Source organism: Pseudonocardia yunnanensis, from assembly GCF_039534065.1.
Taxonomy (GTDB): domain Bacteria; phylum Actinomycetota; class Actinomycetes; order Mycobacteriales; family Pseudonocardiaceae; genus Pseudonocardia; species Pseudonocardia yunnanensis.
Window position 1 is genome coordinate 1 of record NZ_BAAAUS010000026.1, and the last position, 57,671, is coordinate 57,671.

The following is a 57,671-nucleotide window of genomic DNA, read 5'->3' on the forward strand; positions in this document are numbered from 1 at the left end:
ATCTTCGAACTCAACACCCGCCGCGTCTACCCCCGACTCGACGCCCAACTCAAAGCCGCGGGACGCTAGCCGCAGTGCCCAGCCGGGTGTGTTGGCTCAGCTGATGTGTGGTTGGCCGCCGAGCACTGCGGAACAGAGCTGGTCATCGTGGGTGTGCAGCCAGCTGGGTAGCGCCGCAGCGCGGTCGATGTTGCTGGCGGAGGGTCACTGGTAGGCCATTCGTCGACTCCACCGACCACCGGCCGCGAGCAGGTCGAGCACCTTCACCGACGCGGCCGGTGGCGGGGTCGCGGTTGTGGAGTTCCTCGCGCACCTGAAGCTCGGGGCGCGCGGCGAGATCTCGGCTTGCCTATTACGGCGCTACAAGGTCGTGTAACTCGCGCCGCGGGCTCGGGAGGGCCGATGCGCGCTCACAAGGCGACTCCGCGGCTGAGGACGACTTGCCGAACCACGGCGACGAGGAACAGCACCACAGCACCGGCGATGGGCACCCGCAGGACCGGACCCAGGTGCGGGGCGTCGCTCGCAGCCGCGAGGAACAGCCGAACGAAGATCAGGAAGATGCCGGAGCTGATCACGCCGGCGGCCTCGAACACCAGGATCGGGACATCGACATCACCGGCCCCGAGCAGGCCGAGACTGAGAACGACCGCCAGCAGGCTGCCGATCAGCCAAGCGAAGAGCCCGAGCTCACGTAGCTGCGGCGCCAGTTCTGGTCCGTCGGTTGTGAAGGTTGCGAGCCGCCGCGTCGCCAACCACCCGAGGAAGTAGGTGATCACCCAACCAACGACGAAGCCACCGATCGCCACAACCAGGGGCGCGTCGGCTGCGGCGAGGACGAGCCCGATGTCGCCCGCGGAGACGAACGGACCAGTGATGAGATAGCCGGCGAACTCCTGGACGCTCAGCAGCCCGAACCAGAGCCACGCCAGTCGCCAGAACGTCGGCAGGCTGTTGGCCGGGACGGCCAACACGACCAGGCCGGACACCAAGCTGAAGACAGGGCCGGCCAGCGCTGTGACGATCTGTACTGCGTCGCTGATCGGGCCTTGGTCGACGCTGAACCCGAACATCACAGGGTGGCCACCCAGCATGAGCCCGGCGATGGCATGCGCAAGCTCGTGCAGGGTGATGCTCGCCAAGGCTGCCAGGGCGAACGCGATGACTGAGTTGATCAGCCGTAGATGCTGGGTCACGCGGGAAGTAGATCATCGTCAAACCTGCTGTCCCGGCAAGGCAACGATGGCGCGGGCGCGACCCGGTCACGAAGCGGCGCCACTATCTGCGCGAGGTCATCCCATCCGGTCCGTCGGCGGCGAAGAACGTGGTCGTGCGCATCATCGGCAGCAGCCCGCCCTCTACGGCGATCGCGACAGGCGACACCGCTACCTCGCCGCACAGCCTGCTGGGCTGGCCGGCTTCAAGCTCGGGATCGTGCTGGAGGGCACGTACGCCCGCGCCTGCGCAGGGCAGGCTGATCCTGCCGTCGGGGCGCGCCTGCACCGCTCCGCGGTCGAGCTGCTCACCCGCGCCGCGGAGATCGCGGGGACGTAGGAGTCGAGTCGGTTGTCCGGCATGATCACCCGGGTGCACGGCCACGGCGAGATGAGCTGAGCGCGTACCGCCGGGCCTTGCCACCCTGCGATCCGGGCCGAATCGTCACACGGGAGACGCCAACGCATGAATACGCCACCATCGCCACCGGGGGCGGGACGGACCGACGGATCATCCGTCCAGATCGGCGCTCTCGTTCCGCTGACTCGGCCTGGCTGGGTCGAGGCAGGCCAACACCTGCTCGCTGGACTCGAGCTGGCCGTTCGCGACGTCAATGACGCCGGCGGGATCGTCGGAAGACCACTCGAGCTGGTGGTCCGAGACACCGCGGCTGATCCACGGACGGCCGCGGCCGCCGTCGATGAATTGGCTCGCCTGGGCGTGGCTGCCTTGGCCGGGGAGTATCACAGCGTCGTCGCTCGCGCCGCTGCCGCCAGGGCCGACGCCCTCGGCCTGCCGTTCCTCTGCTCGTCAGCAGTTCTCGACGCGCTCACCGAACAGCCGACGGAATGGGTCGCGCGCCTCGCCCCGGCGCAGTCCCACGGCTGGCAGATCTACGCGGACTTCCTCCTCAGCGCGGGCCACAGCCGAATCGCCGTAGCAGCCCAGCCGAGTGTCTACTGGGCATCTGGAGCCCGCATTCTGCGGGATTTCGTCGCTCCACGCGGCGGCACCGTCATCGAACTCGACATGCGCACGCTCTCCCCCACGGCCGTGTGCGACGAACTCGTCGACAATCGCGCCACAGCCCTCCTTCTCCTGGTCGGCCACCCGGAGCCGGCGGTGTCGATCGTCAAGTCCGTCCGCAGCGACCAGCGCCTCCACGAGATCATGATCGGTGCTCCGGCCGGGCAACCGGAGTTCGCCGAATGGGCGACGTTGCTGGGCGACGACGGCGCCGCGATCCCGTTCTTGCGCTACCTGCCCGAGCGCCTCAGCCCACTCGGTGCACGAGTCGAGACGGCCCTCCGCGAGCGGCTGGCCGAGGCGCCCTCCTTCGTCGCCTTCGAGGGCTACGACACGGTCGCTGTCCTCGCCGACGTGCTGCGTTCTCACGGTGCGGACCGGGCGCGCACTGCCGAATCCTGGCCGCGCGTGGCAGTCGAAGGGACCCGCGGGCAGATCCAGTTCTCCCGCACGCCAGGCATCAGCGTGTGGCAATGGACGTGGCCGCCAATCCAGGTCGTCGATCGAGATCCGGCGCAACCCGATCACTTTCGGATCCTTCACGCCAGCTGAAAGAGGACTCCGGTCAGCTCGCAGCGAGCTCGTCCGAGGAACCGGGCGACACGTCCTGCCCGACGACCGCGCCCGACCGTCCGCGCAGCGTCGGTCGCAGCAGCAGCTCACGCAGCCGCTTCAGGTCTCTGGCTCGCATGATGTCGACGATCACACGCAGCCGCTTCCCGGACCGGGCCGGGTCACGGGTAACGTCGACGCTCAGCGACCTGTACGCGGCGGTCAGCACCCACAGTCGCTTCACCTCTTCGACGATCAGTTTCTTGGGCGAGAGCTCGTATATCCCGAGATAGAACTCGGCCAACTCCTGCATGGCGATATCCGGCCGCCCCGACCGGGCATGCTGCTCGACGCCGTCGGCAATATTCTCGAACTCTGCGAGCTGCTCCTCGGACGGCCAGTTGATCTCTTTGAGCGCCTCTCGTTCCAACAACAGGCGCATGGTGTAGAGCTGTTCCATCTCGTCGCGGTTGAACTTGGCGACGAAGTATCCCTGGTTCAGACCGTGCACGAGCAGGCCCTCGTTGGCGAGAATTTCAAGCGCTTCCCGCAACGGTGGCCGACTCACCCCGGTGCGGTCCGCCCAGATCTGCTGACGGATCTGCTCACCGGGCCCGAGCTCACCGGTGGAGATCGCTTCGCGCAGCACCGAGAGCACCAACGCCGTGGCCCGTCCAGCTGGCCTGGAGGAGGACACTCGCGACATCCAGCCACTCCGCTCGATCGGTGCCGGTCCGCTACGGCGTGGCACCGTGACCGTGGGCTCCGGACGTCACCGGGGCCCACGGCACCCTGCTACTACTGGGACAACCAGGCGGTCGCCCACATCTGCGGACCGGTCGGAACATCCAGCACGATACCCTTGACGCTGTTACGTGTTATAAGCCCGGTGTACGCACGACTGTACCAACCGATGGCCAGGTCGTTGCCGGCGATGAGCTGCACCTCCTTGTAGTTCTCGATTCGCTTCTGGTCGTCGGTGGTGTTGACCGCGTCCAGGAGAAGGGCGTCGACCTCGGGGTTGGAATACTTGCCGTAGTTTCCGCTGCCGCCGGTCCGCAACAGCTGCAGCAGGTTGGGGAACGGGTTCGGCCATCCCGAGACCCATGTTGTCATCTGAAAGTCTCCGCCCTGTACGACCGTCGAGCTAAAGGTAGCGAGATCCTGCAGATCGAGCTTGACGTCGAGTCCGACGGCCGCCCACTGCGCCTGTACGAACTCGGCGAAGCGGGCGCGAGTCGGGTTGTTGGCCGACGACAGCATGAAGTTGGCGTCGCCCCCGTCGGCCTTGTATTCGGCGATCAACTGCCGGGCCCGCTCCGGATCGTACTTCGGGTACTGGTCCGCCGCCTCAGCGCTGTAGTAGGGGCTGTCCGGGGAGAACGGTGTCTGCGCGGGATCCATGAACCCCTGGTACTGCGTCGCGCTCATCGCCTTCGGGTCGAGCGCAGCGAGCACCGCCTCGCGCATGCGGCGGTCGTTGAACGGTGCCTTCATGAAGTTGAAGTAGAAGAACTCTCCGCCGTTCCCCGGGTTGTAGAACGTGGTCAACTCCGGGTCGTTCGACGCCTTCAGAATCGACGTCTGATACGAGCAGAAGAGCATGTCGATATCGCCGTTGACGATCGACGCGTACGCCGAGTCCGTGTCCGGCAACGGTCGGAACTCGACCCCGTCGAGGTACGGCAGCCCCTTGTCCTTCTGCCAGTAGTTCTCGAACTTCTTGACGACGATCCGCGAGTCGGGAACCCATTCGACGAACTCGAACGGCCCCGCGCCCACCGGGTGCCGCGCGTAGTCCGGTCCCCACTTCTTGATCGCCGTCGGCGATGCCATCAGGCCCAGCGTCCCGTCGTTCGAGCGGAGCGCGAAGGCGTTGACGAAAGAACCGGACGGCTCGTGCAGGATGAACTGGACGGTCAGGTCGTCGAGGGCGGTCATGGTCTCGATCTGCCGGGCGTAGACGTTGCCGGGCGAGCGCACCGTCTGCTGCTGCCGTTCGAGATTGAAGATGACCGCCTGGGCGTCGAGCGGCGTGCCGTCGTGGAACTGCACCGCGGGACGCAGTTTCAGGACCCACGTCCTGCCCTCATCGCTCGTCGTCATCGACTCTGCGAGGTAGGGCACGACCTCACGCTTTTCGTTCACCCGCATCAGCGGGTCGTAGATGGCGTAGATCGCTTCCTGTGAACCCGGCACCACTGGGTCCAGAGCCACGGGTTCGCGGTCCATGCCGTAGCGGACAACGCCGCCGGGTCGTGGGGTCCCCTCCGTGCTGAGGTCGCCGCCGAAGGGATGAGACGAGTCGAGCCCGGCATCGGCCGAGCCGGCCTGCACCTGCCCGGTAGAGCTTCCACAGGCCGCCACGAGCAGGGCGGCACAAGCGAGCAGGGACCACACCAGACAGTGCCTGCGGGAACGATTTCTGCACATGACGTGCTCCTCGCGGTTTCGCGGACTCCGTCGTCCGCGTCGAGGTGGTGATGGCAGCAGTCCGGGCTGCCGGTCCAGGATGTCGTTCAGTGGCGGGGGTGTCGGTCCGGCGGTCGTCAGTTCTGACCGGTGGCGAACACGGCTTCCTGGACGGTCGGGTCGTCGTCTGTCCCGAGGATCCGCCAGTCCTCACCGGGCTCGAGGATCTTCTCTGCAGAGCGGAAGGTCGTGAAGTCGTGGCCATCGCCTGCGAGTGCGGGCGGCTTCGTGCCCTCGGCGGCGAGCGCCCTCGCCGCGCCCAGCAGGATCCGTCGCATCCGGATCACGGCGCGATCGCTGGTCCCGAGGTGCTCCTGGCTGCGGTCGTAGATCGGCCCCATCGACTCCGTCGCCATCAGGTCCTGGCTGTTGAAGTCGGGGATTCCGGTGAAGGTCTCGGTGCGCTGGGCCGCGCGGTCCATCTCGTACTCGTTCTCGGCTGTCCAGCGACGCCCGCGGATACCGCCGAAGGTGCGCTTGACGTACGGGTAGTTCGTGACGTCGAAGAGCTCATGCCCACCGCCGTATCCGTTCGGGTTGCGCGGCGGCTGAGCAACGGCGTTGATACGCCAGCAGTTCTCGTCGTCGATGGGAACGAACATGGAGAGTCGGGCTCGGAACGGGATGCTGGCCACCGTGGTCATGTAGGGCACGCAGTAGCCGGTGATGCGCACGTGCGTGTGACCGTTCGGTGTGGTGCGGATCCCTGCGTAGCGGTAGCCGTACCACGTGTCGTGCACCTCCAGCCGCGGCGCCCGGTCATGACGCCAGATTTTCCACGACATGTCGACCGACAGGTATCCCGGCTTGTCGCTGCCGTCGTCGGGAATGTCGTCGATCGCGTTGAACTGATGCAGCCAGGAGATGTGCGAGGTGTCGAGGTTGCCCTCCATCGCCTGCACCCAGTTGCACGGACTGAACGTCTTTCCTGCCGAAACGTATTCGGGCGGGAGCGATTCCGTCCCGAAGTCGCGGAACGGCGTCATCGTGTCCGGCGCACCCATGTAGGTCCAGATCAGACCTCCCGACTCGTGGACCGGGTAGGCCTTCGCCTTCACCCGGTCCTTGAAGCTGCTCGTGGCAGGCTCGGATGGCATATCGATGCAGTTGCCGTCGACGTCGAATTGCCATCCATGGTAAGGGCAGCGCAGACCGCAGATGCCCGCCCCGGGAGTCGTCGGGGCAGCACTCGCGCCCTCGTTGCGGCCGAAGTAGAGCGACGCGCCGCGATGCGGACAGTTTTCCTGGATGAGACCGACTGTGCCGTTGAGGTCTCGGAACGCGACGAGGTTCTCCCCGAGCAGCCGCACGCGGACCGGGTCACCGCCGGGTAGCGGAAGCTCGCTGACCAGCAATGCGGGGGTCCAGTAGCGACGGAGCAGATGGCCCATTATGGTGCCTGGCCCGACCCGGGTCAGGATCTCGTTGTCTTCGGGCGACAGCATTGTCGTAGCCCCTCTCTCTGTTTCTCGGTCGATTTGTGGTGGGATCGGGATCTGACTACCGACGTCACCGACCGTGCATTGCCGGGAGATCCGCATTCCGCGCATGGGACGAGCCGGCCACCGTGCAGCAGGCCGTCGCGGCGCGGGCACTGACGGGCGCGCTGCATCACCACCACACGGCGAGCGAGCCGAGCGCTCGGATGCCGCGGCCCGGTTCGTCGCACGTCTGGCACGGAAGCCCCCGAGCACCGCCTTGACCTCGGTGGCCTCGATCTCCTCCGCCTGTGGGTCGGCCCTTACCTCGGCGCTCCAGGCCGACCTCGCCTCGACGAGCCCGGCCGAGTCGAGCACCGCGTGGGCGGTGAGTCCCCACCGTCGCGCGATCTACATAGTGGCCAGACAGTCGGAGAGGCGGATCGCTCGTCGTAGCCGATCGCGGAGCAACCATCCCTCCGACGACAGCCACGGCGGCATGTGGACCGTTCGCCTCCGTCCGGATGTCTGCCTCGCTCGATGGCCGGGCTACACGCGCAGCGGCGCCCGCGGTGCCGGCACGGGCTTGCCCTGCTGGTGCAGGTCGGTCACGGTCGCGACGCGCAGCCGTTCGAGGCGGGTCAGTGCTTCGAACGGGGTGCGTCCCTCGGCGACGCACCCGGGCAGCTCGTCGTAGCTGACCCGGCACATCCACTCCCCGTCGTCGCGGCGCACGGCCCGCACGTCGAGCACGTACGGGATCGCGAGCAGCTCCTCGAGCGAGGCAGTCGTGGTGCTCACGCCCCGCCTGCCATGCTGGGATCGAGCTCCGGGTGCTCGACACCGGTCGTGCGGAGCTCGGCAGTGGCCTCCATCCAGTCGGCATCGGCCGGCAGCACGATGCCCCCGGAGCGTTGCTGGTAGGCCTGCGGGGCGTCGACCGCCGGCGGCACGACGCCGTCCGCGGCCAGCGCGCGAGCGGCGGCGAGCAGACGACGACGGACCCTGATGACCATGACATCGGAGCTGCCGAGGTGTTCGCGGGTCCGGTCGAAGATCGGGCCCATGCTCTCGGTGATGGCCTGGTCCTCGACGTTCACGCCGGCCAGGCCGGTGTAGCTCTCCCCGCTCCGTTGCAACGCGCGGTCGATGAGATGGTCGTTCTCGACGCGCGCAGTGATACGGAACCGGCCGAACCAGTCGGTCGTGTTGGGCAGGAATTTCGTCGCCGTCGCCTCGCGTTCGGTGATCCCCACCTTCTGTGAGGCCGGCGCGGTATAGCGGCGCGCACTCGGCGCAGAGTGGAACGCCATCGTGTGCGTGTCATCCATCGGCACCCACGCCCGCAACTGAGACTTCGTGCCCAGCACACCGGTCGGAACCATCGTGTAGAACGGAAATAGAAAGTGCGCAAAACGCCAGTACAGACTGTCCGGAGACCCGGCCTCCCGGTACGCTCCATATGTAGCGCCGAACTCGGTGTCAAGGACTTTGTAGCGCGGCGCGCGGTCCTCGATCGCGTAGCGCAGAAAAGATCCTTCCGGCGCGTCACCGGGGTCGGCGTGGCCCACGTGCAAGAATCCGAAATGGCTCGTGTCGATATCACCCTCGAGCGCCTGGAGCCAGTTGCACTCACGCTGGAATGCCCACGCGCTACTGACGCCCTCGGGGTTGTCGAACCACTCGAAGGCCGGCATCGGTGGAGGCGTCACCCGCGGCCCGATGTAGGCCCATACAAGACCACCGGCCTCGGCGACCGGATAGGTCGGCAGCCGCACCTTGTCCTTGAAGTTGCTGCCCACCGGCTCGTTCGGCATGTCGACGCAGGCGCCGGACCCATCGAACTTCCACCCGTGGTAAACGCAGCGGATCCCTTCGCGCTCGTTGCGCCCGTACCACATCGACGCTCCACGATGCGGACACGTCTCGTCCATCAGGACCGCTTTTCCCGACGTCGTCCGGATCGCCAGGAAACGTTCACCGAGCAGCATGATCCGCAGCGGATCACAGTCCGGTTCGAGCTCGCTCGCCAACGCGAAGGGCAGCCAGTACTCGCGCATCAGGTCGCCCATGAATGTGCCCTTGCCGACCCTGCAAATCGTCTCGTTGTCGGCTTCGCTCAGCATCAGGTCCTCCCCCGCTAGAACGATCATCGCTGTCGCCGTGAAACGTCCGATCTACCCGCAGACGTGCAGTCGTTGTATAAGTGCGATCCGAGTGCCGTCCAGCACTCCGCGGTGACAAACGAGGCAACAGTGTCTTCAATCCTGAAGCCACTTCTTGGGTGTGTCAAGGACCACTGCCGCTGGCGGCGCTCCATCTCCTCCGGGTACCGCCGCCGTAGCGGCGCCCAACACGCACGCGGCCTCGCCCAGCAGCGCCGCGGTGTCGACGCTCCGGACGGCGGTGTCGACGCTCCGTCGGCGCGGACCGGCCTCGGCGTCGAACCGAGCCATGTCGTCGGGGCAACCCGGGCCGTGGACCGCAGCCGGCCGGTGGCCGCGTTCCTCACGTCGGCCGGTGGCTGCCTTGAACGATCAACCTTCTCAGATGAGGTCGACGGAGACAGGCCAGCTACGCACGTCTCGGCCATACTGATCCAATGCAGCCACAGACCGTCCGGCAGATCAGGCTGCTCCAGGACGGACACCCGGTCTCGACCTGCCATGCCCGGTGCTCGGGGACTGGCAGCCGGCGTAGTTGATCTGAGAACCTTCGAACGCAGCACTTCCGATTTGCCAACGACGACAAACGGATTCGAGGTCACAATGGGACGAGGCGCGCCGTCGACTCGCGAGATGGTGGTCGTGCTGGATGGATACTCCTTCCTGGAGTGTCCGCGGTGGCATGACGGCCGGCTATGGGTCTCCGACTTCTACACCAACCAGGTTGTGGCGACCGACGGTCGCGGCCACGTCGAGGTTGTGGCCGAGGTACCGGGCCAGCCTTCCGGGATCGGCTTCCTTCCTGACGGACGCGCGCTCATCGTGTCAATGCGTGATCATCGCGTCTTGATACGCGACGAGTCAGGGTCTCTCGCCGAGCACGCCGATCTGTCTGGCGTGGTCTCGGGGGTGCTCAACGACATGGTCGTCGACGATCGCGGACGTGCCTTCGTGGGCAACTTCGGCTTCGACCTCATGGGTGGAGACCCATTGCGTTACACCACGCTCACGCGAGTCGACGCGGACGGGACCGTGGCCACGGTGGCCGACGACCTGGGATTTCCGAACGGCATGGTGATCCTCGGCGGGAACGTGCTGGTCGTCGCGGAGACGTTCGCCGGGCGGCTGACCGCGTTCGACATCGCGGAGGACGGCGAACTGAGCAATCGGCGCGTGTGGGCCCAATTCGGTGAGCCGCCGCAGACCGAGGACGTTGGAGAGGCCGTAGAGCAGCTCCAGGTCGGTCCTGATGGCATCTGTGCGGACGCGGAGGGCGCGATCTGGGTGGCTGACGCCCTCAACGCCCGCGTGATCCGCGTACAGGAGGGCGGCGAGATCCTCGACGAGATCTCGACCGGGCTCGGGGCCTTCGCCTGCATGCTCGGCGGTGACGACGGCTGCACCCTCTTCGTGTGCGCCGCCCCGTCCTTTCCCGAGCACGAACGCCGGCCGGTTCGCGAGGCGCAGCTCCTCGCTGTCCGTGTGGAAGTTCCCCACGCAGAGTTGCCCTGACCGTCGTCCCGCCCGCCATCTTCAGGTCTACGGACCCGACGGTCTGTAGCACCCTTCCGAGCTGTGGAATGGAGGCTCCTCATGGAGGTGTCTTGCGCTTTTCCGACTGCATTGGATTCCCCCGACAACATTGCTCTGGCCGAGGAACTGGGATACGCGCGAGCGTGGGTCTATGACACGCCCCAGCAGAGCCCGGACGTGTGGATGACCCTGGCGCTGGCCGCTGAGCGAACCGAGCGGATCGGTCTCGGTCCGGGTGTGCTGGTTCCCAGCTTGCGACACCCGATGGTCAACGCCGCGGCGACCGCCACCCTCGCTGCGCTGGCTCCGGGTCGTGTCTCGATCGCGTTCGGCACGGGGTTCACCGGCCGCCGCGCGATGGGATACCGCGCAATCACATGGGCCTACATGGAGTCGTACATCCGCGCGTACCGCGGGCTGTTGCAGGGCGAGGTCGTGGAGTGGGAGGGGGCGCAGATGCAGATGCTGCATCCCGATGGGCACGCGCCCGCACGCCCGGTCGACGTCCCCATCCTGGTCGGCGCGCTGGGCCCCAAGGGCCACAAGGTGGCCAAGGAACTCGGCGATGGGCTGTACGTGACCCTCCAGCTGCCCCCGTTCATCAGCGAGTACTCATGGGTGCCCAACCTCGTGTGGGGGACGGTGCTCGACGAGGGAGAGCCCACCGACTCCGAACACGCGCGACTCGCCGCTGGACCGGGATGGGCGCTGGCCTATCACGGGGCCTACGAGTTCGGGGGGCCGTCTGCCGTGCATGGCCTGCCGGGCGGCGCGGTGTGGTTGGACGTGGTGAACCGGACTCCGGACGCTCGACGGCACCTCGCGGTTCACGCAGGTCACTGCGTCGAGATCGGTGAAGCCGATCAAGCGGCATGGAACGCCGGCGGTCACGCGATCCTTCGGGACGTGACGATCAGCGGTACTCGCGATCAGGTCCGGGATCGCCTCGACGAGTTCGCGTCAAAGGGCGTCACCGAGATCGTGTTCCAACCGTGCGGGCCCGACCCGCGGGCCGAGCTCGAGAGGTTCCTCGACGCAGCGACTGCCTGACAGCGACCTTCGCTCTCCGTGAACAGCTCCACAGCGCGGCGGCGGTGGATCGCCGGCTCGATCTCGAGCTCGGCGATCCATCGACGGGCGGCGACGAGCTCGGCATCGTCGGCGCTGGTCGTGCCACGCAGCTGGCCGGGTGTCCATCAGCGCCCGGCGCCGCCACGCGTAGATGGTCTGGTTACGACGCGACGGCCAGCTTCGTGGGAAGTCAGCCTCAAGCCGGCACCGTCCGCTCGCCCCCGAGGAAACCTCGGGGTTCACACAGGCTGGATGCGGAGGCCGCTCTGCTCGCAGCGCTCGCATACGACACCGACGCCGTCAACCTCCGCATTCGGTGCAGCCCGACTTCCGCTGGGGGTAGTGCGTGGTCGAGCGCAGCTTCGCTCCACAGGCCGCAGGCAAGGATCGTCGGTGGTCTCAGAGCTATTCGGGCCAGGCGTTGTTCCTGACGACATCGACGAAGTCGACGCGCTTGAAGTCGGGTGAGTAGCGCGCGAGCATATCGGATGCGATCGTTCCGAGGAGGGTGTCGGGCCGGTCCTTGACCCCTTCGGCGATGGTTTTCAGGCCCTGGCGCTTGAAGTCGCACCGAGGATGCACCGCGATGATCTCCTCGATAGCAGCCGGGTCGAGCAGGTCCATCCCGGCGCCGTCGACGTCGACTCTCACTCCGGCCGCCAGGAGCGCGACCTCGGGCTCCATGAACCTCGGGATTCCGTGCGTGCTGTGCAGGGCGACGGACAACCAGACGAGACGTGCAGCATCGGCGGGTACGTCGTGCGCCAGCAGGAAGTCACGCGCCGCGTCAGCACCGTCCACCTCGAACCGCTGGGTCAGGTTTCGGTGCCCCTCCACCAGGCCGAGGTCATGGAACATCGCTGCGACGTAAAGAAGCTCTGGATCGGCCTTGATCCCAAGACGCTGACCGTGCAGCACCCCGAACAGATACGTTCGCCGGGAGTGGTGGTACAGCAATGGCGACTCGGCGTCTTGGATGAAGGCGGTGGTCTCATTAGCTATCTGAGAGTCGGGGATGGCGACACCTGCGACGGACTCACTCATGATCCTCTCCTAACGGGCTATGTTTGTCGTACCGACCGTCAGCGACGGCCCGTTTCATGCGATATTCAGCCTCCCTTGCATTGCTATGAGGAAGCCAGCCTCGATCCGGAACCGTTCGCCTCGCCCCTGTGGTCGACCCCGGACTTCACGCAGGCCGACCCGGGAACGGGACCCCGGGCATCAGCGAAGACTTCTGAATGGATACAGACCCGCAGTCCGACTGCGGAACCCACGCTGATCGACGCCTCCAGTGGCCCCCGTCACGTCAGCTGAACGTTCAAGGCCGGATCGTGGCCTCTGACCTCGTGGTCCTTGGCACATTTCACCACCGTTTCGAGGTCATCCGGGCCGCCCAAACCACTCCTGAAAGCATGAAACGGTCGTATGCCGCCTCGACTCCTATTTTCGTTACACTACAGTCCTGTAAAGTCCGAGAGAATCCACGACGTAAGGGAGCGCGCCCCCCTGGTCGTACGACACCGGCAACCTCGCCGCGGACGTCGCCCCATCAGACAGATCAATAGCTGGCACTGATGATTCGACAAAACTACTACTGACGGACGGTGTTACTGGTGTTACTGGGTCGGCAGCACGAGTGCGAGGTGCTCGACCGACTGCTCGAGGCAGTGCGGGCAGGTGAGAGCCGGGCACTGGTTGTGCGCGGCGAGCCGGGTGTGGGCAAAACGGCGCTGCTGCAGTACCTGGTTGGGCAGGCATCGGGGTGCCGGATGGCCTATGCCACGGGGATTCAGTCAGAGATGGAGTTGGCCTTCGCCGGGCTTCATCAGCTGTGCACGCCGATGCTCGACCGGCTCGAACGTCTTCCTCAGCCACAGCGCGATGCATTGACCACGGCGTTCGGGATCAGTGCCGGGGACCCGCCGGATCGTTTCCTGGTCAGTTTGGCCGTATTGGGCCTGCTGGCCGGGGTCGCCGAGGAACGGCCGCTGATCTGCGTGGTGGAAGACGCTCAATGGCTCGATCGCGCCTCGGTGCAGGCCCTGGTATTCGTTGCCCGGCGGCTGACGGCGGAATCCGTGGGTGTGATCTTCGCGGCGCGCAGTGGAGAGGCGCCGGAGTTGACGGGCCTGGCGCAGCTGGTGATCACAGGTCTGCCCGACGAGGACGCGCGGGAGCTGCTCTGCTCGACGCTGCATTGGCCCTTGGACGACCGCGTGCGCGACCGCCTCATCGCTGAGACCAGGGGCAACCCGCTGGCGTTGTTGGAGTTGCCACGCGGGCTCACCCCCGCGGAGCTGAGCGGCGGCGTGCCGGGCCCACGCCGGTTGCCGCAGCAGATCGAGTTCAGCTTTCAACGGCAGATGGCTCGACTGCCGTCGGAAACCCGGCGGCTTCTGTTGGTTGCGGCGGCGGAGCCGCTTGGTGATGGAGCGCTGATGTTTCGGGCCGCTGAACAGCTCGGAATCGGAGCCGATGCCGCCGGCCCGGCGGTCGAGGCCGGGCTGCTGGAGATCGGCGGGAGAGTCTTGTTCCGGCATCCGTTGGTGCGTTCAGCGGTCTACCGGGCGGCGTCGCCGCAGGAACGGCGCAGCGCGCACCGGGCGCTGGCGGACGCCACCGACCCCGAGGCCGACTTCGATCGTCGCGCCTGGCATGCAGCACACGCAACAGCCGGGCAAGACGAGGACGTCGCCGCAGACCTCGAACACGCGGCCGGCCGCGCTCAAGCGCGCGGGGACCTGGTCGCGGGCGCCGCCTTCCTGGGACGCGCCGTCGAGCTGACCGTCGACCCCAACCGCCGGGCGGAACGCGCGCTGGCCGCGGCACAGGCCACACACCTCGCCGGCGCCCACGACGCCGCACTCAAACTGCTGTGCCTTGCAGAAGCGTGCCCGCTCACCAAGCTCCAACGAGCCAAGCTGGACCTGCAACACGCCAGGATCGCCTTCACCGTCAACCGCGGCAGGCAGGCTCCCCCACTGCTGCTGCAAGCCGCCAAGCGGCTCGAGCAGCTCGACGTGGAGTTGGCCGGCCAGACCTACCTGGAAGCGTTGTTGGCGACCATGTTCGCCGGCGCACTCGCTGACGGCAACAGCATGCGGGAGGCCGCCCAGGCCGCCCGCGCAGCCTCCCCGACGTCCCGTCACCCACGCGCGCCCGACCTACTCCTCGAGGGCCTGGCCGTGCGGTTCAACGACGGTTACGCCGCTGGGGCGCCGGTACTCAAGCGGGCCCTGCGCGCGTTCCGCGACCACCACCTCTCCCTACAGGAGGGGTTGCGCTGGCTCTGGCACGCGGGTATCACCGCAGCGCACCTCTGGGACTACGACACCTGGGAACTGCTCGCCACCCGCTTCGTGCGCACCGCACGGGAGACCGGCGCCGTGACCATGCTCCCCCTCGCCCTCAGCCTACGCATCGGCGTGCACGTCTTCTTCGGTCAGCTGACCGAAGCTGCCTCGTTGCGTGAGGAGCTGAACTCGGTCATCGACGTGACCGGAGACCCCCCATCGCCCATCGCCATGTTGCTCGCCGCGTGGCAGGGCCGCGAAGTCGAAGCACGTGAACTGATCGAGGCCACCACCGCGGAGGTGCTGCGCCGCGGCGAGGGAGACGGGCTGGTCAAAGCCCAATTGGCAGCAGCGCTTCTCGACAACAGCCGCTGCCGCTACGGGGACGCACTGGCCGCGGCTCAGCAGGCCGCCGATCAGCCGCCGGTGTTCGGCGTGATCCCGTGGGCGGCGCTGGCCGAGCTCGTTGAAGCGGCCACCCGCTGCGGCACACCCGAACGCGCTGCCGACGCCTTCCGCCAGCTCACCGAGATCACCCGCGCTAGCGGCACCGACTGGGCGCTGGGCATCCAAGCCCGCTCTCGCGCCCTGCTGAGCTGCGGTCGCGACGCCGAGCGCGCCTACCGTGAGGCGATCGACCGGCTCGGCCGCACCCGCATCCGCGGCGAACTCGCCCGCGCCCATCTCCTCTACGGCGAATGGCTACGCCGGCAAGGCCGACGGCTGGACGCGCGCGAACAGCTTCGCACCGCCCACGACATCTTCGCCGCGATCGGCGCCAAGGCCTTCGTCCACCGCGCCGCCGCTGAACTGCGGGCCACCGGCGAGTCCGCACGCAAACGCAGCGTCGATACCAACATCGATCTCACCTTCCAGGAGGCCCAGGTCGTACGCCTGGTCCGCGAAGGCCTCTCGAACGCCGAAATCGGTGCACACCTGTTCATCAGCCCGCGCACCGTCGAGTGGCACCTGGGGCGCATCTTCTCCAAGCTCGGCATCACCTCACGCAGACAGCTCCGCACCAGCGTGCCTCCGCGACCGCGACGCTCAACACGCTCGGTCTCGAGGGATTACGGCAGCCCGTAGCAGCCGTCCTGCCGAATGCGACGGCCCCCGGCTCCGCAAGCGCTCGTCGAAGCGAACTGCGATCGCGTGCGCACGCTGCTCACGTCGATGCCGGCGTTCCGGTCGCGTCTGCCCACCGCACAGCGCCTGGACGGAAACCACAAGCAACCCCGCTCGCCGGCACCTATGCCCGGGGCGGTTCCCCGGGTTCCCGGTGTTTGGCCTGTGCGAACCCCGAGGCGTTCCCGGGGGCGAGGCGAAGTTACCGGCGTGAGACTGACCTTCCCCAATCGTGAAGTACGACCGCTGCACAGAGGAGAGCGATGAACGATGTGCTGATCACCCTGAGCACCGACAATTTCCAGCAGACGGTAGCAAGACTCGAGCGCGAGCTGGCCGACCGAGGGCTGGATGTGTTCGCCCGAGTCGATCACGCTGCAAACGCCAAGACGGTAGGTCTACGGATGCCGGCCACACTCGTCCTCACCTTCGGAAGCCCGCTGGCCGGGACACCGCTGATGATCGACACACCCGACCTGGCCCTCGATCTCCCGCTGCGCGTCCTGATCCGCCAGACCGACCATGGCGTCGAACTCGTCTCCACCAACCCGGAAGCCCTGCTGGAGCGACACGGGCTGGCTCCCGCCTCAGCGGCACCGCTGAACGGCATCAAGACAATCATGTCGGCCGCCGCCGGGGTGAGGCCATGACGGCACAGCGGCTCGAAAGATTCCCTGAGCAAGCTCTCCGCCCCGAGATCGACGAGCACCCTCCGGAGAACGTGGAGTTCGGAGACAGGTTCGTGAATCGAGCGGACAGGTGAAGAAGTGAGCGCAGGAACCGAGCACGTGATGGTGGTGCACGAACAGGATCCCTACAACGCGGAACCGACGCCGTCGGCGCTGGCAGAACACGCTCTGACCCCGGTTGGGGTCTTCTACGGGCGTAACCACGGGACGATTCCCGTCATCGCACCGCAGGAGTGGCGTCTGCGAATCGACGGCATGGTGGAGCACCCTCTCGAGCTGTCGTTGGCCGACCTGAAGCAGCGATTCGCTCACCGCGAGGTCGTGGCCACGCTGCAGTGCGCGGGCAACCGGCGAGCGGGTCTGCAGGCGGTCCGGGACATCCCCGGCCAGCACCCGTGGGGTGCGGGAGCGACCTCGACGGCCCGGTGGGGCGGGGCCGGCCTGGCCGACGTGCTCGCCGCCGCCGGAATGCGCCCGGGCGTCACCGACATCGAGTTCGAGGCCCCCGACATCGCCGGCGAGGCGACCCCGCCGCAGCCCTACGGCAGTTCGATCAGCGCCGCGAAGGCCACCGCGGGCGAGACGATGTTGATCTGGGAGATGAACGGGAAGCCGCTCCCGGTGGAGCACGGCGGCCCGGTGCGGGTCGTCGTACCCGGGCACATCGGCGCGCGCAGCGTGAAGTGGATCGAGCGCATCACGGCGCAGGACCACCCCTCGGACAACTTCTTCCAGGCCAGTGCGTACCGGCTGTTGCCGGCCGACGCTGATCCCGCTCGCACCGGGATCGGGGATGGCTTCGCGCTGACCGCGGTGGCCCTGAACTCCGCCATCCTGCGGCCCGACGACCATGCCGTTCTGCCCAGCGGGCCGACCACGATCAAGGGTTACGCCTACGCCGGTGACGACCGGGGCATCGCACGGGTGGACGTCTCGGTCGACGGGGGCCGAACCTGGCTGCAGGCCGAACTCGAGGAGGATCTCGGCCCGTGGGCGTGGCGGTTCTGGCACGCCACTGTCGGCTTGCCCGTCGGCGAGGTAACGATCACCGCCCGGGCCTGGGACACGACCGCTGCCGTGCAACCGGAGCACCCGGAGAGCGTGTGGAACCCGCCGGGCTACATCAACAACTCCTGGCCCGCCATCACCGTGAGCGTTCACGACGTGGCCGGCTGATGAGTGCGGGCAGCAGTTCTCCAGGGCAGTCGCTGACCCAGAGCCCGTACTCGATCACCGACTACGCCGGTTGGTGGCCTCCACCAGATCGTCGACGACGTGGACAGCGGTAGGGACCTTGTAGGTTGCGAGCCGGCGCTTGAGTTGCCCCCTCAGTGCGTCGGCTGTCACCGGTTCGTCCGTCACGACGTAGGCGGTGACCGCCTCACCCCAGACCGGGTCGGGCACACCGACCACGAGAGCGTCGCTCACCCCGGACAGGGCGAGGAGGGCGTCGCGCACCTCGTCGGGGTACACGTGGAACGAACCGGTGTTGATCATTCCGTCGAGCCGGCCGGTCAGGTGCAGGTAACCCCGAGGCGTCCGCACCGCGGTGTCGCCCAGGCTGCACCACCCGTCGGGATCTGCGAATGACGGGGAGACCATCGCGTTGCGAGTGCGGATCTCGCAGCTGGACGCGGTTCCGGGCACCGGATGGAGTTCGATCTCCACCTGGTCGATCGGTCGCCCGCAGCTGCCGACGATCTCCGTGTCGCCGCGGAGGACTCCGTCATGGTCGAGACCGCTCAGCACCGTCAGGGGCCATCCGGCCTCATATCGACCGTAGAGCTGGCAGAGCGCGGGTCCGAACACGCCGATCAGCCGCCGCAAGGCGTCGGGCTCGACCGGCGCGCCCCCGTACAACACCCGCCGCAGTGACGGGAGGGAGCGTTCGGCCGAGTCCGCGGCGCCGGCGCGCTCCAGGTGGTCGGCGATCCTGGTGAGCATGCCCGGCACCACGAAGGCCGTGGTGACCTGGTGACGTCGGATCGCCTCGATCGCCGCGGCGGCGTTGAACCGTGGAAGCATCACCTGCGGCAGGCCCAGGTGCAGGAACGGGAAGCTTCCCACCATGCCGGTCGCGTGCATCAGCTGGACTACGGTCAGGTAGCACTCGTCCTGTCCGAGCGTCGGTCCGTAGCCACCGCTCTCGTAGAGCGCCCGGTTGATCCGGATGATCGACCGCCAGTTCGCGTAGCTGGTCGGAATGCCGAAGAGCTCACCCCCGCGCACCGCCCGCGGATACACGACGAGCGGTGTGGACGCCTCGACCCAGGTGTCCGCACGCCGTCGCGGGCCCTCGAGCGGCCGGTCGACGGTATGAACGAGGGTCGCGTCCGAGAGGGGGCTCGACCGCGGGATTCTCGGGTCCGTGGCGGGGACGTCGTTGTGGTCGTCGTCGGTGACGACGACCCGAGCACCACCTGCTTCATAGATGGCCCGGGCTTCGGCGGGAGCAGCAGACGGTTCGACCGGAAGCCGCGTGGCACCGATCAGCTCGGTCGCGATGAAGGCTTCGAGGGCGGCGGCGCTGTTGCGGTAGGACAACCCGACGACGCCGTGTTCCAGCCCGAGATCGACCAGGGCGCCGGCCAGGCACTCGGCGCGCTCGAGCAGCTCGGCGCCGGTTCGAACGACCGATCCATCAGCACTGAGGACCAGTACGGCGTCGGCTGCCCGATTCAACGCCTGACGGATCTCCCGCCCTGCCGTCATCATCGTCGAGACCACGGCAGGCCCTCCTCACACAGTGGGAACCCGCCGGCCCCCTGCAGCCGAGGCGCACCATCGGCCACATCGCCCGTCGCCTCCCGCCGGAGTCGGCCGAACTCGTCACCGAGGGCCTCGACGGTCCAGCGCCTGTTCAGGCCACTCGGGTTCGGGAGCACCCAGACGCCGGTGCCCGCCAGCGTGAGTGTCTGACGGCCGATCATCGCGCGAGGCATCCGGAAGGCCACCCGGAACGCCGTGATCCCGAGGAATCCGAGCCACGCCGGACGGGTTCGGGCCAGCAGGTCCGTCAGCCGCGGCACATTGCCCACGAGCTCGGCAGGGCTGAGCTCGTCGGCTCGGGCAGTCGCGCGAGCCACGAGCGCGGTGATCCCCAGTCCTGCGCGCGGCAGTTGCCATTGCTCCTCGGGCGCCAGCACTGTCGGGGTGAAACCCCCGAGATGCAGCGCCCTCCAGGACCGGTTACCCGGGCGGTGGAAGTGCAGTCCGGTCTCGACCGTGCTGAGCCCGGGATTGACGCCGCAGAACAGCACCGACAGAGGCGGATCAGCCTCTGTCGGCAGGAGATCCACGATGGTGGTTCGCACGGTACGCCCCCTCAGAGCCTGATTTGACCGGTAGGTCAAATATACCTACCATCACTGCATGGCGGGACGACCACGACTGTTCGACGACCAGGCGGCGGTGGACGCCGCCGTGGAGATCTTCTGGCGGAAGGGTTACGCCGCCACCACGCCCCAGGAGCTCGCCGACGAACTGAGCATCGGTAAGGGGAGTCTCTACAACACCTTCAAGAGCAAGGCGAACCTGCTGTCCCTGGCTCTGCACAGGTACAGCGATCGTAAGCTGCAGGCCCTCGACGACGAACTCGAGGCCGACGGCCCTGTGCGCGACCGGATCCGCTCCGCCCTTGCCATGCTGGCCGGCATCGGGGTCCATCGTCGCGGATGTTTCGCCGTCAACTCCGTCGTCGAACTGGCAGGCACCGACGGCGACGCGACGACGGTTCCCCAACAGCTCTTCGATCGCATCGAACAGGCCTTCAAGGACGCGATCGTGCGCGGCCAGCAGAGCGGCGAGCTCGCTGCCGACCGCGACCCCGCGGTTGAAGCCAGTCTCCTGCTCTCGGCGGTGATGGGGGCCAGCGTTCTCGCCCGCTCCGGCGCCGACTCGGAGCGGCTGCAGAGGGTGCTGGCCGGCGCCGTCGCGAGCCTCTAGCTGCCGCTCGCACGGCATGGCCTCCAGCTGCGGAACATCCTGGCTCGCCCGGGTCGTGCACGCCCTTGTCCGACGGCCGCTTTGATGGCTACCGGTTGAGGAAGGTGAAATCGGCGCGTAGTGGTGTCCAGAATCGGATTTCCCGCGGTGTGCGCAGGATTTCAGGTAAGCGGTTCTCGTAGGCGATCCGATACGCGCGCTTCATCTGGACCTGGAAGAACTCGTCCCGATCGGCCCATGTCTCGTAGAGCATGAACCGGGTCGGATCGGCCGGATCCTGGTGCAGTGCGGTGTTGAGGAAAGTCGGCTCGTGGCGCATCGCGTCCAGCACTGGCTGCACGATCTGGAGGTACTCGTCCGCGTGCCCGTCGCGCACGTGGTTCGACACGATCATCACGATGGTCATTGCAGCGTCAGTCCGCCTTCGATGTTGAGGATCTAACCGTTGGCGTGGCCGACCTGGTCCTCGGACTACCCCATCAACCCGCCCTTGGCCACCGCTATAACTGGTGCCACCATACCGGCGACGAAGCGGGCCGTCCACCGGTTAAAGTGGTGCGTCATGATGGATCGGCGGACGAAACGGGACTTCCGGTTCCGGGACACCCGGCTGTGCTTCACGCTCCCGGCCACCCTCGGCGACCGCGGGCTGCCGACGCCCTACGAGCGTCTGTCCGAGCCCACCGACCTGGCACGCTGGTGCGTGGAGGCGGGGCTGTTGTCACGGCCGCCGGCCGTCACCGCCGAGGAATTGAACCAGGCAATTGCCCTACGTGAGGCGATCCAGCGGGTGGGCGAGGCCATTGCGGACACGCGCGCGCCAGAGAAAGCCGACATAGCGAGGATCAACAGCGCAGCGGCCGTCGTTCCGCTCGCCCCGCAACTGTCCGATGATGCCGCGGCGTTCTCCTGGTCGGGCACCTCCCTGGACAGCGCGCTGGCCGTGATCGCCCGGGACGCGGTCGAACTGTTCACCGGCTCGCTGCGTAGGCGCATCAAGATCTGTGCCCACACCTCCTGCCGTGGCCTGTTCGTCGATGAGTCCCGGCCGGGTCAACGCCGGTGGTGCTCGATGACCACCTGCGGCGACAAGGCCAAGAAGACCACCTACCGGGCGCGACTGCGGACCACGAGCTAGACGTACCGACCCGTGACGTTGTCGACGGTCACGTGGCGAGGCGGGCGATGCGGCCGCGGATCAGCGGTCCACGTGGAAGACCGTGACCGCACGAGGCCCTCGGCATGGGTGCTCCGTCCCGAGCTTGTGACCAATGACCAATCTCTCATTATTGACCTTCAGGTCTAAAATAGCTTACCGTCGTCGTGCCGGCACGTCTCAGCGCGTCCCAGGGGTCCGGCCACAAGATCGACGTGGACGCGATGGAAGTGGGCGACCGGCTTTGTCGATCAACATGACGGGTTCGGAGACCAGCAGCGCGTGGCCATCGGAGTTCGGCGTCAACGAGTGGATGCTCGACGAGCTCTACGACAAGTTCGTCGAGGATCGCCACTCGGTCGATCGGGCATGGTGGCCCCTCCTCGAGGCTCACGCCGATCAGTCGAAGCCGGCACTCTCGGCGCCACATGAGATGGCGACCGGCACCGCTGCGACCCGCACCGCCGACGAGCCCAGTGGCTCCGACGGCGACACCCGTGTCGAACAGATCCGCGGTGTCGCGCGCAGCCTCGTGTCGTCCATGGAGGCGAGCCGGCAGATCCCGACGGCGACGAGCGTCCGCACAATGCCCGCGAAGCTCCTGATCGACAACCGGCTCGAGATCAACGAGCACCGCGTCCGCATCCGACGCAGCAAGGTCGGTTTCACCCATCTCATCGGCTGGGCCATCGTGCAGGCGGTCAAGCGGTACCCGGCCCAGAACGTGCACTACGAGGAGCTCGACGGCAAGCCGTCGGTCGCCACTCCCCCACACCTCAACCTCGGGATCGCCGTCGACGTCGCACGGCCCGACGGCGCGCGGACGTTGCTGGTCCCGAACATCAAGGCGGCCGACTCCATGGGCTTCGCCGACTTCGTCGGGGCCTACGACGACATCGTCCACCGCGCCCGCAGCGGAGCGCTCACGGTCGTGGACTTCGCCGGAACGACGCTGTCGCTCACCAACCCCGGCGGCATCGGAACCCAGCACTCGGTGCCACGACTGATGCCGGGGCAGGGCTGCATCATCGGGGCCGGAGCACTCGAGTACCCGGCCGCGTTTCAGGGCGCCGACGCCGAACTCCTCGCCGATCTTGCCGTCGGCAAGACGATCACGTTGACCAGCACCTACGACCACCGGGTGATCCAGGGCGCCGGGTCGGGCGAGTTCTTGGGCATCATCGAAGACCTGCTCCTCGGGCGACACCATTTCTACGAGGACATCTTCACCGCGCTCCGCATCCCCTACGCCCCGATCCGCTGGGCACGCGACCTCGAAACGGGGCCTGACGGCGGCGCCGACAAGGCGACGCGGATCCAGGAGCTGATCCACGCCTACCGGGTCCGCGGGCATCGCGTGGCCGACGTCGACCCACTCGAGTACCGGCAGAAATCACGTCGAGACCTCGACATCGCAGGCCATGGCCTGACGCTGTGGGACCTCGACCGCGAGTTCACCGCCGGTCTGCTCGCCGGCGAACGCAGGCGGATCCCCCTGCGCGGCATACTCGGGGTGCTGCGGGACTCGTACTGCCGCACCGTCGGCATCGAGTACATGCACATCCAGGACCCGGCCCAGAGGGAGTGGATCCAGCGGCGGGTCGAGTCACCGATCGAGGAACCCTCGCACGGCCAGGTGCTGCGCATCCTCGGAAAACTCAACGAGGCCGAGGCGTTCGAGACGTTCCTGCAGACGAAGTACGTCGGCCAGACCCGCTTCAGCCTCGAGGGCGGCGAGTCGACCATCGCGCTGCTCGACGCCGTCGTGTCCGCGGCCGCGCGCGCCGGGCTGGAGGAGGTCGCGATCGCCATGGCGCACCGCGGCAGGCTCAACGTGCTGGCCAACATCGCGGGCAAGACCTACGGCCAGATCTTCCACGAGTTCGAGGGCAGCGAGGACCCACTGGCAGGCGAGGGGTCCGGTGACGTCAAGTACCACCTCGGCACCGAGGGCACCTACCGTGGCGCAGCGGGCGAGTCGATCGCGGTGACCGTCGCCGCGAACCCGTCGCACCTCGACGCGGTCGACGGCGTGCTGGAGGGGATCGTACGGGCCAAACAGGACCGTCACCCCATCGGCTCGTTCCCGGTCCTGCCGATCATCGTGCACGGCGACGCGGCCATGGCAGGCCAGGGCATCGTGGCCGAGACGCTGCAGATGTCACAGCTGCGCGGCTACCGCACCGGCGGGTCGATCCGGGTCACCATCAACAACCAGGTCGGGTTCACCACGCTGCCCACCGACGCCCGGTCCTCGATCTACTCCACCGACGTCGCCAAGGCCGTCCAGGCCCCGATCTTCCACGTCAACGGGGACGACCCCGAGGCCGTCGTCCGGGTGGCCGAGCTCGCCTTCGCCTACCGGCAGGAGTTCCACCGCGACGTCGTCATCGACCTGATCTGCTATCGGCGCCGGGGCCACAACGAGGGCGACGACCCCTCGATGACCCAGCCCCGGATGTATTCGGTCATCGGCACCAAGGAGAGCGTGCGCCGGCTGTACTCGGAGGCGGCGCTGGACCGCGGCGCCATCACCGAGGCCGAATACGAGGCCACCCAACGCGACTTCCAGGAGCGGCTGGAAGCGGCCTTCGCCGAGATGCGCAAGCCGCCGGCCGCGGCCGCTGAGAGCATGGCCGACGGCGATCGCCTGTCCCTCGTGCAGGAACCGGTCGACACCGGTGCCCCGCTCGACCGGATCGCCCGGGTGGGTTCCGTCTTCGCGAGCCCGCCCGAGGGCTTCACCGTGCACCCGAAGCTTCAGCAGCTGCTGATCAAGCGCGAGGAGATGAGCCGCGACGGCAAGATCGATTGGGCCTTCGGCGAGCTGCTGGCCGTCGGCACCCTGCTCATGGAGGGCGTCCCGGTGCGGTTCGCGGGCCAGGACTCCCGCCGGGGCACCTTCGCCCAGCGGCACGCGGTCCTGCACGACTACCAGGACGGACGCGAGTGGAGCCCGCTCGGCGACCTCTCCGAGGACCAGGGCCGGTTCTGGATCTACGACTCGCTCCTGAGCGAGTACGCCGCGATGGGCTTCGAGTACGGGTACTCGGTCGAGAACTCCGACGCCCTCGTGCTGTGGGAGGCCCAGTTCGGTGACTTCGTCAACGGCGCCCAGATCGTCGTCGACGAGTTCGTGAGCTCCGCGGAACAGAAGTGGGGCCAGCCGTCGTCGCTGGTGCTCCTGCTCCCGCACGGCTACGAGGGCAGGGGCCCGGACCACTCGTCCGGGCGGATCGAGCGGTTCCTGCAGCTGTGCGCCCAGCAGAACATGACCGTCGCATGCCCCTCGACGCCCGCCTCGTACTTCCATCTGCTCCGGCGCCAGGCCCGGACTCGGCCGCGCAAGCCGCTGGTCGTCTTCACCCCGAAGTCCATGCTGCGGACCAAGGCGGCCACGAGCGACGTGCACGAGTTCGTGTCCGGCCGGTTCGAACCCGTCATCGACGACGCGTCGGTGCGCGAACCCGGCCGGGTCGAGCGGGTCGTCCTGGTCGCCGGGAAGCTCTACTACGAGCTCCGCGCCGCGCTGACCCGATCGCCCGACCCGCGGATCGCCCTGGTGCGGGTGGAGCGGTTCTTCCCGCTGCCCGCCGACGAGCTCGCCGTGACGCTCGCGCGCTACCCCGGTGCGGAGGTGGTCTGGGCCCAGGAGGAACCGCGCAACCAGGGAGCCTGGAGCTACCTGCTCACCGAGACGACCGCGATCGGGTTCAGCTCCTCGCTCCGCCTGATCTCGCGTCCACCGTCGGCCTCGCCGGCGACCGGTTCCGCGGCCCGCCATCAGGAGGAGCAGCAGAAGCTCGTCTCGCGGGTCCTCGACGTCGACGACGCGAACGGAGCCGGCGGCGCGCGCCGATGAGCGCCGCTGCGGAGCGGTACGGGATCAGGTGGAGCTGCCCAGCCGGTCACGGCCGGGCGGCGTGGCGAGTCGCGGCCGGGCGCCCGCCCAGCCTGCGACCCGGTCGGCGACGTCGTGCGCGGTGATCCCGAGGGTCGCGAGGATCTCCGCGCGGCTGCCGTGCGCCAGGAACTCCTGGGGCAGGGCGACGTCGCGCTGGACGACGTCGACCTCGCCGGCCCGCAACGCGTCGGCGAGCGCAGAGCCGAACCCGCCGTGGTGCCCCGAGTCGGCGATCGTCACCACGAGTGGGTGCACACCTGCCATCTCGACCAGTGCGGCCGGCACCGGCAGCACCCACCGCGGATCGACGACCGTCGCGGAAACCCCTTGCCGCGCAAGGATTTGTGCAGCCTCGACACCCAACTCGCCGAAGGCTCCCGCACACACCACCAGAACCGTCGGCTCGGGCGACTCCCACAGCACGTCGACGCCGCCCGTGCGGTAGAGCGCCGGCAGCAACTCGACGACCGGGCCCTTCGCGAAGCGCAGCGCGGTGGGCCCGTCGTCGATGGCCACGGCCTCGGCCAGCTCCTCCCGTAACGTCACTGCGTCGCGGGGTGCGGCCACCCGCATCCCCGGCACGACGCCGAGGATCGACAGGTCCCACATCCCGTTGTGCGTGGGCCCGTCGCTGCCGGTCACCCCGGAGCGGTCCAGCACCAGGGTCACCGGCTCGTGATGCAACGCCACGTCCATCATCAGCTGGTCGAACGCCCGGTTCAAGAACGTCGAGTAGAGCGTGACCACCGGGTGCATGCCACCACGGGCCAGGCCCGCCGCCGAGGTCAGCGCGTGCTGCTCGGCGATGCCGACGTCGATGCAGCGCTCGGGGAACTCCCGCTGGAACGCGCCGAGTCCGGTCGGGTGCAGCATCGCCGCGGTGATCGCCACGACGTCGGGCCGCTGGTGCCCGATGCGCACCATCTCCTCGGCGAACACGTCGGTCCAGCTGAGGGGCTTCGGCTTGCTCGACCGGCCCGTCCCTGCGTCGAACGCCGACGGGCTGTGCATCTGTTCGGTCTCATCGTTCTCGGCCGGGGCGTACCCGTAGCCCTTACGCGTCACCACGTGCACCACGACGGGCCCGCCGAAGCCCCGGGCCCGCGCCAGCGCCGACTCCAGGGCGGCGATGTCGTGTCCGTCCACCGGACCGAGGTACTTGAGGCCGAGATCGCCGAACAGCACCTGCGGGCTGATCGCGTCCTTGAGCCCGACCTTGAGCGCGTGCAGGCCGGCGTAGACGGCGTGGCCGACGACCGGTGCGCGGCGCAGCCGTTGCTTGCTCGCCTCCAGGTAGCTCTCGTAGCCCGGCTGCAGGCGCAGGGTGGCGAGCCGGTCGGCCAGGCCGCCGATCGTGGGCAGGTACGACCGGCCGTTGTCGTTGACGACCACCACGACGTTGCGGTCCTTGGCCGCTGCGATGTTGTTGAGCGCCTCCCAGGCCATCCCGCCGGTCAACGCGCCGTCGCCGATCACCGCGACGACGCGGCGGTCCTGGCCGCTCAGCGCGTAGGCGTGCGCGATCCCGTCCGCCCACGACAGCGACGACGAGGCGTGGCTGGACTCGACATGGTCGTGTGAACTCTCCGCCCGGCTGGGATATCCGGACAGCCCGCCGGTCATCCTCAGCCGGTCCCACCCGGTCTGACGGCCGGTCAGCAACTTGTGGACGTAGGCCTGGTGCCCGACGTCCCAGATCAGGGTGTCGCGCGGCGAGTCGAAGACCCGGTGCAGCGCGATCGTCAACTCGACGACGCCGAGGTTGGGGCCGAGATGGCCGCCGGTGCGCGACACCGCCCGCACCAGGAACTCGCGAATCTCGGCGGCCAGGGCCGGCAGCACGGAGTGTTCGAGCCGCCTGAGGTCGGCCGGAGACCCGATGGTGGCCAGCACGTCGGGCGCGCGCGACGCCGACGTGGCGGTGGCACGCCTCGCACCGCCGGGCGGCGCGTCCGGGACTTCCGCCGTGGATCTACCCGGTGGCGTCCGTGTGCCGGCCGGGGTCGAGGTAGCGTCGACCGGGTGCGGCGGTGAAGCTGCCGAGCCGAATCCGGTCCTCGGGGCGTGCGCAGGCTGCTCCTTGAACTCCACGGATCCAAGCTAGTTATTCTTTACTCACAGGTCAAGAATGATGGACAGCCGACTCTGACGCAATACTTGACCCACAGGTACAGAAGCGGCTAGTGTCATCTCCGACGGACGATCGACGCCGGCGACAGCCGGGTTGATCGTCCGGAATCGTCGAACCGTCCGGGTGCCGACCCATCGGACGGTCTCCGCTTCCCTTCCGCTTGCGGAATCCGTAAGAGGGTCCGCCGGCTACCCGATCACGAGGCCTGCTGAATCCATGAATGCGCATGGCGCGGACCAATCGACAGAGCCTCGTTCATCGCTCTCAGCGCAGTCTTCGAACCGTCCGCCCGAACGTCTGACGCCTTTCGGCAGTGAACACATCCGGGCCGCGGGCGAGGAATTCGCCTCGTTTCCCCAGGACGCAAAGTCGGTGAAAAGTCTGACGCGGAAGTCCGATGGGCCAACAACAGGAGTGCTGTGTAGATGTCATCGTTGTCAGTACCGCGTCCGGGCGAGCCGACGGCAACCGACCGTCGACGATGGTGGGGTTTGGCGGTCCTAGCGGTCGCACAGTTGATGCTGTTGGTCGATACCACCGTGGTCAACCTGGCGCTCGCTCCGATCCAGGAGGACCTGCATTTCACCCACCTCGGGCTGTCCTGGGTGGTCAACGGCTACACGCTCCCCTTCGGCGGCCTGCTGCTCCTCGGCGGGCGGATCGCCGACGCGCTGGGCCGCAGGCGCGTCTTCCTCGCCGGCCTGGCCTTGTTCGCGATCGCGTCGGCGATCGGAGGGCTCGCCGGCTCGCCGCTCGTGCTTGTGCTGAGTCGGGTCTTGCAGGGCGTCGGCGGAGCCCTGGTCGCGCCGGCAGCGCTGTCCCTGGTGGCGGTGCTGTTCACCGGGCCGTCGGAACGGGCCAGTGCACTGTCGATCTGGGGAGTGCTGCGCGGGCTCGGGGCCATGCTGGGCGCCGTCCTCGGCGGAATCCTCGTGAGCTATCTGTCGTGGCGATGGGTCTTCTTCATCAACCTGCCGATCGCCGCTATTGCCTTCATGCTCGCGCCCCGCCTGGTGCCGGAGAGTCGTGCCCCTCGGCGAGGACGTCCCGATATCGCCGGCGCCGTACTGGTGACGGCAGCGATCACCTTGTTCGTCTACGGGCTGCTGGCGAAGGCTGACCACGAGTGGGTGTCGGCCTCTGTGGTCGTGCCGATCGTGGCAGGCGTTCTCCTGCTCGCCATTTTCTGCGTCGTCGAGTCGAAGGTGCTGAACCCGTTGGTACCGCTGAGCTTCCTGCGGTCTCGGCGCCGGACGATCGGCAATCTCGTGTTGCTTTCCTTCAGCGCGGCGATGGGTATGTTGTTCTTTTCCATGGCGCTGTACCTGCAACAGGTGCTGCACTATCCGGCGTTGTGGTCAGGCCTCTCGTTCCTCCCGATCGGCCCGCTGTTCATGCTGACCGGTGGATTCAACGCCCGCCTGATACCCAAGCTCGGCGCCCGCACGGTCATGGTGACCGGCCTGTTGCTGCTCACGGCAGCGTTCGCACTATTTGCACAGGTCGGCGTCGGTGGATCGTACGTGCGGACGGTTTTGATCGGCATAATCCTGTTCGGAATGGGCGCCGGCTTCGCCGTCATCTCGTCCATGATCGCCAGCGTCGACGGCGCCACGGGGCAGGATGCCGGCCTTGCCAGCGGCATCAACAACACCGCGCAGCAGGTCGGCACGGCACTTGGCCTGGCCGCGCTCGTGTCTATCGGCGACAGCCACACGGCCAGCCTGTTGCAGGCCGGTGTCGACGCCGGCCAGGCGGCTGCTGCTGGATACGCAACAAGTTTCGCGGCCACCGCGATCCTGATGGCCGCCACTGCCGTGCTGGCGCTGGTCGGCATGCGCGCCGACCGGCGACCGCAAGTGACGAACGGTGACCGACGCCTTGAGACTGCTCGAACGGATTGACGAGCCGGCTGCCGTGCTTTCTCGATCGTGCTCAACTCGAGCAGCTCGCCGAGGAGATTCGCGAGCTGCTGATCCGACCGTGACGAGCACGGCGTCCAGCCACGCGTCAGTGGGGCGAGTGGACCGCGCTGAAGCGGCCACCGCCCGCTGATGAACGGCAGACCCGGGCCCCCGGTCCTGCAGGTCGAATGCCTCGTCGGCCCCGCTGACGGTGGCCGAATACGGCGAGGACCTGCTGGCCCGGGGGCCGGTCGTGGAGCGAACGAGTCGTACCCGCGCAGTGCGCACCTATCTTCTCCTCGTTTCCGCTCGGGCCCGACAACGGGCAGTCAGGCGCTCTTTCGTCAGAATTTTGTCGCAACTGCGCGGATATTACTCCAGGGTCAACCGGCTTCGCGGTGGATCAGGTCGCCAGGTCGAACGCGTCTGACGTGCGGCGCTCGCCGATTGGGAGGACATTCCGCTTGTGTGCGCTCTTGAGCAGCAAGGCGCTGGCCAGGTACCAGGCAATGAGGGCGCTGATGATGAGTATGTAGGCGCCGATGACCTGAATTGTGGGCGCGGCGGCGAGGAATGCGATCGCCAGAAGTGTGGAACCGCCTGCGAGCATGCCCAGTACGCCGGTGAGGGCGAGACTCTCGGCGGCCGCGGCGGCCGTGCCCACCCAGGTGATGGCAGCCAGGACGACGAACCAGAACCCGAAGGCACCAGGCGCGCTTCCACCGGCAGTGGTGGGAGGTAAGGCGCCGAGTGCGGCGAGTAGCTCGTGGAGGCCGTAGGCGATCCAGAAGGACCCCCAGATCCCGTGCATGGCGGCGGCGATGGCATCACGGGCACGGTAAGCCCACGTGCCGGCAATGAATTGTGCGAGTCCGCCGGCCGTCAAGGCGAAGGGAAAAAGTGTGAAAGGGGTGGCAGTGCTGCCGTACCAACCAGCGAGGTTGGCAGAAACCATGAATGTGGCGGCGGCGAAGCCGAACAGTCCGAGTACGGACGGAGCGGCGACCGGCGTCAGCGTGATCCTGGTGCGATCGCGCCAGAACGCGGAGGCGGAAGCCTCGGCCGCCGTGCGCGAATCGATCTCTGTGAACATATGTATCTACCTCCAAGTGTTGCGGTTTCCCCCCGCTTCATGTGGGTTCGAGCGATGTGGATGTCGGACCTGGGGCCCTACCAGAGCGAGAAGAAGCTGCGTACCGGGTGTGGATGGTAGGAGTCGAACAGCGCGAAGTTGATGAATGGGGTAGCGGCCACTCCGAGCAGGGCGAAGGTGCGGTTGAGCTTGGTCATCGTTTGCAGGTACCGGCGGTTGTCATCGCCGTCGATGGCCGCATCAGAGGATGGCTCCTCCTCCCCACAGACATGCCGGCCGACGAGGGGTTCGCGTCGCGTGACCACTTTGCCGACCAAGGTCGCGGCACCGGTGAGAACCGTGCCGGCGACAAGCACGTCCTTGGCGGTCACCATGATCGTCGCGTCGTTGTCGAGAGACCGGCCGTGCAGAGTCCGTCGCTCCCACAGCCATCCGGCCGCGACGGCCGCGTTGACGAGCAGTTCGTGCCAGGAGTCGCTCGTGCTGAGCCGAGCGCAGGCAGCAGTCGCCGTAGGCCCGTCGGCAGCTCCGGGTCGCTCGTCGGCACGGGCGAGCGCAGGCCTGCTGAACGCGGCGGCGGCCAAGCCGAGGCGGCCGATCGAAGCGGCCGTGGTCTGCATGATCGTCATCATTCTCACCACCCTTTCATCAGGTGAACAGCCGGAAGATTGTTCCAGGCCGGTAAGAGCGCAATACATTGAAGTTCACGCGGGGCGTGAACCCGATTGCACCGGCCGCAAAGGCACGATTCAGCATCTTAAGCAGCGTGAAGCATTCGTAGTAACGTCTCCCGCGTCGGGAGGCGTCGGGCGCGAGGATGCCGTCCGCCTCCATCGGCAGCCCCTGTGGGAACTCCCGCTTGACGAGTTGCCCCACGGCGATTGCGGCAATGTTGGTGACCGCGGATCCGACGACCGCGAGATCCTTCAGCCTGACGGCATCGTCGGTCGCGTGATCGAGGTGGCGTTGCGTCCTCAGAGTGTGCTGCTCGATCAGCCAGCCCCCGGCAAGCATCGCATTCGCCGCGACGTCGTACCCGCCCCACAGTCCCCCGACCCGAGCGCGACCTGTCGTACTGGGGCCGGGAGGCTGTGGACCGCCGACAAAAGCTGCGGCAGCGCCCAACTGGTGGATGGATGCCGCGGAGGTCGTGAGCAAACTCATCAGTGCTCCTCGTGTCGAATGTGTGATCTAGGAAAGGATGTCCGTTCACATGCCACGCTAAGAGTTTTTGACCCACAGGTCAAGTATGACGGAGTGACGGCAGTCACACATTTCAAGATCACTGATTATGACGCCGAGAACGCAGAACGCGATTACCACGGATCGCGCATAGGTGACAGCGTCGAGCACTCGCCCGAGCGTCTCACAATCATGCTGCCGACCCGGCAACATGAGACAACACCGCCACCACGCTCGTCTTTCGTCACATCATCGAGCCGACCAGGCAACAGCCCGACGCACGTCACGCCGGCAGCATGGCGAGATCCCCTCAGCAGGTCGGCTGTCGACTACCACGCGTCGGGCTCGAATTCGGCGACCATGTCGCGCCAGCCGAGCGGCTTCATGCAATGAGCACACGTCAGGCGCGCCTCAGCGAGATGCCCGCACTCGCGGTGAATCAGCCGTACCGGCGGAACGTCGTTCTCGTACTTGTCGCCCCAGGCCATGAGAGCCAGCAGCACGGGATAGAGATCAGCACCTTTCGGCGTGAGGCGATATTCGTGGCGGGGCGGGTTGTCCTGGTAAAGCCTCCGCTCCAGGATCCCCTCGGCGACGAGTACGCGCAGCCGATCGTTGAGCACATTGCTGCCGAGGCCCAGCTTGGCCCGGAAGTGGTCGTAGCGCCGCTCGCCACGGAAGCACTCCCGAAGGATCATCATCGTCCACCGCTCCCCGATCACCGACCAGGTCCGGGCGACCGAACAGTAGACCTTCTGCAACTCGTCGTGCTTCATCTCACCATCGTAGGACACTTTTTGAGTCTCAAGAGCTTGCAGGCTTCATAGGGCCCGCCTAGAGTCACACTTGAATCAAGTTCGACTGCATCGGAGGATGCGTACCCTTCCTCACCATCCCCAGTGGCGAGGCGACGTTGCAGCACACGGCCGAGATTGCGGCGATAACAGTCGTGAACACAGGTGACGCGACCTAGGCGTATCGGGGCGGCCCGGCCCTCTGGCGAGCGACCAGAACGGCACGTGCACTACTCATTCACTGAGGTCGAGTCCGTCTTCGTGGCAGGCAAGGCCGCGACCGGTCCTCAGTTGGCCGGACTCGTCGGCCTGGCCGACGAGTGGTGTGCGATCAGCCGGCGACGAGAAGGGTGGCCTGGGATCTTCGTCGTGGAAATCCATGGTGCCTATGCAGCATCGAGGCGCACGACCGGCCCGTAGGGGTCGTCGAACGCCGAACCGGTTGTCATTAACCGCCGCACCGACTCGAGCAAGCCATATCGTGACCCACCTGCAGAAAGAACGGAATCATGCGCGCGATCATTCTCACCAGCCCAGGCAAGCCCGAGGCCGTGGTTATACCCGACCCGGAGCCCGGCGAGGGACAGGTCCGGATCAAGATGGCGGGCGCAGCGGTCAATCCGGCGGATCTGCACGTCATTGACAGCGGGGAAACCGGGCTCGGACTAGGCCTCGATGTGGCGGGCGTCGTCGATCAGGTCGGCCCTGGTGTCCACAGCCTCGCCGTGGGCACCCCGGTCGCCGCACTGCAGTTCCCACACGCAACACACGCAACGGCGGGGGCCGCCGCCGAGTACGTGATCGTGCCGGCCGCGGACACGGCGGCGGTCCCGGAGGGCATCGATCTCCTGGACGCTGCCACCGTGCCGCTCAATTCCCTGACCGCCGTACAACTGCTCGGGCTACTCGGCCCGTCCGCGGGGCGGCGGCTGCTGGTCACCGGCGCGGCCGGCGGGGTCGGAGGCTACGCCGTCGCGCTCGCTGCGCGGCACGGATGGTCGGTCACGGGCCTGGCCCGGGCAACGGACACCGAGTTCCTGACTCGGGCCGGAGCGGACCAGGTCGTCACCAACCTCGAAGAGGTGACCAACGTCGACGCGGTGCTTGACACCGCGCTCTTGAACGAGCCTGCCCTCAATGCAGTTCGTGACCACGGCGTCTACGTGGGGATCTTTCCCGGCAAGGAACCACCATCCGAACGCGGCATCGACATCACCTCCGCAGTGGTCGTTCCCGACGGTGCGGCACTCGAACAGATGCTCGCACTGACGGCGCAGGGTGTTTTGGAATCGCGCCGGGCCGGAACGATTCCTCTTCGGAATGCCACGGCCGCCTACGCGAAATTTCGAGCCGGCGGTTTCCGGGGCCGCTGGGTCATCACGCCGTAGACCGAGCCGGTGAGTCGTTCTTGTCGGGTGGCTGGGCTGCGGCGGGCGATTCGTCCGGTCATGGTGTTGATCGCTGCTCACCGGATCATGGCATCGGTCGGTGGTCGGTGATGAGCCAGTGCTCAACGGCTGACCGGCGAGGGATGACCTCGAACCCGCGCCGGCCGGCCGGCTTGCGCACGATGGCACGGGCAACGACCTGATGTCACGGACGGTCCGGCTCTGGGCGGACGTCAGGGCGCCGATCGCGCGGCGCAACCGGACCGGGTTCTTCGCAGCCCGGGAGATCCCGCGCCGGCCTGTGACCCTCGTGCATCGAAACGGCCGCACGAACACGCTCGGTCTGTGATCCTCCCGCTGTCATCTCACCAGATCATCAAGCCGATGATCACGGCGAGCCAGCTGTTCCGTCGATGCCGAGCTGGTTATTGCGCACTATGGTCGCTCAATGGAGCTGAGGCAGGTCGAGCACTTCCTCGCAGTGGCGCGATGCGGGAGCTTCACGGGGGCCGCGCAGGAGGTGCACGTGGTGCAGTCGGCGTTGAGCGCGTCGATCCGCAAGCTCGAGGCTGAACTGGGGACACCGCTGTTCGAGCGGACCACTCGCCGGGTGGCGCTGACCGAGGCGGGGAGGACGCTGATGCCGCTGGCGCACCGGATCGTCGCGGACGTGGTAGCCGCGCGGGGCGAGATGGCGGCGGTCACGGGGCTGACGAGCGGACGGGTGTCGATCGGGACGATCCAGACGCTGACCGTTGTGGACCTGCCGCTGAAGCTCGGAGACTTTCGGGGGCGCTACCCGGGTATTCGGATCCACGTGCGCGACGGCACCGTGCCCGACCTCGCGGCCGCTGTCGCGAGCGGTGAGCTCGACCTGGCATTCCTGGCCGGCGACAGGCCCCTGGCCGACGAACTCTTCGGCTTCGGGCAATGGAGCCAGCAGTTGGTGCTGCTGTGCCACCCGGGCCACCGGCTGGAGCGCCGCCGCCGCGTCCGGCTCGCGGAGCTCGACGACGAGCCGTTCCTGGACTTCAGCGGCAGCGGCATCCAGGCGATGGTCGCCCGCCGCTTCGCCGACGCGGGGCTGCGGCAGAACCGCGTGTGCGAGGCGACGCACATGCCCTTGCTGGTCGAGCTGGTGTCGGCGGGGCTGGGCGTGACGATCGTCCCGCAGCCGGTGGCAGAGAAGTCCGGGCTGCCGTTCGCGCGGCTCGAACAACCCAGCTTCAGCCGCGCGATCCACCTGGCAGGCCGGGGTCCGACGCCGACGAACCCGGCGGCTCGGGCGTTGCTCGCGCATCTGCTGGCGTGACCTGGTGCGGCTTGACGGGTGCGAACAGGAACCCGCACCCGACGAGCGCGAGAGCCATCCCCACAGTGGTGTAGCCAACCAGCACGGCGACCACGGCCAGCGCGAGCGATTGGACACCGAACCGCCGCAGCAGCCGGAGGAGGTCGGTGGTCTCGGTGTCCGCCATGGTTCGAATGTTGGCCTCACGGCGGTGACGAGTCCAACGCACAGTGATGCTGAAATTCAGCTCTCGAATCGCTGAATCAGTCGCGGGAGCCGTGGAGGTGCGCACGCCGCCAACCGGCCGGTGTCGTCCCGTACTGCCGCCGGAACGCCCGCTCGAACGTGCTGAGGTCGAGGAACCCGACCGCAGCCGCAATGTCCGACATCCCGAGCAGGGCGTGCCTCGCGTCGGACAGCAGCACCCGGGCCGCGAGCAGCCGCTGCTCACGCAGGTACGCACCGGGCGTGGTCCCGATCCGTTCGAACAAGGTGTACGCCCGGCGCACAGACACATAATGCCGCCGCGCCAACTCCTCCACCCGCAGCCCAGGGTCGGACAGGTATTCGCGGACGTAAACCCGCATCATCTCCAGCAACACCCCTACGGGGCCGTCCCCGCCCGGCACGGAGGGTGTGATGGCCCGCAGCACCATCGCCAGCAAATCGATCGCGGCCCGCCCGGCGTCCAGCTGCTGCGACGCCGTGAGGTCCTCGGCAACCTCGAACAGCCGACCGAGGTAGCCGGACAGCACCTGCATGGCCGGGGCTGCGGGGTCCACGCTGCGCGCACACGCCTCGGTGATCTCGCCGGTAGAGAGCGGGAGCAATCCGCGAGAGAAACCCAAGGTCGTGTTCTGGGTCTCGATCGACGAGACTCGTTCGAGGGGACTACGCGTTTCGGTCAGCACTCCGCTACCGGGCACCAGCTTGGCGAAGCGGTCGTGCTGGCAGTGGCCGGTCTGACCGGCCCTCTGTACACAGAAGAACAACAGGTTGTCGGTCGACCCCCTCGCTGCCATCCGGTCGGTCCGGGCCGCCGACATCGGTCCTCCCCAGTGCGACTGACTGAGCGTGACGGCCTCGCCTAGCTCCTGGACGGCCACACGCCCACGGAAGTCGGGACACGCCCAGGTGATCGCGGGTACGAAGCACTCGCGGGCAAGGTCGTTCAGCTCCTCACCGGAGACCTCGTCAACCTGCACACGCCAAAAGCTAGTTCCGGCCGTCCGCCCAGAGTTGGTGCTTGTAGTAACCGCGGGCGAGGGCCGTCCCCTACCCGACCGCTGCCACTTCCACCCTCACACGCCGCTGTGCGGCGGTGGGCGCGGCCGCGCCGGCCCACCGCCGCCCCGCTCACGGCACGAGTACCGGCTGGTCCACGGCCCATAGCCACGACCCGTCCGACTGGCGACGGGCGATCTCGACGGTCACCTCACCGGTGGTCAGCGTGGACACCGTGAGCGCCAGGTCGCCGCTCACCAGCGCTGGATGCTGCCTACCCGGCGAGAGCACCGGCGCGGCCGCCACGAACTGCTCGTACACCTTGCGGATCTCCGCGTGTCCGGTCGCGAGGTTGCCCGGCGGAAAGGCCAGCACGGCGTTCGGTTCGTACAATGCAACCAACCCGTCGACGTCGCCCGCATTGCCTCGCTCGATGAAGTATCTGCCCAGGTCGTTCGGCTCAGTGGCAACTGTCTTGCTTGTCATGCTGATAAGCCTCCCAACGAATCACGACACCCTATGTCGTGTATTTCTGTAAAGTTCTCGCGTGCGCGCCGACCGGTTGGTATCGCTGGTGCTGCTGCTGCGCCAGCACGGTCGGCTGTCCGCGGCCGCGCTGGCGCGCGAGCTGGAGGTATCCACCCGCACCGTGCTGCGGGACGTCGAGGCGCTGTCCGCTGCCGGCGTCCCGGTCTACGCCGAACGCGGCCGGCACGGCGGTTTCGAATTGCTGCCCGGTTTCCAGACCGAGCTCACCGGACTGAACCACGACGAAGCACTTGCGCTGCTGGTCGCCGGATCGCGGCGCGGCGCGCAGGCATTCGGCCTCGGCTCGGCGCTCGCTTCGGCCATGCGCAAGGTGGTTGACGCGCTACCCGAAAGCTATCGGGCCACCGCGGCCGGCGCGGCCCAACGATTGCTGATCGACCCGGAGAACGACCTCCTCGCGCGCCGGCTGGTGGCTGAGGAGGTGCCGGACAACATGGTGACCGCGGTCCGGCGCGCGGTGTTCGCCGGACACAAGCTGCGCATCCACTACGCGGCAGTTGATCAGACCCCGAAGTGGCGCACGGTGGACCCGATCGGCCTGGTCACCGTACGCGACCAGGGCTACTTGCTGGCCACGAGGTCTGGCGCAGACCGCACCTACCGGCTGTCTCGGATCTTGGCCGCCGAGGAACTCGCCGAACCTGCACAGCGACCAGACCGGGTCGATCTTGACCGGGCGTGGCAGGAACGCAGCACGCAGTTTCGGACCGGCGGCGACCAGGTCACCGTGCTGGTACGGGTGAACGCGGCACGACGGGAGGACCTGCTGCGCACCGCGCTGGCGATCCGCGCCGAGGAACCACCCGACGCAGACGGCTGGTTGCGACTAGAGGTGATCTTCAGCGATCCGCGACACGCCGAATGGGCACTGTGGCAGCTCGCCACGAGCGCGGAAGCCCTGGCCCCGCAGTGGTTGCGCACCGCCCTGCGCAGCCGCGCCGCCGCGATCGCCACCTGCTACGGAATGTCATCCTGAGATCTGAAGGGCGGTTCTTCCCCTGCAGAGAGGCACCCGCTCAGTTCCGGTAGACCTCGACACCCGCTGGACTGTCCGCGGTGTACGCGGTGACCACCACCTGGACCCTCGCCTGCGGACTCTTCTCCTGTTGCCGGCTGTCGATCGTGCACATGGCGAACCCGTCGAGAATCGTGCAGCCGGCCTCGGCGACCGGATCGTGCTGCGGCGGAGCCGCGCTCCGGGGCATCGGCTCCTGCGCCACCGCGGCGATCTCGACGCGGGTCACGTCCGGCGCAACGGCCATCAGGATCGCGCTGCCCTCGCCGCGGTGGAAGACGACAGGACTGGCCAAGCCGCTGAGACGGTCCGGATGCAGCGGCCCCTCGGCGAAGGCCCTGCTGTACACGGGGTCGGTCATGCAGAAGCCGGCGGCGAGGTTCCCGATCCGTGCCACCAGCGCGGGCGGCGCGGCTCCTCCGACGTCGTGCCACCCCACCGGGATCCACAGGCGGTCGTTGACGTGTTGGTGCGTCGGGAGCCGGTCGAAGCACTCGTCCAGGTACCGCCCTTCCGGACTGTCGGGCCGCTCGGGCAGGTCCCGGTCGGTGACGACGAGCGCTTGCACCGGTTCCGGGACGGGGCCGTCGTAGCCGCCGGTGACGGCGAGCCGCATCCGATCCGGAGTCTCGCCGGAATAGATGTCGACGAAGGTGACCCGGTCCTCGCTGATCTGCATCTTGCCGGGGAGCCCGATCGCGAACTCGCGCCCGTCGGGATTGAGCACAACCAACTCTCCCGCGGACATCCGCACGACCTGGACCTCGCCGGCGGGCGTGCCGGTCAACCCCGACACCGCCACCGATCCCGGTGACACGAGGCAGGCGAACGAGTCGTTGATCTCGAGGTCGCTCTCGACCGCACCGACTCCCATGTGCAGGGTCGATCGCCACTCGCGCGTCGGCGGGTACTCACCGGCCCGACCGCTGTGCACAACAGCGGCCGCACACCGGGCCAGCGCCAGGTCCGTGGCCGGTTCACCGCTCGGCAGGGGCAGCTCGACGCCGGCGAACGGGTCCCCGCCGGGGTCCTCGCCGGTCGCAGTGCCGGGCCCGCCGTCGGTCACTGTGGCGGGCGGGAGCCGGTCGAGACCGGCGGGGTCGTCCGCTCCGAACCCGCTGACAGCCGTGACCGTCGTTGCCGCGATCGCCACCACGACGGCGGCGGCAGCGGCGAGGAACGAGGTGCGCCTGCGAGGGGCCCGCGCGGGGGCGGCGTCCATCCCGTGCAGAACGCGCTGCAGGACCCGCTCCTGGACGTCGGCGGGCAACGCCGGGGCGGGCGGCATTTCGAGCTCGTTCATCGGGTCTCCTCGGGCAGCAGTGCGCGGAGCCGGGTTCGGGCGCGGTGGATGCGGGTCCGCACGGTCGCCTCGGGGATGCCGAGCGCGCGGGCGGCGTCGGACTGGGCGAGGTCGGCGATGATGCACAGCTCGACGACCTCGCGCTGGGCCGCCGGGAGGCGCTCGAGGGCGGCGAGCACGCGGTGCAGGCTGCGGTGGTCGTCGACGGAGGCCGCGACGGAGTCGGAGTGGTCACGGACCACCGGCGCCGACCCGAGACGGCGGAAGAGGCGTTGGTGGCGCATCGACCGCCGCCGTTCGGTGCGGGCCTCGTTCCCAGCCACCGCAAGCAGCCACGGCAGGGCCGAGTCCGCGGTGAACCGGACCTCCGCCCGACGTCGCCACGCCGTGAGGAACGTGGCGGCGAGGACGTCCTCGGCCATCGCGCTCGACCCGGTGAGGTGGTGGGCTTGGCGCCAGACGGTGTCGGCGTGCCGGTGGTACAGCGTGGTGAAGGCGTCGCGGTCGCCGTCCTGCGCCGCAGCCCACAACTCATGGTCCTCAGGGAGCGCGGTGTCCACCCACCCCACTCCCTCTCGCGTGCTCATGCCCCGTAGTGGCCGGCATCGATCATCGCGTTCCGGCCGATTCGTCACGAACACGCGCCCGCGCCCCACGCCGCCGGCAGCCCTCCGGACTTCCGCCACGGAGCAGCACACCACCGCATCAACAAGGTGAGGACACAGAGCAGGAAGCACGACGGACAGCACGAAGCGGCGTCTTGCTCGGAGATCCTGGCCATGGAGGAGACAGCCGCCGCTACATCAATCCCTCTATATTCGCCCGCGAGCATGTCGCAGCCCGGCCGCTACTGACACAGCACGAAATCGGCGTCGAAGGCAGAGCCCCTCGCCATACCCGAGCTGAGATCAGCCGGCTGCCTAAGCCTCGAACGGGTCCGCAACCTTCTTGCGCGACCGACGCCTCGGCTTGACATCAGCCTCGACCGCGTCAACGGTCACAGGCGCTGCCGCCGTCTTCTCCCGGCTCTCATACGCCTGGATCACCGCAGCCGAGATACGACCACGAGCCGACACCTGATGGCCGTGAGCGGCAGCCCACTCACGAATTGCTGAGGTATCCCCGCGGCGCGACGACACGGCGGCGGTGCCGCGCTGGCGGCGAACCGTGGTGCCGCCACCTGCACGACGGGCTGCCCCGACGTACGGGGCCAGAATGCTCCTCAGCTCCGCGGCGCGTTTCGCGCTCAGATCGATCTCGAAGCTCTTGCCATCGAGAGCGAAGGCGACCGACCCGTCAGCCACGCCACCGTCCAGGTCGTCGACCAGCCGTACTTCCGTGACCCTTGCCATCTCGCACTTCCAACCATCATGTCCATCAAGGGCCACTCAATTCTCCACGCTGATCATGAAATGTCAAATCACGTTCAGATGCGGGGGCGCACCCGTAGGGTCCTCGTCTCGACGCGATGGATTACCTTCGACGGCTCGGCGACGCCCGAGAAACGCGGAACTCCATCGCCCCTCCCCGTACATGATCTGATCCGACTGCTCAGTAGGCAGGTCTGCGGCATGGACCCGAATGATCGTCCCGGTCGCCCAGCACGACGAGATCGTGCACACGCTTATCGCAGCCGACTGAAGAGCCCTGTGATGGCCAGGGCCGGTGCGCCGACGCGGCGGTCGAGGACGGCCCGTTGTTCTGCAATCCGCCGGGGGCGCGGGCTGGATCGGCATCAGGCTGTCGGCGTGACGCCTCGCGCCTCTGCGAGAGCCTCCAGGGCCGAGGTGAAGCACGGCATCGAGGCCCGGACCTTCCCGATCCCGACCATCCCGATTCCGGCCTCCTTGTGCATGACAGCCGTGGTGATCAAGGGCGCGATTCCCGTCGACACCACCTTGCGGACATCGATTCCTACGGGCACTCCTTTGAAGTCCCAGTTCGGGATCGGCATGTTCGGGTTGTCGGTGACCACGATCTCCGCCTGCTCCTCGCTGGTTGCGAGAGCCTCGGCGAAGCCGCCCTCGCCCGTTCCCACCAGTTGCTGGACGGCCGGAGCCGCGACCGCTACCAGGCCACCGAAGCCGTAGGCCTCCACGATGGCGCTGTCTCCGCAGTCCGGGCAGGCGTCGGCGTCGGTGAATCCGGGGAAGTACAGCGTGTCCAGTTCCTCTTCGGGTCCGGTGAACCATCTGTCGCCGAGGCCGCTCACCCGGATGGCGAACTCCCGGCCGTTGCGTGTCATGCAGGTGACGACGCTGCCCGCATTGACGGTGGCTGCGGCGTCCAGGGTTGCCTTTCCGGCCGCCATCCCGAGCGTGAGGAAGAAGTTGACGTTACCGGCGAGGAACTCCAGAACTGATTCGATGTGATTCTGAGGCATCCCGACTCGCACGAGCTTGGGCGCAAGCTCTCTGAACATCAGGCTCGAGGCGGCCATGATGCGCACGTGGAAGTCATCGCCCATGGTGACCGCCTGGGCCAGAATGGGGTTCACCGCCAGTCCGCCGTCGGGGAGCAACTTCAGTGCTTCCGAGAGGCCGGCACCGAGGACGTCGCGCATCCACACCAGGTGGTCGCCGACGGACTGGTCGTACACGCCGAAGCGCAGGACCTTGCCCTCGCCCTCGTGCATGCTCGTGTAGGCGCGGTTACCCTCAGTGGCGTTTTCGACCACAAACACCGGGATGCTTCCGGTCAGGATGCCTCCCATCGCCCCCACCGCACGGAAGTCGTTATTGGGGGCGAACTGAACTTCTTCGGCGCATACCCGACGTGCCGACGCCTCGTCCTGCGCCCAGCCTTCGAACAATGCTGCTCCGATGGCTGCGCCCTGCACCGGGTCCGGCATGTCCTCGAACGCGATCGGCGGGCCGGCGTGCAGAATGAGCCTCCCCTCCAGTGCGGGAATGACGGTCTTCGCGGGCACCACGTCCACGAGTCGCGGTTGAGCGTCGACGATCTTCTGCGCGACGGCTGCATTCGCCTCGTCGATCGAACTGTACGTAGCCATGTTGGGTTACTCCCTTCAATTCAGGGCGTCGATGAGCGCCTGGAGCTTGCGATCGCCACCGGCGACGGGCCTCCAGTCGTAATGGACGACCTGCGCGCCCAGGTTGAGCAGGGGCTCGGCGAATTCACGCAGACCGATGTTGACGATCCGCGGCGACGTCGAGAGCAATCGGCGGATCGGCTCGGGTACGGCCGGTGGGGAGATTGTCGATGCCTCACGTCGCTGCAGGATCGCCACGGCGTGGCGGACCGCGGCGGCATTGCTGGGCAGTACGGCGACGCCCGCCCGTTCGAGTATCAGCGTCTGCGCGCTCAAGGACTGCGGATCATCGTCGGTACCGCACACCGATGCCACGACGGCGAGGTCCCGGCCGTCCGCGTGGAGTTTGGCCAGACCGTCGACGATGACGGGGGTGAGCGCTCCGGCCGGATTCGGGTCGGCACCGTGACCGAGCACCACGTCCAGGAGGAGGACCGCGTTCTCCGGGTCGTCGAAGATGGCGGCGATGCGACCGGCGCGCAACGACGGGTCGATCATCGGATGCGGCCGCCCCCGGGTGTGCACATCGTCGCCGAGGTCGATCACCTCGTGGCCACCCGCGGTGTTCCCGGTCGGGCCGAGCGAGTCCTCGAGCAACATGGCGGCCTCCGCCGCCAAGGTCCCTCCTGTGTAGAGACCTTTGATCCATCGCTGCTCGGGGCGGAGCGCGACCGGGCGGGAGGCTCGCGTGCCCGCCAGTTCCACGGCCACTCTCGCCGCCTCGTCCAGCGTCCGCGCGTAATGAACGTTGCCCTCGACTCCCTCACCACGTTCCCCCAGCAGAATCGCGACGAGCGGCTTTGACAACTCGTCGGCGACACCGATCACCTCGTCCCGCACGCCGGCAGCAGGAGGCTTGCCGATGAGTACGACGACGTCGGTGGCCGCATCGGCATCCAATGCCCGCAATGCCTGTAGGCACGTGATTCCTCCGACCTCGGCGCTGAGATCACGTCCACCGAGGCCGATCGCGTGCGACACCCCTCCCCCCAGCTGGTCGATATGCACCATGACCTGTTGCAGCCCAGTGCCGGAGGCCCCCGCCAGGCCGATCGATCCGTCACGGACAGCATTGGCGAAACCTAGCGGAAGCCCGCAGATGCGCCCTGTTCCACAATCAGGACCCATCACGAGCAGTCCGCGTTCGCGCGCCTTTCTCTTGAGTGCCACCTCGTCGGAGATACTCACGTTGTCACTGAAGATGAAGGTGTGGATATTCCGGTCCAGGAGCCGATGCACCTCGGGCGCCACATCCGGTCCGGGGATGGAGACGATGGCGAGGTCCACCTGGCCGAGCATGCCCACCGCCCGCTCGAGGGAGCGAGCCGAACGCAACCGCGACCGCCCGGCCGCCGACGCCCGGCGGCACAGGAATTCGTCTACCTTGGCGAGCAGTGCGTCGCCGACCGAAGCGTCTGCGACATCGGCCACGATAACAAGGTCCGTTGGCTTGGCGCCTTCCAGATCAAGAGTGTCGAGCCCGGAATTCCGCAGGATCTTCTTGTTGGCCGGCGTGCCCATCATGATCGATACTCGGTTCGCGCCGTCAGTGCCGTTGAGCGTGGTGCTCAGCTGCATGAGCCTCAACGAATCCTGATATGTGTTCGGCTTGATGATCGAGTAGAGCATGCCGCGCTACTCCTTACCGTTCGGCAAGTGGAGACACGGAAGCATCTGCTCGCGCAGGATCCCACGGATCGAGAGAACGGGCGAGACGATCTCGGCCCTGCCCATTTATCCGGGTGACGAACCTCCGTGGTGCGCCGTGCAGCGCATCGTGTCCATCCTCCACAGGCACCAGCATCACGGGCCGAACGGGCGCACCCTTGCCATCGGACCAGCGATGGGTGCACCGTATCCCGACCCGAAGCGGACCGGTGTGGCCAAATCAGGAGGCCGGTCATGGGTGACCCCTGGGGGTTTGTCAGCACCCCCCGCGAGGCGCCGCGGCGCCGCCCGATCGGCCTGCGCTTGCTCGACTGGCGCGAGGTCCACGAGCCGATGCCGGCTGACCGCCTGCGTCGACAAGCTGGTCGGTGCATGGACTGCGGCATCCCGTTCTGCCACCAGGGCTGTCCGCTGGGCAACCTCATCCCGGAGTGGAACGACCTCGTCCGGCGTGCTGAGTGGCGCCGGGCGAGCGAACGGTTGCACGCCACGAACAACTTCCCGGAGTTCACCGGGGTGCTGTGTCCGGCACCGTGCGAACCGGCGTGCGTGCTGGCGATCAACAGCGACCCGGTCACGATCAAGCAGGTCGAGCTGCAGATCATCGACTACGCCTGGGACCAGGGTTGGGTGACGCCGCTCCCACCGAAGGCGCGGACGAAACGGACCGTCGCCGTCGTCGGCTCCGGTCCGGCCGGGCTCGCCGCCGCCCAGCAGCTCACCCGGGTCGGCCACGACGTGATCGTTTACGAACGCGCCGACCGGTTGGGCGGGCTGCTGCGCTACGGCATCCCCGAGTTCAAGATGCAGAAACGCCGGCTCGACCGCCGCCTCGAGCAGATGAAAGCCGAAGGCACGATCTTCCGGGCCGGCACGGAGGTCGGCATCGAACCCGCAGTGAAGCAGCTCAGGTCCCGGTCCGACGCCCTGGTCCTGGCCTGCGGCGCCACCGCTCAGCGCGAACTCCCCGTACCGGGTCGCGAACTCGAGGGAGTCCACCCGGCAATGGAGTACCTGACGTGGGCCAACCGGGTGCAGGAAGGCGACCTTGAGGTCTCCCCGATCACCGCTGAAGGTCGCGATGTCGCCATCGTCGGAGGGGGCGACACCGGAACCGACTGCCTCGGCACCGTCCACCGCCAGCGGGCGCGGTCAGTCGTGCACATCGACATCCGGCCACGCCCACCCGAGCAGCGCACCGTGAACATGCCATGGCCGACCTACCCCGCGATCTATCGGACGTCCCCAGCACATGAGGAGGGCGGCGCACGCCTGTTCAGCATGGACACCCTCGAGTTCGTCGGCGACAAGAAGGGCAGGCTGCAGGCGATCAAGATCGTCGAAGGGTTCCGTGACGAGAACAAGCGGTTCTACCCGACCACGGCATCCGCGACCGAGATCCCCGTGCAGCTCGCGCTACTGGCCCTCGGTTTCCTCGGCCCCGAGCGCGGCAGGCTCCTGACCGACCTGGGCGTCGAGTTCGACGAGTGCGGCAACGTCTCCCGCGACGAGAACTTCATGTCCAGCGTCGAGGGCGCCTTCGTAGCAGGCGACATGGGCCGCGGTCAGTCGCTCATCGTGTGGGCGATTGCGGAAGGTCGCGCCGCCGCGGCGTGTGTCGACAAATACCTCACCGGACGAGACGTCCTTCCCTGCCCGATCGAACCCACCGACCAGCCGATCGCCTGACCCAGCGAGGGCCCGGGCGAGCACCGCCGGGTGTGCGCGCGGAAAGGGAGCCGCCTGAGGCGAGCGAACCTGGTCCCAACCGATCGCAGCACGGCGCCTATGCGCGCCTGTCACGAGACTGCGCGGAAGGCGGGGAGTCGGAGCTCGATCATCTGATGATCTGCTTTTGCATGGATCGGTCGGGCCACGGCGACGGGCGGCACGAAGAGCTCCACGCCGGTCATCGCGGTCCAGCCGGAGAAGGCAGCGATGCCGGCCGCGGGATGTTGGCCCGGCGCCACTCGAACGCCGGCTGCCGCGGATCGACACCGGCGACGGCCAGCGGCCGCAGCAATCCGAAATGTGCGTCGCACGGCTTCAGCGTCAGGCGAGAAGCCAACCCTCGAGCCCAGCCTTTCCGCAGGTAGAAATGCTGATGGGCGGCTCCCTCGACGTAGGGAACCGCCCATCGTGCCGTCGGGGCGACAGGATTGAACCTGCGACCCCTGGGCACCTAGGACGTGCGGCTAGCCGTGCTGGGTCGGCGTCGTGTCGAAGGGGACCTTCGTCCAGGTCAGCACCTGCGGGTCGCCCGGCCGGACGGTGACGCGGAGGTAGTTGTTCACGCCGTTCGAACCGTCGACGGTGACCCGGGTCAGGTTGGGTGCCGGGGTCGTGACGCCGTAGAAGCTCAGCCACGGCGACCCGGGCGCGAGGGGGGTGTCGGAGTTGTAGACGTGACTGTCACCGTTGAAGAGGTACACCGGGCCATCGAAGTCGGCTGAGCGCTCGGCGATGGTCCGGATGATCTCCTGAAAGCCGGAGTATGCGGCCGAGCTGGGGTTGGGAACGGTCGGGTCGAACATGTCGGCCTGCATCAGCAGGGCGACGGCGCGCTGCCCACGACCGTGGTCGAAGGTCTCGTTGATCAGGTCGAGGGTCGCCGCGGTGCGCTCCTGCACCTCGGCCGTCTGCTCCGGGGTCGGCGCGGTCTGCCCGGTCCAGGGGGCGAGATCGTTGTTGCTGCCGACGACGTGCAGCACGGCGAACGAGACTCCGGCGCGGTCGTAGGACACGTTCTCCGGAACGCCTCGATCGGCTTGCGAGTGCACGGCGACGCTCTGCTCACCGAGTGTCTTGCCGGGCTTGGGGAAGAAGGTCTTGCGCACGGCGTCCAGCCGCTCGAGCGGGTCGAAGCCCCCGTTGTTGGGCCGGTGGCAGTCGGTCCATTCGTTGTCGCCCGGGGTGTAGACGAACGGATCAGCGAACCGATCGAACTGAGCCCGGACAGCGGCGAAGTAGTCGTCGCTACAGACCGAGGAGCCGTCCTTGATGTCACCGAGGTGATTGACGATCTGGACCGCGGGATCGGCGTTGATCTGGTCGACCACGCTCGGGAACTGGGCGATCTGCTCAGCGCCGTAAGGGATGTCGCCGATGACGGCGAACCCGAAACCGGCCTTGTCCGGTTGCTGAGCAGCGGCGGTGCCGACGGAGACGGCGGACAATGCGAGGGCGAGGGTGGCGCCGACGAGGAATGGACGTCGCACGGGGAGCTCCTGTCGTTGGTCGGGCACGCGGGTAATCCCGACCGTGTGGGGAGATGCGGATACCGCGCTCGGGGCAGCGCGGCCGACCGAACGCGGAGGCCAAGCCGCGGACGATGCGGCGCGACGCTATCCACGGGAGTTGAACCCGAAGTGACCGTAGATCAACAGATCGTCTCTTCCGGGCACAGGGAGCCGGCGTTCCGCCGGCGGACTTCGGGGCCGATGTTCGAACGGCCACGCGAGCGCACCTCGACGTGCACCGGTGGTGGAGCACCCGCGTGGTGATCGGCTCCGACGCAGGAATCGCCCCGGTCAGCCGCACGATGTGCTGCCGGTCGGCGTGGAGCAGATGATCTACGCCGGGTTCACGCCGCTCGAGTCCATGGCGTCGGCGACAAGCGTGACGGAGGAGGAAGCCAACGATGCGGGGCCGCGTAGCGACGGCCGGCCGAAACCTCAAGCTTGATCTTCGTGACACGCGGAAGATGCTTCGCATTTCACCCATGTGGGTTAGATGCCGCGGTGACTTCACTCCGACGCAATGCTTGCCGCGCTGTTGCGGCAATTACTGTCGCGGGCGTTGCCGGGCTGGCCGTGTTGGTCGCGCCTGCTTCCGCGGCACCAAGTCCCGGGCCAGTCATCGCCGAGGTCTATGGCGGTGGTGGCAACTCCGGCACGACCCTGACCAGGGACTTCATCGAACTGGCGACGGCAGGCACCACCCCCGCCAGCGTCGCCGACATGAGCGTGCAGTACCTGCCGGGCTCGCCCAGCGCGAGCAGCCGCTGGCAGGCCACACCACTGTCCGGTTCGGTGAACCCCGGCGGGCGTCTCCTTGTCGCCGAGGCGGCGGGAGGCGGAGGCACGGTCGAGCTGCCCACCCCCGATGTGACCGGGTCGATCAATATGTCCGCCACGACCGGCACGGTGGCGCTCGTCAACGGGACAACCCCGTTGACCTGCGTGACCGCCGCTGACTGCGCAGCCGACTCGCGGATCATCGACCTCGTCGGCTACGGCAGCGCGGTGGTGCGGGAAACCAACCCGGCGCCGGCGCCGAGCGCCACCACGTCGGTCTTCCGCACCACATCGGTCGACACCGACGACAACGCGGCCGACTTCGTCGCGGGTCCGCCCACTCCCCAGAACGCCGCCGGCGGGGAGGCCGGCGGCCCGAGCGAAGCGACCGACGCGCGCATCCGCGATGTGCAAGGCACGACCCGGACATCGCCGCTGGTCGGCAAGTCCGTGCGGGTGCCCGGCGTCGTCACCGCCACGAGGGGATTCGGCTCCTCACGCGGGTTCTGGATACAGGACCCTCAACCTGACAACGACCCCCGCACAAGCGAGGGCCTTTTGGTGTTCACCGGTTCCGTGACGCCGACGGTCGCGGTCGGCGATGCCGTCACCGTCACCGGCACCGTGGCCGAGTACCGCCCCGAGTCGGGCTACCAGACGACCACCGAACTCACCGGCGCCACGTGGACCACCGAGTCAGGCGGCCACGAGCTGCCCGAACCGGTGGTGATCACCGAGAACACGGTGCCCGGCGAGTACGTCCCGCAGCCGGGCGGCAGCATCGAATCCCTGCCGCTGGAGCCCTCGAGGTACGCATTGGACTTCTGGGAGGCCCACGAAGGCGAGCTGGTCAGCGTCGCCGACGTGCGCGCCGTCAGCGGCACCACGGACTTCGACGAGGTGTTCGTGACCACCAAACCGAACGAGCACCCCAGCGCACGCGGTGGCTCGGTATATCTCGGCTATGACCAGACCAACACCGGCATCGTCAAGGTCCAGTCGCTGATCCCGTTCTCGCAGCGGCCGTTCCCGCAGGCCAACACGGGTGACGTCCTCACCGGCATCACCTCGGGCCCGGTCGAGTACAGCCAGTTCGGCGGTTACACCATCCAGGCCTCGGTCCTCGGCGAGCTCAAGGACAACGGCCTCGCGCCTGAGGTCACCCGCAAGCGGAACGGTGGCGAGCTCGCAGTGGCCACCTACAACGTGGAGAACCTGTCAGCCGCCGACGACCAGGCGAAGTTCGACGGGCTGGCGCGCGGCATCACCGACCACCTCGGCTCACCGGACATCGTGACGCTGGAGGAGATCCAGGACGACAACGGCCCGACCGGCACGAACGACGGCGTGGTCGCGGCCGACCAGACGCTGAAGCGCTTCGTCGACGCGATCGTCGCTGCGGGCGGGCCGCGCTACGAATGGCGGCAGATCAACCCGCAGGACATGACCGACGGTGGTGAGCCGGGTGGCAACATCCGGGTCGGCTTCCTGTTCGACCCGAAGCGGGTGTCGTTCGTGGACCGTCCCGGTGGCGACGCCACGACCGCGGTCGACGTGGTTATGGACGAGAAGGGCAAGAACCCGCACCTGTCGATCTCACCCGGCAGGGTCGACCCGACCAACCCGGCATGGCAGACCAGCCGCAAGCCGCTGGCCGGCGAGTTCGTCTTCCACGGAAAGACGGTGTTCATCGTCGCGAACCACTTCGCCTCGAAGGGCGGCGACCAACCGACGCACGGCATCAACCAGCCACCGGACCGCAGCTCCGAGGCGCAGCGTGTGCAACAGGCCACCGTCCTGCGTGGCTTCATCGACAAGCTGCTCGCGGCCGATCCGAACGCCGGGCTCGTGGTGGCCGGCGACCTCAACGACTACCAGTTCTCCCCGACACTGCAGATCCTCACCCAAGGCGACGCGCTGACGGCGTTGATGAACACCCTGCCGGAAAACGAGCGCTACAGCTACGTATTCGACGGCAACTCGCAGGTGCTGGACCACATCCTGGTTTCGAAGGCAGTGAAGAAGGTCGACTACGACGTGGTGCACATCAATTCCGAGTTTGCCCAACGGTCAAGCGACCACGACCCGCAGATCGTGCTGTTCAAGAACTAGCAAGAGATGAGTTGGTTACCCAAGGCCACCTTGGTTGCGATGAACGCGACCAAGGTGGCCCTGAATGCTTACGCCGGGTGAACAGGACTGGGATGCCGAGGACGGGGGTGCGGCTGCGCTCGGTCCATGGCCGTACCGTCCGAGTCGGACTGTTTGGGCTGCAGCCTGACTACCTCATGACCCCTTGGACAGTGCCCCGATGTAACCATCCTCACTATATGTAACAGATTTGAAGACATCTAGGTTTTGCGCACTCGGCAATTTACGGGTCGGATTCCGGACACTCGGGAGCAAGATCGCAGCATCAGTGTCTCGAGGCGCATCCCCCGAGCCTGGAGAGTCCCCCGAGTTATGTCCACATTGTCCCGCAGAAACTTCCTCGGCACAGCCGCGACCGTCGCTGGTGCGGCCGCCATCGGTGCCGCGCTCCCCGGCGTGAGTGCCGCCGCGACTCCCACGAAGAACAAGCCCGCGCCGGCCGGTCAGAAGCACGGCGACATACGCGACATCAAGCACGTCGTCGTGATCATGCAGGAGAACCGCAGCTTCGACCACTACTTCGGCGCCCTCAAGGGCGTGCGAGGGTTCGGTGACCAGTCGACGATCCAGCTGCCGGGCGGCAAGTCCGTCTGGGAGCAGCCGAAGTCGCCTACGGCAGGGGCCGAGACTCAGTACCCGTGGCGGCTGAGCGGGGCGAAGTCCTGGAGCGGCACGACTCCACCGAGCGCCGAGCTCGGCGCCGCCAACTACGGTGGCACCAGCCACGGTTGGGCCGACCAGCACGGCGCCTGGTACGGCGGCCTCATGAACGGCTGGTATTCCGCCAAGGGCGGCCCGACCACCCTTGGCTACCTGGACCGCAAGGACCTTCCCTTCCACTACGCCCTCGCGGACGCCTACACCGTCGGTGACGCCTACCACTGCTCCGTGCTCAGCGCGACCGGGCCGAACCGCACCTTCCTGTGGAGCGGGACGATCAACGCCGACAAGAAGCACGGCAGCTTCACTGCCAACGACGGCGGCGACGAGCGCGGCAAGTTCCTGCCCTGGGAGTCCTACGGCGAGACGCTCCAGAAGGCCGGCGTCAGCTGGCGGGTCTACCAGTGCGCCGACGACTACGGCGACAACGGCCTGGAGTACTTCGGCACCTTCGCCAAGCTCGACCCCACTCAGGGCGGCAAGGCCGCTCCGGGCGACGTCTTCTACGAGAACGGCGTCAAGAACGTCCCCGAGCCGGTCACCGGACTCGCGGGCAACGCCGACAACATCAACGCCGCGATTCGCGCCGACGTGCTCAACGGCACGCTGCCGCAGGTCAGCTGGATCGTCAACAACCAGTTCTTCTCCGAGCACCCGGTCACGGCCCCGAGCAACGGCGCGTACTTCCTGCGCGGCGTCCTGGCGGCCCTCAACGCTGACCCGGACGTCTTCAACTCGACCCTGGTGATCGTCAACTACGACGAGAACGACGGCCAGTTCGACCACGTGCCGCCGCCCATGCCGGCGCCGGGCGAGGCGGACGAGTTCGTCTCCGGCACGCTCGCCTCGTCCGGGGTCACCGAACCCCTCCCGGTCGGCCTCGGATTCCGTGTGCCGCTGGTGCTCATCTCGCCCTGGACCCGCGGCGGTTGGGTGACCTCCGAGGTGTCCGACCACACGTCGATCATCCAGTTCATCGAGAAGTGGACCACCGGGCTCGGTACGCCGGCCGTCTGTCCCAACATCAGCGACTGGCGCCGCAAGGTTTGCGGTGACCTCACCGGCGCCTTCGACTTCGCTTCGCCGGTCTACGGTCTGCCCGACCTGCCGGCCACCGGGGAGCTCATCCCCGAGACGAAGTACACCCCGCTGCCGGGCGACAACAAGATGCCCACCCAGGAGAAGGGCACCAAGTCGGCCCGCCCGCTGCCGTACCAGCCCAACGCCAACCTGACCGGGTTCGCCGACGGCGTGGTGAAGCTGCAGTTCAGCAACGATGCCCCGTTCGTCACCAAGGCGAGTCACTTCGCCGTCTACAACAATCGGGGTGGCTTCCCGACGCTGGCGCAGTACCCGGCCAAGTTCCCGGGCCAGTACACCGTCGCCGCCAAGAAGACGGCCACCGGCACCGGCCCCATCGGGTCCGCCGGCGGCGACACCGCGTACGACCTGACCATCACCGGCCCGAACCGGTTCCTGCGCCGCTTCATCGGCGACATCGCCACCGCCGGCAAGGACCTCGTCGTCGAGGCGAGCTACTACGACGGCAAGTCGACCGCACGCCCCAAGCTGAAGCTGTGGTTGTTCAACAACGGCGCCTCGCCCGTGGAGTTCACCATCACGTCCAACCGCTACACCTCCGGCGCACCGCAGAAGGTGAAGGTTGCCGCGCACAGCAAGGAAGCGTGGGCGGTCAGCCCGCTGGGGACCAGCGGCGGCTGGTACGACGTAACCGTCACGGTCGACAGCGACCACGCCTGGTCGCAGCGGTTCGTCGGCCACCTGGAGACCGGCGAGGCCAGCGTTACCGGCTGAGCCGCCCGGCATTCGACGGTCGGCCCTCGTATAGCGACCCATGAGGTACTGACAGTCGGTGGCGGCTTGAACGACGGGAGGGCCTCCAGGCGGAGTGGGGGTGTCTGACGCACCCACTCGGCCCGGGAGGCCCTCCGTGAATCTCAAGTGGCCGCCGGTTGGCAATCCTCAGACTCTCGGAGGTGCGTTTGAGCTGGTGACTGGGCCGATCAGAGCTTGTCCACCGCGTGCTTGACCAGCACACCGACCCGGTCCTTATCAGCGGTCGCGGGACCGCTCACCGCCAACATCACCGGTGTGCCGCTGACGATCTTCACGGCCGAGAACGTCGAGGCCCCGTCCTGGCCGGCGTAGTAGACGGCACCATCACCGATTCCACTGACCCGCTCGGCGCCGGCGTTCTTATCCAGAACTGCCTTGATCATCTGGTCAGGGGTGACCTTGTTGCCCTCGAACACCGAGATGACCAGCGCCGCCGCCTCTTCGCCGCCTACCGTGTAGGCACAGACATAGGCCTGACCTCCGTTAGCGAGCTTCTGCGGCGGTACCTCCGTTCCGGTAGCCCCGGAGACCGAGAACGCCTCGTCGACTTCGCTGGTCTCCACAAGCGGACATGCCACCGTGATTTCAGCCGCAGTCCGCTGGGCGCTCGGGCTCGCCTGGCTGCTCGCGCTCGAAGTGGGCTGCGTGGTCGCCTGCGTGACCGCCCCGGAGGATGCGGCGGAGTCCCTCCCCGAACATGCCGACATCAACGGCAACGCAGCTGCCACGGCCACCAGTGCGGCCCAGCGGATGGAAGGCCTGACACTCTTCAACACGGATACATTCACCACTATCGGTCAGTTCGGTCGTAGAACTCCAGCAACGTACGCCTCCCGATCCACTCGCCATTCCACCGGTTCGGCCGCGGCAGCGTTGGTGGCGGATCTGGTCGGGCGGTTCGGGATTGTCGCGGCGATGCGGCATCGGCGCAGGTAGGCGCGGTAGCCGTAGGCCTTGTCGGCCAGGATTCGCCGCCCCATCAAGTGTCGCTACCGGCCGTGCGCACGAGTTCGATCCACCAAGTCGTGACAAAGCTCATGATCGCGTAACGCTGCTGGGTTCTCGCGGCCGCATGACGACAATTGTCCACAGTTGATCACCGCTACCGATGTGTGGTCGACAGCGACAACGCATCGACCTCGTGAAGGCAGCAAGCCACAACCGGATAGCGAGGAACCGGCTACCTGGCGAGCACGCGCGTCAGCAGGCTAAGGGCGACTTCACCTCCTCCGCCTGTCATCCCTTCTGGAGAAAACGACGAAGGCAAAGAGCGCCGCTTGAGAACCGCCAAAAGCGCGGAAACAGGCATCAGACAGAAAGAGCTTTACCGAGTTACCGAAGCCATGGACGTACTGTCGCTGGGCCGCAGCGTCATATTTGAGCTCCTGTGGGGCGGACGGCTTCGATCGATGCGCGAAGGATGGACACGCCTGATCCCGGCATCCTCAATCATCCGCGATCAGCATGACCGGATGGCGCGTTGCGGCTGCGCTCGCATTCAGCAGAGGCCCCGCGCTCGACCGGCTCTCCGACATGTCATTCACGAGCCCGAAGTCTGCAACTCCAGACTGCTTCTGCAACCTTCGACGAAGAAATGTCGCTCCGCCGACGCGAAAACGTCCATCCCGGAGATGCGAGACGTGGCAACTGTCACAATAGATGGCGGCATCCTCGCATGCTCTGCAAAGAATAACCCTGCAGATTCACTCTGCACGATGCTCGAATTGCATCCGGACCAACGGAGTGATCGTGGATTCGATGGACAAACGTGGCTGACCGATCACCAGTAGCGAAAGAAAGGCAACTCATCCCCACGAAACCAAGGCTTCGCCGGTGCGACGCTCCAGCTGTCGGTTCTGCGCTTGACCGACATTTCGGGTAACACGTGTTTCGGTAGTCGACGAGGGATTGGCGACGTGCGGAGGTTCGGGAGTTGTGGACAAACACAGTAGACGTAGTTTCATCGGAATTGCCGGTGGTGCCGTGGCCGTCGTCTACGGGGGAACGCAGCTGCTGAGTAGTGACGTCGGCGAGGCGTCGTCGGGCCAGGCGTCGCGTCTGACGGGGGGCTCGGCCCCGCTGCGGGGGCCGTCGGGGCCGCAGGTCTCCCGGTTGACTCCCTTCCTGGACCCGCTGCGGATCCCGCCGACGCTGAAGCCCTCGGCTGGTGCGACGACCGAGATCAGGCTGGTCGCGGCGAAGGTGCGGCTGCACTCGCAGTTGCCACCGACTCCGATGTGGACCTACGAGGGGCACTATCCCGGTCCGACGATCGAGGTGCGGCGCGGTCAGCGGGTGCGTATCGCGTGGCGCAACGAGCTCAGTGGTGCCTTTCCGGCGAAGGGTGTGTTCGTGCAGCCGTCGGGGCCGCCGCCGGGTATCGCGGCCACCAACTCGCCGGGTGCGCAGGGGGCGCCGGCCCGAGCCGAGCTGGCCGGGCTGACGCCGTGGACGTCGGTGCATGTGCACGGTGGGCCCCAGCACGCCGCGGCTGACGGGCTGGCCGACTCCGGGGTCACGCCCGGGGATGCGCAGCTGTGCGAGTATCCCAACGAGATGGGGGCGGCCCACCTCTTCTATCACGATCACGCCATGCCGATCACGGCAGTGAACGTGACGGCGGGGCTGATCGGCAACTACATCATCCGTGACTCGGGCGAGGAGCGGGTGGGCCTGCCCAGTGGTGCGTACGAGATCCCGCTGATGCTCGCGGACATCAACTTCGACACCGACTCCTCGGGCCGGATCAACGGTCAGATCCTGATCAAGCGTGTCCAGCTGGCTCCCGCCATGTCCGGGGCCATGCCGTTTGCCATCTCGACCACAGGTCCGTTCACCATGGTCAACGGTGTGGTGTGGCCGTACCTCGATGTGCAGGCACGGCCCTACCGCTTCCGGATGGTGAACGCCGCGGTTTCGCGAGCCTACCTGCTGGCCCTCATCGACGAGGAGACCGGCAGGACGGTCACCGACGCCATGCAGGTGATCGGCACCGACGGCGGGCTGCTGGACAGAGCCCGCACGGTCGAGGACGTGCTGACGGTCACCGCGGCGGAACGGGTCGACGTCGTGATCGACTTCGCAAGATTTCCGAACAAGAAGCTCAGGCTCGTCAACACCGGCGCCCTGTCGCCCGACACCGGTAACCCGCACCCCGAGGTCATGCAGTTCCGGGTCGGCGACGCCGGTCGGAACGGCTCGACCTACCGGCTGCCGAAGAAGCTCAGCGACTTCCGGCGGATCAGCGCCGCGGACGTGCCGAAGGATGCCGTCGAGCGCTTCGTGTTGATCGCGTTCAACCCGGCGGGCATGCCGAAGCTGATGGAGCTCGTGGACGCGGGTCCCCGCGGAAGGAAGACGGGCGCGGGCATCGTCCAGATCGCGCTGCCCGGCGGGACGAGGACCTTCCGCATCGCAGCCGAGAGCTTCGAGGAGACCGCCAACTTCTACGCCGCCGCGGGGAGCTGGGAGAAATGGACCTTCCTCAACGTCGATCCCGCCAAGCGGCAGATCGTGCACCCCATGCACATCCATGTTCTGAACTTCCAGCTGATCGAACGGCGGGCCCTCGATCCCAGCGGGTTCGACGTCGAGCTCGGTGGCACGACCACGCCGATCTCGTTCGGCGCGCGCCGGCCGATCGCTGTCTCCGAGTCGGGCTGGAAGGACACCGTCGGTGTGCCGGTGAACGAGATGGTCACGGTCGCCGGCCAGTTCGACGAGAAAACCGGACGGTACGTCTACCACTGCCACATCCTCGACCACGAGGACGAAGGGATGATGAGACCGCTCGTCCTCATGCCGCCGGCGGTGCTGACCGTTCAGAACATGATGATGACAATGATGAACGAGGATTGACCGCGGCACCCGGAGCGGCACCAGGCGTTGACGGTGGCGCGGTCGGGCACAGCGAGCTCGGCGGGTAGCGCCGCGGCGAGCTCGGGGATCATCAGGCCTCACATGCTGTCGGTTGCCGTGGTGGTGGCGACGATCGGTAGGTGGTCGATCAGCACGACCGCCGTATTGTCCCGCGTCAGTCGCCCGGTGCACGTGGTGTCGCTCATGGTTCCTCCGGAAACAGTTGATTCATGGCGCGGGTGTCGATCTCTGCGGTGGGGTTTCTCGACCGCAGAACGCTCGAGCGGGTGTTCCGACGGCACTCCGAAATGACCCCTGATCCGATCTTTGACACTCCGGATCCGCTCGTGCAACCTCGAGGAATAAATGTCTCCAACCTGACGAGAAAACGTCCACCCCGAGATTGCCCAGCGTGCTCAACTGGGGTTACTTGTCAAGTCATAACCGATCAGGAGGCGTGATGCACAACGTAGAAACCGTCGAATCCGGACAGACCTTCGCGCAGGCCCTTAGGGCGTTCGAGGCGGCGTGGGTCGACCCCCGTCACACGGCGATCGAACTGCCGCCAGTCGATGTCAACAAGGTTTTGGCCGACCGCTACGCCGTCGAGCCGGCCGTGCACATGACCCGCCGGCACCTCTGGGACATGGAGGTCCGCAAGGCCTGGGACCCGCTGACCTACATCCCCTACGTGGTGAGCGAGGGCAAGTCATGGGCGAGCATCCCACTGCCCGGCAACGGCCGCCGGCACCTTCGCTCGTCGATTCAAAAGGCGTGGGTCAGCGATGACCGCGGCCGCGTGCTCGAGGAGGTCGTCACCGACATCGACGGACAGCGGATCATCTTCCTCGGCCACGCCGAACTGCCCGGGCCGGACGGCACGGCTTTACACGCCGACCACCACCAGCCACTGTTCCACGTCGAGCACGCCGTCGGCGGCACCGAGGACGCCCCGACCAATCGCTGGC

At 67.4% G+C, this 57,671-nt stretch carries 43 protein-coding genes (1 of these 43 running past the window's edge); 19 read left to right on the forward strand and 24 right to left on the reverse strand.

All coding sequences use genetic code 11. The features are described 5' to 3' along the window. Positions 1-410: 410 nt before the first annotated feature. Complete coding sequence (locus ABD743_RS24445; RefSeq protein ID WP_344724525.1) at positions 411-1,196, reverse strand: hypothetical protein; 786 nt, start codon at positions 1,194-1,196, stop codon at positions 411-413. Positions 1,197-1,680: 484 nt separating this feature from the next. Between ABD743_RS24445 and ABD743_RS24450 the strand changes: the two genes are divergently transcribed. Continuing rightward, a complete protein-coding gene (locus ABD743_RS24450; protein WP_344724526.1) occupies positions 1,681-2,793 on the forward strand; it encodes an ABC transporter substrate-binding protein in 1,113 nt (370 codons plus the stop codon). 13 nt (positions 2,794-2,806) lie between these two features. Here the strand turns inward: ABD743_RS24450 and ABD743_RS24455 are convergent, their stop codons facing one another. The 5 genes from ABD743_RS24455 to ABD743_RS24475 all read right to left on the reverse strand — a co-directional run bounded on the left by ABD743_RS24455 (position 2,807) and on the right by ABD743_RS24475 (position 8,809). Further along, positions 2,807-3,490, reverse strand: a complete 684-nt coding sequence (locus ABD743_RS24455; protein WP_344724527.1) for a GntR family transcriptional regulator — start codon at positions 3,488-3,490, stop codon at positions 2,807-2,809. A 101-nt stretch (positions 3,491-3,591) separates the two neighbouring features. Then, positions 3,592-5,226 carry an ABC transporter substrate-binding protein gene (locus ABD743_RS24460; protein ID WP_344724528.1) on the reverse strand — a complete coding sequence of 545 codons (1,635 nt, stop codon included), beginning with the start codon at positions 5,224-5,226 and terminating at the stop codon, positions 3,592-3,594. A 116-nt stretch (positions 5,227-5,342) separates the two neighbouring features. Continuing rightward, a complete protein-coding gene (locus ABD743_RS24465; protein ID WP_344724529.1) occupies positions 5,343-6,710 on the reverse strand; it encodes a Rieske 2Fe-2S domain-containing protein in 1,368 nt (455 codons plus the stop codon). A 522-nt stretch (positions 6,711-7,232) separates the two neighbouring features. Next, on the reverse strand, positions 7,233-7,484 hold the full coding sequence (locus tag ABD743_RS24470) for a type II toxin-antitoxin system HicB family antitoxin (protein WP_344724532.1): 252 nt from the start codon (positions 7,482-7,484) through the stop codon (positions 7,233-7,235). Beyond that, positions 7,481-8,809 carry a Rieske 2Fe-2S domain-containing protein gene (locus ABD743_RS24475; RefSeq protein ID WP_344724533.1) on the reverse strand — a complete coding sequence of 443 codons (1,329 nt, stop codon included), beginning with the start codon at positions 8,807-8,809 and terminating at the stop codon, positions 7,481-7,483. The genes ABD743_RS24470 and ABD743_RS24475 overlap by 4 nt, the downstream gene beginning before the upstream one ends. 111 nt (positions 8,810-8,920) lie before the next feature. Between ABD743_RS24475 and ABD743_RS24480 the strand changes: the two genes are divergently transcribed. Together ABD743_RS24480 and ABD743_RS24485 are read left to right on the forward strand one after the other, a co-directional pair. Beyond that, positions 8,921-10,360, forward strand: coding sequence for an SMP-30/gluconolactonase/LRE family protein (locus tag ABD743_RS24480; protein WP_344724535.1), 1,440 nt, complete (start codon positions 8,921-8,923; stop codon positions 10,358-10,360). Positions 10,361-10,441: 81 nt separating this feature from the next. Continuing rightward, positions 10,442-11,431: an LLM class flavin-dependent oxidoreductase gene (locus ABD743_RS24485; protein ID WP_344724536.1), complete on the forward strand. Its 990-nt coding sequence runs from the start codon at positions 10,442-10,444 to the stop codon at positions 11,429-11,431. Between the two features lie 426 nt (positions 11,432-11,857). On the opposite strand, the gene ABD743_RS24490 is transcribed toward ABD743_RS24485, so the two are convergent. Next, the gene (locus ABD743_RS24490) at positions 11,858-12,496 is read right to left on the reverse strand and encodes an HD domain-containing protein (RefSeq protein ID WP_344724537.1); all 639 of its coding nucleotides are present in this window, start codon (positions 12,494-12,496) and stop codon (positions 11,858-11,860) included. 572 nt (positions 12,497-13,068) lie between these two features. On the opposite strand from ABD743_RS24490, the gene ABD743_RS24495 reads away from it, so the two are divergent. The 3 genes from ABD743_RS24495 (at position 13,069) to ABD743_RS24505 (ending at position 17,738) form a co-directional block, all read left to right on the forward strand. Then, positions 13,069-15,834 carry an ATP-binding protein gene (locus ABD743_RS24495; protein ID WP_344724538.1) on the forward strand — a complete coding sequence of 922 codons (2,766 nt, stop codon included), beginning with the start codon at positions 13,069-13,071 and terminating at the stop codon, positions 15,832-15,834. A 302-nt stretch (positions 15,835-16,136) separates the two neighbouring features. Then, positions 16,137-16,523 (forward strand): DUF302 domain-containing protein, encoded by a 387-nt coding sequence (locus tag ABD743_RS24500; RefSeq protein WP_344724539.1) that lies wholly within the window; start codon positions 16,137-16,139, stop codon positions 16,521-16,523. Between the two features lie 117 nt (positions 16,524-16,640). Beyond that, positions 16,641-17,738 carry a sulfite oxidase gene (locus ABD743_RS24505; RefSeq protein WP_344724540.1) on the forward strand — a complete coding sequence of 366 codons (1,098 nt, stop codon included), beginning with the start codon at positions 16,641-16,643 and terminating at the stop codon, positions 17,736-17,738. A 54-nt stretch (positions 17,739-17,792) separates the two neighbouring features. Here the strand turns inward: ABD743_RS24505 and ABD743_RS24510 are convergent, their stop codons facing one another. Beyond that, on the reverse strand, positions 17,793-19,289 hold the full coding sequence (locus tag ABD743_RS24510) for a class I adenylate-forming enzyme family protein (RefSeq protein ID WP_344724541.1): 1,497 nt from the start codon (positions 19,287-19,289) through the stop codon (positions 17,793-17,795). Next, complete coding sequence (locus tag ABD743_RS24515; protein WP_344724542.1) at positions 19,274-19,876, reverse strand: mismatch-specific DNA-glycosylase; 603 nt, start codon at positions 19,874-19,876, stop codon at positions 19,274-19,276. The genes ABD743_RS24510 and ABD743_RS24515 overlap by 16 nt, the downstream gene beginning before the upstream one ends. A 58-nt stretch (positions 19,877-19,934) precedes the next feature. Between ABD743_RS24515 and ABD743_RS24520 the strand changes: the two genes are divergently transcribed. Next, on the forward strand, positions 19,935-20,507 hold the full coding sequence (locus ABD743_RS24520; RefSeq protein WP_344724543.1) for a TetR/AcrR family transcriptional regulator: 573 nt from the start codon (positions 19,935-19,937) through the stop codon (positions 20,505-20,507). Positions 20,508-20,595: 88 nt separating this feature from the next. Here ABD743_RS24520 and ABD743_RS24525 read toward each other — a convergent pair whose 3' ends face one another. Continuing rightward, positions 20,596-20,913, reverse strand: a complete 318-nt coding sequence (locus ABD743_RS24525; RefSeq protein ID WP_344724544.1) for a putative quinol monooxygenase — start codon at positions 20,911-20,913, stop codon at positions 20,596-20,598. 39 nt (positions 20,914-20,952) lie between these two features. On the opposite strand from ABD743_RS24525, the gene ABD743_RS24530 reads away from it, so the two are divergent. Next, on the forward strand, positions 20,953-21,645 hold the full coding sequence (locus ABD743_RS24530; RefSeq protein WP_344724546.1) for a CGNR zinc finger domain-containing protein: 693 nt from the start codon (positions 20,953-20,955) through the stop codon (positions 21,643-21,645). Positions 21,646-21,919: 274 nt separating this feature from the next. After that, positions 21,920-25,525 carry a multifunctional oxoglutarate decarboxylase/oxoglutarate dehydrogenase thiamine pyrophosphate-binding subunit/dihydrolipoyllysine-residue succinyltransferase subunit gene (locus tag ABD743_RS24535; RefSeq protein WP_344724547.1) on the forward strand — a complete coding sequence of 1,202 codons (3,606 nt, stop codon included), beginning with the start codon at positions 21,920-21,922 and terminating at the stop codon, positions 25,523-25,525. Positions 25,526-25,549: 24 nt separating this feature from the next. Here the strand turns inward: ABD743_RS24535 and dxs are convergent, their stop codons facing one another. Then, entirely contained in the window at positions 25,550-27,460 is a 1,911-nt protein-coding gene (gene dxs / locus ABD743_RS24540; RefSeq protein WP_344724589.1) for a 1-deoxy-D-xylulose-5-phosphate synthase, read from the reverse strand. A gap of 663 nt (positions 27,461-28,123) precedes the next feature. Between dxs and ABD743_RS24545 the strand changes: the two genes are divergently transcribed. Beyond that, entirely contained in the window at positions 28,124-29,602 is a 1,479-nt protein-coding gene (locus ABD743_RS24545) for an MFS transporter (protein ID WP_344724548.1), read from the forward strand. 403 nt (positions 29,603-30,005) lie between these two features. Here the strand turns inward: ABD743_RS24545 and ABD743_RS24550 are convergent, their stop codons facing one another. From ABD743_RS24550 to ABD743_RS24565, 4 genes are all read right to left on the reverse strand, one after another. After that, a complete protein-coding gene (locus ABD743_RS24550; RefSeq protein WP_344724549.1) occupies positions 30,006-30,695 on the reverse strand; it encodes an acetate uptake transporter family protein in 690 nt (229 codons plus the stop codon). A 77-nt stretch (positions 30,696-30,772) separates the two neighbouring features. Continuing rightward, complete coding sequence (locus ABD743_RS24555) at positions 30,773-31,324, reverse strand: hypothetical protein (RefSeq protein WP_344724550.1); 552 nt, start codon at positions 31,322-31,324, stop codon at positions 30,773-30,775. 19 nt (positions 31,325-31,343) lie between these two features. After that, the gene (locus ABD743_RS24560) at positions 31,344-31,859 is read right to left on the reverse strand and encodes a hypothetical protein (RefSeq protein WP_344724551.1); all 516 of its coding nucleotides are present in this window, start codon (positions 31,857-31,859) and stop codon (positions 31,344-31,346) included. A gap of 347 nt (positions 31,860-32,206) precedes the next feature. Continuing rightward, positions 32,207-32,653, reverse strand: a complete 447-nt coding sequence (locus ABD743_RS24565) for a winged helix-turn-helix transcriptional regulator (RefSeq protein ID WP_344724552.1) — start codon at positions 32,651-32,653, stop codon at positions 32,207-32,209. 527 nt (positions 32,654-33,180) lie between these two features. On the opposite strand from ABD743_RS24565, the gene ABD743_RS24570 reads away from it, so the two are divergent. After that, a complete protein-coding gene (locus ABD743_RS24570; protein ID WP_344724553.1) occupies positions 33,181-34,059 on the forward strand; it encodes an alcohol dehydrogenase catalytic domain-containing protein in 879 nt (292 codons plus the stop codon). Between the two features lie 448 nt (positions 34,060-34,507). Next, entirely contained in the window at positions 34,508-35,371 is an 864-nt protein-coding gene (locus tag ABD743_RS24575; protein ID WP_344724554.1) for a LysR family transcriptional regulator, read from the forward strand. Positions 35,372-35,613: 242 nt separating this feature from the next. Here the strand turns inward: ABD743_RS24575 and ABD743_RS24580 are convergent, their stop codons facing one another. Beyond that, complete coding sequence (locus tag ABD743_RS24580) at positions 35,614-36,555, reverse strand: AraC family transcriptional regulator (protein WP_344724555.1); 942 nt, start codon at positions 36,553-36,555, stop codon at positions 35,614-35,616. Between the two features lie 151 nt (positions 36,556-36,706). Continuing rightward, positions 36,707-37,060 (reverse strand): YybH family protein, encoded by a 354-nt coding sequence (locus ABD743_RS24585; RefSeq protein ID WP_344724556.1) that lies wholly within the window; start codon positions 37,058-37,060, stop codon positions 36,707-36,709. A 61-nt stretch (positions 37,061-37,121) separates the two neighbouring features. Between ABD743_RS24585 and ABD743_RS24590 the strand changes: the two genes are divergently transcribed. Further along, positions 37,122-38,099, forward strand: coding sequence for a helix-turn-helix transcriptional regulator (locus ABD743_RS24590; RefSeq protein WP_344724557.1), 978 nt, complete (start codon positions 37,122-37,124; stop codon positions 38,097-38,099). A gap of 40 nt (positions 38,100-38,139) precedes the next feature. On the opposite strand, the gene ABD743_RS24595 is transcribed toward ABD743_RS24590, so the two are convergent. From ABD743_RS24595 to fdrA, 5 genes are all read right to left on the reverse strand, one after another. After that, a complete protein-coding gene (locus tag ABD743_RS24595; protein WP_344724558.1) occupies positions 38,140-39,441 on the reverse strand; it encodes a hypothetical protein in 1,302 nt (433 codons plus the stop codon). Next, on the reverse strand, positions 39,438-40,028 hold the full coding sequence (locus tag ABD743_RS24600) for an RNA polymerase sigma factor (RefSeq protein WP_344724559.1): 591 nt from the start codon (positions 40,026-40,028) through the stop codon (positions 39,438-39,440). The genes ABD743_RS24595 and ABD743_RS24600 overlap by 4 nt, the downstream gene beginning before the upstream one ends. A 333-nt stretch (positions 40,029-40,361) precedes the next feature. Beyond that, entirely contained in the window at positions 40,362-40,829 is a 468-nt protein-coding gene (locus ABD743_RS24605) for a histone-like nucleoid-structuring protein Lsr2 (RefSeq protein WP_379658988.1), read from the reverse strand. Positions 40,830-41,176: 347 nt separating this feature from the next. Next, positions 41,177-42,454, reverse strand: coding sequence for a YlbE family protein (locus ABD743_RS24610; protein ID WP_344724561.1), 1,278 nt, complete (start codon positions 42,452-42,454; stop codon positions 41,177-41,179). A 15-nt stretch (positions 42,455-42,469) separates the two neighbouring features. Then, positions 42,470-44,122, reverse strand: coding sequence for an acyl-CoA synthetase FdrA (gene fdrA, locus ABD743_RS24615; RefSeq protein ID WP_344724562.1), 1,653 nt, complete (start codon positions 44,120-44,122; stop codon positions 42,470-42,472). A 273-nt stretch (positions 44,123-44,395) separates the two neighbouring features. Here fdrA and ABD743_RS24620 point away from each other — a divergent pair, with 273 nt between their 5' ends. Further along, a complete protein-coding gene (locus ABD743_RS24620; RefSeq protein ID WP_344724564.1) occupies positions 44,396-45,850 on the forward strand; it encodes a glutamate synthase subunit beta in 1,455 nt (484 codons plus the stop codon). Positions 45,851-46,356: 506 nt separating this feature from the next. On the opposite strand, the gene ABD743_RS24625 is transcribed toward ABD743_RS24620, so the two are convergent. Next, positions 46,357-47,379, reverse strand: coding sequence for a metallophosphoesterase (locus tag ABD743_RS24625; RefSeq protein ID WP_344724565.1), 1,023 nt, complete (start codon positions 47,377-47,379; stop codon positions 46,357-46,359). A 522-nt stretch (positions 47,380-47,901) separates the two neighbouring features. On the opposite strand from ABD743_RS24625, the gene ABD743_RS24630 reads away from it, so the two are divergent. Beyond that, a complete protein-coding gene (locus tag ABD743_RS24630) occupies positions 47,902-50,289 on the forward strand; it encodes an endonuclease/exonuclease/phosphatase family protein (RefSeq protein ID WP_344724566.1) in 2,388 nt (795 codons plus the stop codon). 351 nt (positions 50,290-50,640) lie between these two features. Then, positions 50,641-52,803 carry a phosphocholine-specific phospholipase C gene (locus ABD743_RS24635; protein ID WP_344724567.1) on the forward strand — a complete coding sequence of 721 codons (2,163 nt, stop codon included), beginning with the start codon at positions 50,641-50,643 and terminating at the stop codon, positions 52,801-52,803. Positions 52,804-53,012: 209 nt separating this feature from the next. Here ABD743_RS24635 and ABD743_RS24640 read toward each other — a convergent pair whose 3' ends face one another. Further along, positions 53,013-53,408 (reverse strand): hypothetical protein, encoded by a 396-nt coding sequence (locus ABD743_RS24640; protein WP_344724568.1) that lies wholly within the window; start codon positions 53,406-53,408, stop codon positions 53,013-53,015. Between the two features lie 94 nt (positions 53,409-53,502). On the opposite strand from ABD743_RS24640, the gene ABD743_RS24645 reads away from it, so the two are divergent. From ABD743_RS24645 to ABD743_RS24655, 3 genes are all read left to right on the forward strand, one after another. Next, the gene (locus ABD743_RS24645; protein ID WP_344724569.1) at positions 53,503-53,781 is read left to right on the forward strand and encodes a hypothetical protein; all 279 of its coding nucleotides are present in this window, start codon (positions 53,503-53,505) and stop codon (positions 53,779-53,781) included. A 1,047-nt stretch (positions 53,782-54,828) separates the two neighbouring features. After that, positions 54,829-56,703, forward strand: coding sequence for a multicopper oxidase family protein (locus tag ABD743_RS24650; RefSeq protein WP_344724570.1), 1,875 nt, complete (start codon positions 54,829-54,831; stop codon positions 56,701-56,703). A 412-nt stretch (positions 56,704-57,115) separates the two neighbouring features. Then, a protein-coding gene (locus ABD743_RS24655) for a hypothetical protein (RefSeq protein ID WP_344724571.1) crosses the window boundary here: on the forward strand, positions 57,116-57,671 show its 5' portion. Its footprint extends 137 nt past the window's final position; the window shows 556 of its 693 coding nt (coding positions 1-556); it begins with the start codon at positions 57,116-57,118; its stop codon lies off the right edge, out of view.

Coding starts and splice junctions, on each gene's coding strand:
- ABD743_RS24620 (WP_344724564.1), top strand. CDS start 44,396: ATGGGTGACCCCTGGGGGTTTGTCAGCACCCCCCGCGAGGCGCCGCGG.
- ABD743_RS24565 (WP_344724552.1), bottom strand. CDS start 32,653: ATGAAGCACGACGAGTTGCAGAAGGTCTACTGTTCGGTCGCCCGGACC.
- ABD743_RS24550 (WP_344724549.1), bottom strand. CDS start 30,695: ATGTTCACAGAGATCGATTCGCGCACGGCGGCCGAGGCTTCCGCCTCC.
- ABD743_RS24525 (WP_344724544.1), bottom strand. CDS start 20,913: ATGACCATCGTGATGATCGTGTCGAACCACGTGCGCGACGGGCACGCG.
- ABD743_RS24500 (WP_344724539.1), top strand. CDS start 16,137: ATGAACGATGTGCTGATCACCCTGAGCACCGACAATTTCCAGCAGACG.
- fdrA (WP_344724562.1), bottom strand. CDS start 44,122: ATGCTCTACTCGATCATCAAGCCGAACACATATCAGGATTCGTTGAGG.
- ABD743_RS24570 (WP_344724553.1), top strand. CDS start 33,181: ATGCGCGCGATCATTCTCACCAGCCCAGGCAAGCCCGAGGCCGTGGTT.
- ABD743_RS24490 (WP_344724537.1), bottom strand. CDS start 12,496: ATGAGTGAGTCCGTCGCAGGTGTCGCCATCCCCGACTCTCAGATAGCT.
- ABD743_RS24465 (WP_344724529.1), bottom strand. CDS start 6,710: ATGCTGTCGCCCGAAGACAACGAGATCCTGACCCGGGTCGGGCCAGGC.
- ABD743_RS24520 (WP_344724543.1), top strand. CDS start 19,935: ATGGCGGGACGACCACGACTGTTCGACGACCAGGCGGCGGTGGACGCC.
- ABD743_RS24485 (WP_344724536.1), top strand. CDS start 10,442: ATGGAGGTGTCTTGCGCTTTTCCGACTGCATTGGATTCCCCCGACAAC.
- ABD743_RS24575 (WP_344724554.1), top strand. CDS start 34,508: ATGGAGCTGAGGCAGGTCGAGCACTTCCTCGCAGTGGCGCGATGCGGG.
- ABD743_RS24610 (WP_344724561.1), bottom strand. CDS start 42,454: ATGGCTACGTACAGTTCGATCGACGAGGCGAATGCAGCCGTCGCGCAG.
- ABD743_RS24535 (WP_344724547.1), top strand. CDS start 21,920: ATGACGGGTTCGGAGACCAGCAGCGCGTGGCCATCGGAGTTCGGCGTC.
- ABD743_RS24600 (WP_344724559.1), bottom strand. CDS start 40,028: ATGAGCACGCGAGAGGGAGTGGGGTGGGTGGACACCGCGCTCCCTGAG.
- ABD743_RS24450 (WP_344724526.1), top strand. CDS start 1,681: ATGAATACGCCACCATCGCCACCGGGGGCGGGACGGACCGACGGATCA.
- ABD743_RS24635 (WP_344724567.1), top strand. CDS start 50,641: ATGTCCACATTGTCCCGCAGAAACTTCCTCGGCACAGCCGCGACCGTC.
- ABD743_RS24555 (WP_344724550.1), bottom strand. CDS start 31,324: ATGACGATCATGCAGACCACGGCCGCTTCGATCGGCCGCCTCGGCTTG.
- ABD743_RS24475 (WP_344724533.1), bottom strand. CDS start 8,809: ATGCTGAGCGAAGCCGACAACGAGACGATTTGCAGGGTCGGCAAGGGC.
- ABD743_RS24560 (WP_344724551.1), bottom strand. CDS start 31,859: ATGAGTTTGCTCACGACCTCCGCGGCATCCATCCACCAGTTGGGCGCT.
- ABD743_RS24585 (WP_344724556.1), bottom strand. CDS start 37,060: ATGACAAGCAAGACAGTTGCCACTGAGCCGAACGACCTGGGCAGATAC.
- ABD743_RS24595 (WP_344724558.1), bottom strand. CDS start 39,441: ATGAACGAGCTCGAAATGCCGCCCGCCCCGGCGTTGCCCGCCGACGTC.
- ABD743_RS24545 (WP_344724548.1), top strand. CDS start 28,124: ATGTCATCGTTGTCAGTACCGCGTCCGGGCGAGCCGACGGCAACCGAC.
- ABD743_RS24460 (WP_344724528.1), bottom strand. CDS start 5,226: ATGTGCAGAAATCGTTCCCGCAGGCACTGTCTGGTGTGGTCCCTGCTC.